A 55,991-nucleotide genomic window follows, 5' to 3' on the forward strand; every position below is an offset into this window, starting at 1 on the left:
GGCATCAACGCGCCCAGCCTCTATGCGGCGTTCACCAGCAAGGAAGCGCTGTTCCAGGAGGCGCTGACGCTCTATTCCGCAACGGAAGGCTGCGACATCTGGGAAGGCGTGCCGGCCGCCCCGACCGCGCGAGCCGCCTGTGCGCACCTGCTGCGCGCCACCGCAGAGGCCTTCGCGGGTGACGAAAAGCGCCGCGGCTGCCTGGTCGTGCTGTCCGCGCCGCAGACGGAAGGGTCCAGTCCCTCCATATGCGACGCGCTGAAACACCATCGCGCGGCGACCACGGCCGTGCTGCGGGAGCGCCTGCGGCGGGCGGTCGCGGAGGGCGATCTCCCCGCGACGGCCGATGTCGAGGCCATCACGGCCTATGTCGTCACCGTGCAGCACGGCCTTTCCATCCAGGCGCGCGACGGCGCGTCCCGCGAGACGCTGCTGGCCATCGCCGGCTGCGCCATGGCGGGCTGGGAAAACCTCGTGTCCGTCGCCCACCCGCCGGCGGCGTAGTTGTCAGCGAAGCAGTTTCAGGGAACCCGTCAGGGACTTGATCCATCGGTCTTCGCCGACGAGCCCGAGCCCGTCGATAGTCTCCTCGCCGAGATCGCGCCCGGGGAACGTCGCCTCGTAGTCGGCATAGCTGTGCAGTGCGCGCGCGAAGGACGGGAAGGCGACGATGACGCGGCCGTCCTGCCGCGGCAGCGCCTTGGCCAGCAGCGCACCGATCGTCCGGCTGTCCGCCTGCAGCACCGGCACGGGCCTGTCGGCGCTGATGTCGATCGTCGCCTGCCGGCGGTCAGTGAGCTGGCGGGCGCCGAGCGCCGGCATGGCCGCCCCCATGCCGATCGAGACGGCCGCGATCGTATTGGCGAGATGGCCCGGCGGCAGGTCGGGATTGACGATGATGGCGAGGCGGACGTCCTGGAGCATGATGGCCTTTCTCCTGTATTGCGATGCCGGCAAGACTACAGGGGGACGACGGGCAGGTTCTTTCTGATCTTGCTGGAAAGGTCGAAAGAAAGGTAGGATCTGCCCTTTATAGCAAATACAGGGGCAGGATATGCCGGATACGCTCGCCGCATCGGATGTGAGGATCCTGAAGGCGCTTCAGGAGGACGGGCGCTTGAGCAACCAGGCGCTTTCGGGCGCGGTGGGCATGTCCGCCTCGCCGTGCTGGCGGCGGGTGCGGCAGCTGGAGGACGAGGGGATCATCCAGCGCTACATGGCGGTGCTGGGCCGGCGGGAGATCGGCCTCGGGGTCCTCGCCTTCATCCGCGTCAAGATCGACAGCCACACCGAGGCGGAGGCGGAGGCCTTTGCCAGCGAGGTGATGAAGCTCGATTGCGTCACCGCCTGCTACAGCATCGCGGGGGATGCGGATTTCCTGCTGCAGGTCGTCTCGCAGGATCTCGACACCTATTCCGACTTCGCCATGAGCGTCGTGCGGCGGCTGCCGGGCATCAAGGAGATGCAGACCACCTTCGTCCTCAAGGAGATCAAGCCCTTCAGCGGCCTGCCCTTGCCTGCCGAGAGCGCCCGCCGCGGCCGGTAAGGTTTTCTCGGGGCGTCAGTCGCGGTCGCCCGTGCCGTATTCCAGCGCCTGCTTCAGGTGCTGGCGCAGCAGGGCCTCGGCCCAGTCGAGGTCGCCGTTTTCCACCGCATCGAGAATGGCGAGGTGCTCGCGGCAGGACTGCTCGATGCGTTCGGCCGGCAGCTCGAAGAAGGCGGCCGATTCCTGCATGCGGCGCAGGTTGTTCTGGTGGCGGATCGCGTCGGTGAGGAACCGGTTGCCGGAAAAGCCGGCAAGGTTCTCGTGGAAGAAGGCGTTGACGCGGAACCACTCGTCGCTGCCCGAGCGGCTGGCGGGATCGCCGAGGATGCGCTCGTGCGCGCGGCGGATCTGCGCGGCGATCTCCCTGTCCACCTTGAAATACGGCGTGCGCAGCGCCGAACATTCGACGATGGCGCGGAACTCGTAGCTCTCCCGATAGGCGTCGTCGCCGACCAGCGTATCGACGAAGCGCCAGCCATGGCCGGGCAGGCGCTGCGCCAGCCCTTCGGCGGCGAACCGCATCAGGAGCTTGCGCACGGTGCCGCGCGACACGCCGTAGCGCGGCATGAGCTCGGCCTCCGACACGTCCTGCGGCAGGGCGCCCTGTGCCCGCTCGCGCAGCATGCGCCGGTAGAGGTCCTCGATCGGCGAGACCGGCAGGATTTCGGCAAGGTCGAGCGTCGAGACGTCGCGCGCGACGCGCAGGCCCCGTTTCTCCATCGGCTGCAGCACGCCCTTTTCCACGAGCAGGTCGAGCGCGCCCGCTATCGGCGAGCGCGACACGCCGAAGAGCCGCGCCAGCTCGGGCGCCGAAATGCGGGTGCCGACCGTCAGGTCCGCATCGCGGATCCGGTCGATGATCCGGCGGGCCAGATCGAGCTGCAGGGTGCTGGGGCCGTCCGCCTGCTCGGCGTCCGAAAGGTCCGTATCGTCCATGGGTCCCTCATATTCATTTGCATTATAGCGCGAACACAACGCAATGCGACCCGATAAATTTCCAAAATTAGTGCTTTTCATATCTACAAAATGCATTAAGCTGCAATCAAAGACGGAACCGAGGCAGCGGCATATGGCAGAGATCACCCCTTTCCCCCTTATCGAGATCAGCGGCCCGCCGCGCGAGCGTGGCCGCCTGTATGGCGAGAAGGCGCGTGAGCGCATCCGCCTCTCGGCCGGCCTCTACACCAGCCAGCTCCACAAGCTCGGCTTCGACGATGCCAATATCGAGCGCCTCGTCGCCGCCTTCCTGCCGCGCATCCGCGACTGGGCGCCGGACCTGGTGACGGAGATGGAGGGCATTGCCGAAGGGGCGGGCACCGGCCTCTCGGCCATCGTTCTCGTCAATGCGCGCACCGAGGTGCTGCAGCTTGCAAGGCTGGAGGCGGGCATTGCCGACGAGGAGCCGGACGGCTGCACCGGCGCCGTGCTGCTGCCGGAGGTGACGCGCGACGGCACGGTCATCCACGGCCAGAACTGGGACTGGCGCGCCGAATGCGCCGATACCTCCGTCGTGCTGCGCATCCTGCGCGACGACGGGCCTGACATCCTGACCTTCACCGAGGCCGGCGGCCTTGCCCGCAGCGGCTTCAACGCCGCCGGCATCACGATCACCGCCAACTATCTCGAAAGCGACCGCGATTACCGCGAGATGGGCATTCCGCTGCCCTTCATCCGCCGCCGGGCGCTGGAGGCGCGGCATTTCGCGATGGCGCTGCGCGTCGTCGCCATCACGCCGAAATCCGGCTCCAACAACATGATGCTGAGCACCGCCGAGGGCTATGCGGTCGATCTCGAATGCGCGCCCGACGAGGCCTTCCCGATCTATCCGCAGGACGGCATGATCGTGCATGCCAACCACTGGCAGAGCGCCGTCGCCCTTTCCAAGCTGAAGGAAACCGGCCTTGCCAATGTGCCCGACAGCCTCTACCGCGACCACCGCGTCCTGACGGTCCTGCGGGAAAGCGGCGGCAAGCTCGGCGTCGAGGATTTGAAGCGCGCCTTCTTCGACGATTTCGCCGCGCCCTTCTGCGTCTGCCGCGCGCCGCTCGCCAAGGAGGGCGGCAATCTCTCGGCGACGGTGGCGATGATCCTCTGCGAGCCGGCGAAGGGCGTCATGGAGATCGCCCCGCTGCCGGCGATCAACCGCACCTTCACGCGCTATGAGCTGGCGATGGACGGCGACGCCTTCGCCCGCGCGGCCGGCGCCGCCGATGAAACGCTCGGCAGGGGGAAACGATGGTCCGCTTCCTCCTGACCCGCATCGCCACGGCGATCCCCACGCTGTTCCTCGTCTCCGTCACCGTCTTCGCGCTGATGCGGGCGATCCCCGGCGATCCGGCGGCGCTGATGCTGGGCGACCTCGCCCAGCCCGGCCAGCTGGAGGCGCTGCGCGCCGAGATGGGCCTCGACCAGCCGATCGTCGTGCAATATCTCTACTGGCTCGGCGACGTGCTGACCGGCGATTTCGGCCGGTCGATCGCGACGCGCCAGCCGGTACTGCCGCTGATGCTGGACCGCTTCTCCGTCTCGGCCACCATCGTCCTCATCGCCGTCTTCTTCGCGACGCTGATCGCGGTGCCGGCCGGCATGTTCGCGGCCTGGCGGCAGAACCGCGCCGGCGACATCGCCGTCATCGCCACCTCGACGCTGCTGCTCTCCATCCCCAGCTTCTGGCTCGGGCTGATGCTGCTCTTGATCTTCGGCCTGCAGCTCGGCTGGCTGCCGGTGGTCGGCTACGTGCCGTTCAGCCGCGATTTCGGCAGCGCGCTGCTCTATATCATCCTGCCCGTCGTGACGCTGGTCCTGGTGGAATCCGGTTCGATCACCCGCATGGCGCGGGCGAGCACCATCGAGGTGGCGCGGCTGGAATACATCACCCATGCGCGGGCCAAGGGGCTTTCGGAGGCGACCGTCATGTGGCGCCATGCCTTCAAGAACGCCTTCGCCCCCACCCTGACGCTGATCGGCCTCGTGCTCGGCAGCCTGCTCGCCAACATCGCCGTCATCGAGACCGTCTTCACCATTCCCGGCCTCGGCCGCCTGCTGGTGGATGGCATCTATGCCCGCGACTATCCCGTCGTGCAGGGCTGCATGCTGTTCACCGCCTTCCTCTACGTGGTGGTCAACCTCCTGGTCGATCTCCTCTATCCGCTTCTCGATCCAAGGGTGACGGCATGATCGCGCGGGCATTCGGCCTTCCGGCACTGCGTTTCAACGGCCTGATCGGCATCCTCGTCGTCGGCCTCCTCCTCCTCGTCGCGGTCTTCGGCCCGTGGCTCGCGCCCTACGATCCCCTGAAGCTCGATCTCATGGCCCGTCTCCAGGGCCCGTCCGCGGCGCACCTGCTCGGTGCCGACGAGTTCGGCCGCGATCTCCTCAGCCGGCTGATCCACGGCGCGCGCACCAGCGCCTGGATCGCCTTCGCCACCGTGGTCTTCGCCATCGTCTTCGGCACGGTCCTCGGCGTGCTCGCCGGCTTCCTGCGCGGCTGGACAGACCGCATCCTGATGATGGTCAACGACGCGCTGCTCGCCTTTCCCGGCCTGCTGCTCGCGCTCGGCTTCATGGCGGTGTTCGGCGCCAGCCGCAACGGCATCATCGTGGCGCTCGGCATCGCCTACATGCCCGTCGCCGTGCGCGTCGTGCGCGGCACGGTGCTGTCGATCCGCGAGCGGGAATTCGTCGAGGCCTCGCGGGTGATCGGCAACAGCGGCATCGTCACCATGCTGCGCCATGTGCTGCCCAACTGTCTCGCGCCGATCATGGTGCTGGCGACGACGATGTTCGGCTGGGTCGTGCTGTCGGAAAGCGCGCTCTCCTTCCTCGGCCTCGGCGTGCCGCCGCCGGCGCCGAGCTGGGGCAACATGCTCTCCACCGGCCGCCCCTACATCAACCAGGCGCCGCACATCATCATCCTGCCCGGCCTGTGCATCTCCATCACGCTGCTCGGCGTGAACCTGCTCGGCGATGCGGTGCGCGACTGGCTCGACCCCAAGATGCAGGATTGATCCCATGGCTGGCATCGAGAATGTGCTTTCCGTCGAAAACCTCTCCGTCCGCATGGGGCAGGCCGGCCTCACCGTGGTCGACGGCCTCGACTTCTCCCTGCCGGCCGGCGAGATGCTGGCGCTGGTCGGCGAATCCGGCTCCGGCAAGACCATGGCCGCCCGCTCCGTGCTCGGCCTCCTGCCGCCGCCCTTCGTGGCGACGCCGGAAAGCCGCATCCGCTTCAGGGGCACCGACCTCGTCAGCGCGCCGCCGGAGACGCTGCGGCAGATCCGCGGCGCCGGCATCGGCATGGTGTTCCAGGAGCCGATGGTCTCGCTCAACCCCGCCATGACCATCGGCCGGCAGATGGCCGAGGGGCTGGCGCTGCACAGGAAGCTCGGCAAGGCCGAGATCCGCGACATGAGCCTTGCCATGCTGGAGCGCATCCGCATCCAGGATCCGGCGCGCTGCCTTGCCGCCTTCCCGCACGAATTCTCCGGCGGCATGCGCCAGCGCATCATGCTCGCCTCCGTCATGCTGCTGAAGCCGGCGCTGCTCATCGCCGACGAGCCGACGACGGCGCTCGACACGCTGATCCAGCGCGACGTGCTCGACCTGATGGTGGAGCTGACGCAGGAGAACAACACCGCGGTCCTCCTGATCAGCCACGACCTCGGCATGGTCGCGCACTATGTCCGCAACGTCGTCGTCATGCACAAGGGCAGGGCGGTGGAGCAGGGCGACAGCCGGGCAGTGCTGCACGCCCCGAAACACGATTACACCCGGCGCCTCGTCGACGCCCTGCCGCGCCGCAGCGCCGGCGGCAGCCGGTCGGGGGGCGCGCCGGCCGAGCCGCTGATCGAACTGAAGGACGTGGTCATCGACTATCCCGGCCGCGCACGGCTCTTCGGCCGGGCGGCGGGCAAGCGCGCCGTGCACGGCGTCGATCTTGCCATCAACCGCGGCGAGACGCTGGCGCTGGTCGGCGCTTCGGGCTCCGGCAAGACGACGCTCGGCCGGGCGATCGTCGGGCTGGTGACGCCTTCCGGCGGCACGATGGCCTTCCGCGGCGCGCCGCTCGCCTACCGGCGCGATGCCGGCGGCCGGGCGCTGCGCCAGGCGATCCAGATCGTCTTCCAGGATCCCTATTCCTCGCTCGACCCGCGCCAGCGCATCGCCGGCATCGTCGGCGAACCCTTGAAGCTCGATCCGGCGCTGGACCGGGCACGGCGGCAGGCGCGGGTGGAGGAGGTCTTCGCCGAGGTCGGGCTTGCGCCGGAACTTGCCGACCGCTTCCCGCACCAGCTTTCGGGCGGCCAGCGCCAGCGCGTGGCGATCGCCCGCGCCATCGTCAGCCGCCCCGCCTTCGTCGTCGCCGACGAACCCGTCTCCGCGCTCGACATGACCGTGCAGAAGCAGATCCTCAAGCTCTTCCGCGATCTTCAGGCCCGCTACGGTTTTGCCTGCCTGTTCGTCTCGCACGATCTCGGCGCGGTGGAGCAGGTGGCCGACCGGGTGGCGGTGATGGAGAACGGCCGCATCGTCGAGACCGGCACGCGCGACGACGTCTTCGACCGGCCGCAGCACGCCTATACCCGCCGCCTGCTCGACGCCGCCATGCTGCTCGACCGCACCTTCGCGGGCGCGGACGGCGCCGGTGGTCCCCGCCTCCTGTCGGGCGCGGCGGGCTCATAGATTTTCGATACGGAGAGGAGACCATCCATGCGCAATGTCAGCGGTCACGGCCGGAAGCTGTCCTACTACGATTTCGGCCACACGACCGTCTATGCCTCGCGGCTCGACCCGCGTTTCCCCTATTGCGCCTATGTGCCCGACGACTACGAGGAGGATGGCGGGAAGACCTATCCGCTCGCCGTCATCGTGCACGGCACGGAGCGCGGCATGCAGGCCTATCGCGATGCCTTCGCCGATTTCGCCGAGGCCAACGGCGTCATCGTGCTGTGCCCGCTGTTTCCCGCGAACATCTGCTTTCCGGGCGATCTCTCCTCCTACAAGATGCTGCGGGACGGCGACCTGCACTATGACGCCGTCATGCTCGATATGATCGCCGAGATGCAGGAAAAGTACCGCATCGCGGGCGACCGGGTGATGATGTACGGCTTTTCCGGCGGCGGGCATTTCACCCACCGGTTCCTCTACCTCCATCCCGAGCGCCTGCTCGCCGCCTCGATCGGCGCGCCCGGCGTCGTGACGCTGCTCGATTTCGACCACGATTTCTGGGTCGGCCTGCGCGATTTCGAGAAGGTCTTCGGCAAGCCGGTCGATCTCGACGCAATCCGCAAGGTCGCCGTGCAGATGGTGATCGGCGGCGACGACCGGGAGACCTGGGAGATCACCATCACGCCCGACGACGCCTGGTACATGCCCGGCGCCGACCTTGCCGGCGCCAACCGCAACGACCGCATGCGCGCGCTGAAGAAAAGCTTCGAGCAGCACGGCATCGCCGTGCGTCACGACATCGTGCCGGGCATCACCCATGACGACCGCCAGCTCATAAGCAAGGTCAAGGACTTCTTTGCAGAAACGCTGGGCGCAATCCGCGAGCGCTCCTGACGATAACGAAGCGGGGAACGATCGGAGATCACCATGAAACGCACATTCCTGATTTCGACGGCGCTGGCCGCGGGCCTGCTGCTCGGCGCCTCGGCCGAGGCGGCAACGCTGAACATCCGCATCAACGCCGATATCCGCGGCACGGAAGGCATCGACCGCGACGCCAATACCGACACCGTGCTGCACCACATCTTCGAGACGCTGGTCGGCTTCCGCGCCGATCTCAGCATCGGCCCGGCGCTCGCCGAGAGCTGGACGGTGTCGGAGGACGGCAGGACCTACACCTTCGTCCTCCGCGAGGGCGCGACCTTCCACAACGGCGATCCCGTCACGTCGGCGGATGTCAAATGGAACTGGGACCACCGCGTCGCGGCCGGCGCAGAATGGTTCTGCAACGGCTTCTTCGACGGTTCGCAGGGCCTGAAGGTCGAGGCGCTGGAAACGCCCGATCCGCGCACCGTCGTCTTCCGCATCAACGAGCCGAACGCGCTCTTCCTCGCCCAGCTCGCCAACATCCAGTGCAACGGCTGGGTCGCCAGCCCCAAGAATGCCGGGCCGGACGGCAAGTGGATCGACGGCAGCGCGATCGGCAGCGGCTCCTTCAAATTGAAGGAATGGGTGAAGAGCCAGTACATCACGCTGGAGAAATACGACGGCTATAAACCGCCGAAGGAGAAGGCGAGCGGCTATGCCGGCGACCGCACGGCGCTGGTCGACGAAGCGAAGTTCCTGATCATCCCCGATACGTCGGCCGCCGAGACCGCGCTCTTCGCCGGCGAGATCGACGTGCTGCCGAACTTCGAATCCCAGCGCATCGAGGATGCAAAGGGGCGCGGCCTGAAGGTGATGACGACGCCGGGCCTTTCCCTGACGCCGCTCTTGATCCAGACGACCGACCCGCTGATGTCGAACGTCAAGCTGCGCCAGGCGATCGCCCATGCCATCGATTTCAAGCAGATCGCCGCCGCCCGCACGGCCGGCCTGTCGGAGTTCAATCCCTCCGGCGTGCCGCAGGCAAGCGCCTTCTTCGATGAGGATTTCCTGAAATGGCCGGAATACGATCCGGAGGCCGCCAAGGCGCTGCTGGCTGAAGCCGGCTACAAGGGCGAAGTGATAAAAATCCAGACCAACACCCGCTACCAGGGCATGTATGAGAACAGCATCCTGGTGCAGGCCATGCTGGCCGGCGCCGGCATCAATGCCGAGCTGGAAGTGCTGGACTGGGCCGCGCAGCTCGACAATTACCTCGCCGGCAAGTTCCAGATGCAGTCCTTCGGCTATTCCGCCCGCCTCGATCCCTCGCAGTTCTACGGCGTCATCATCGGCGACAAGAAGGCCGAGCCGACGGCACAGTGGGACAATCCCGAGGCCTGGCAGCTCTACCTGAAATCGACCAAGACGACGGATTTCGAGGCGCGCAAGGCCGTCTTCAAGGACATCCACGCGCTGATGGCGAAAGACCTGCCGATCTTCGGCCTCTATTATGAGCCCGTCGTCGCGGCGGTCGGCGCCAGGATCGAAGGCTTCGAGGTCTGGGCCGCCGACAAGGAGCGGGCCTGGGGCGTGAAGAAGGACTGATCCCGCCCGTCGGGCGAGGGCGGCAATCCCGGAGGAGGTCCGGCGGAAGGGCGCGGCGGTTTTGCATCCGGACCTGCGGGGACGCGCTCCATGCACCGCCTTCGCCCGTCCTTCCCTTGCGTCGGGGGGGGGGGGGGGGCGCCCCCCCCCCCCCCACGGCCGTGTCCTGTCTGGAGGAAACCATGCGTACCGAAGATCTTCCCGTCATCGATTGCCCGAAGGCGCCGCTTGCCCGCGGGCGGGCGCATGGCGAGGCGCTGCGCGGCACGATCGCGGGCAAGGTCGAGCGCTGGCAGGCGGCGATCGGCAAGGCCTATGGCCGGCCGTCGGCGGCCTTCCTGCCGGTCTTCCTGTCGGTGACGGATTTCCGCACGGCGATCGCCGCCCATGTGCCGGATCTCCTGGAGGAGGTGCGCGGCATTGCCGAAGGCGCCGGCATTTCTAAGGAGACGGCCTATGCCCTCCAGCTGATGGACGAGGAATGGTGGTTCGGCGGCTTCGACGGCGAGGGCCATTGCAGCAGCCTTGCCGTCGCGCCGGTGGCGGGGCGCGGCACGCTCGTCGGCCAGACCATGGACCTGCCGCGCTGGCATGATGGCGCGCAGGCCGTGCTGCGGCTCGATGACGGCGGCAGCGAAACGCTGGTCTACACCTCTGCCGGCCTGATCGGCCTGATGGGCGTCTCCGGCCGCGGCCTCGGCATCTGCGTCAACACGCTCGCCCAGCTCGCCTATAGCCCGCGCGGGCTTCCCGTCTCCTTCGCCCTGCGCGGCGCGCTGGCGCAGGAGAACGCGGCCGCGGCCGCAGACTTCCTTTCCCGCGTGCCGCACGCCTCCGGCCAGACCTACCAGATCGGCGACCGCCACGGCATCCGCACGCTCGAATGCGCGGCGGGCGGCGTGACCGAGATCGCCATTGCCGACGGCCTCTCGCTCCACACCAACCATCCGCTCGCCAACACGCGCGCTGCGCCGAACGCCCGGCTGGAGGGCAGCGGCGATTCGCGGACCCGCCTTCGCAGCCTGCACACCGATTTCTCGCGCGGGCCGGCGGATATCGAGACCGCCAAGCGCGCCCTCGCGGCCCGGCGCAAGGGCGGCGCGGTGTCCATCGTGCCCAAGGGGCCGCCCCGCCCCGACACCAGGCTCGGCCTCCTGCGGCAGATGACGATCGGCGCCGTCGTCTACGAGATCGGCGAGACGGTATCGCTCTGCGTTGCAGCCGGGCCGCCGAGCGCCGAAGGATGGCGGCAGATGGCGGTGCGCTGAGGCGCGTCACGGCATGCTGCGAGGCCGCGCGTCACCCCTCCCGAGGGGCCACGCCCCGGTTCCTTCCGGTCGCGAAGGGCGGCGTTGCCCCGCCACCCGCGCGGACGCTCCACCCTGCCGTCAAATCGGCAGCGCCGATACCCCTGTTGTCGCCGGCATTGTGGATGGGCTCGTGTCGCGCCGGGTCCTCTCCCGGTCCGAGGCATCATTGGCGCGGGCGAAGCAGGGCGCGCGCAATCGGCATGGTCCCCGGTGCATGCCGGACATCGCCGGTTTCAGGCCGGCGAGGGGATGCCGGCGGCTCTCGGGATGCTTCCGCTTTTCTCCGGATCGCGAAGGCGCGCGAGGCTTTCGTTTCGCCGCAATCGCGGACGTACCTCTGCCGGGGTGGCTCTAGGCAAGGCCCTCGGCCGCCGCATAGGCGCTGAGCACGTCCTTGATGTTGCGGTCCTCCTCGCGCGGCAGCAGGGCGCGCGTGGTGATGGAATCGAGATGGTGCGCCATCAGCTTCGAGGCGTCCTCGGCCTTGCCGGCGATCAGGCTGTCGAGCAGTTCCTGGTGCTCGGAGACGGCGCATTCGGAGGAGTGCGGGCGGCCGTAGAGCGCCAGGATCAGCGAGCTGCGCGCGACGAGCTCGTTAACGTAGCGGATCAGGCTGGCATTGTTGGTCATCTGCGCCAGCAGGGTGTGGAACTCGCCGGCAAGGCGGATGGAGGTCGCGTGTTCCTTGCGGGCGGCGTCCTCCGCCGCGATATGGGCGGAAAGCGTGTCGATCTGCTCCTGCGTCAGCTTGCCGGCGAGCGTTTCCACCACCAGGCGTTCCAGCGCCGCGCGCGTAAGGAAGAGGTTGCGGCCCTCCTCGAGCGTCGGCCGCGCCACGGTGGCGCCCTTGTTCGGCCGCAGGTCGACGAGGCCTTCCTCGCTGAGGCGCACCAGCGCCTCGCGCACCAGCGTGCGGCTGACGCCCAGCCGCTCGCCGATCGAGTCCTCCGGCAGCTTGGCGCCGGGCGAAAGGGCCTGGTCGAGGATGGCGCGCTTGAGTGCCCGGTGAACGGCCTGGGAGCGACCGCGGCCGGAATCGCCAACTGTCTTTGCCATGCACTCGCCTCCAGAATCGCAAAAGCAGCGAGCAAATTGCACACAAAGGACGATCCTGTCCACCGGAGCGGGCTTTGGGTAGTGTCTCAGTTTGAATTTCCACTTCCACCCACTCAAGCTAGGGTCTTCGCCAGGAGAGCAGATGATGGAAACCAGCGTAAGGAGACTGTTCGAGCGATACGAGAGCTTTTTCAATCGGTCCCTCGCCGGCAAGGTCGATATGAACGAGCTCGCATCGCTGTATGCTTCCGAGTTTATCGGTGCTGCGCCCGCCGGAGTGAAAGCCGGAAAGAACGACGACCAATTCAAGCAGCTCATGGCGCAAGGCTATGAGCACTATCGAGCGATAGGAACCAAGGAGATGCGGATACGCAATGTCCGCCTCTCCCAGATAGACGAGCTTCATTGCGTGGCTCATGTTGCTTGGATCGCCACCTATGCCCGGAAGGATCAACCGGACGTGACGATAGATTTCGACGTTCATTATCTGGTTCAGATGTTGAACGGGGAGCCGAAGGTTTTCGGCTGGGTGTCGGGCGACGAGCAGGCTCTTCTAAAGAAGCACGGCATAATCTGAAATTGCCGTCGCGCCTGGTGAGAATTCAAACTGAGACACTGCCGGGCTTTGGCGCCCGCGATCCGGCCGGTTTGGACGGCCGGCGGCGGCACCCGCCACGGTCCGGTTTCCGCGAAGGCTTGAGATTTTTCAGGGTGCAGGAAGGCGGATATATTGCATACAATAATTGCATTCTATAAATAGGAACCATTGCATGCGCAAATGGGCGGGCGAAGCGCCGCCCTCGGCGCCGGGGCGCGAAAGCCGGGGAGGAATGCCGATGGACACCTGCAGCACCGAGATCAAGGCCGGCGAGAGGACAGCCTTCGACTTCACGACGCTCAGCGCGCGCGAGCGCTACAAGCTGATGATCGGGACGATCATCCCGCGCCCCATCGCGCTGGTGACGACGGTCGACGAGCACGGCCGCTACAACGCCGCCCCGTTCAGCTTCTTCAACTGCCTTTCGGCCGATCCGCCGATCCTCGCCATCGGCGTGGAGCACAACCCGGACATGTCCTTCAAGGACACCGGCCACAACATCCGCATGACGGAGGTCTTCACCGTCAACATCGTCTCCCGCGCCATTGCCGAGGCGATGCATGTCTGCGGCGCCAGATATCCGCGCGGCATGGACGAATTGAAGAAGGCGGGCCTCACCGCCATGCCGGGCGAGAAGATCGCGGCGCCCTGGATCAGGGAGGCGCCGGCCGCCTTCGAATGCCGCCGCCACGTCACGCTGGAGCTTGGCCGGACGCGCCAGATCATCATGGGCGAGATCCTGTTCGCCCATTACCGGGAAGGCGCGGTGGACACCGCGATGCATGTCGATCCTGACGTCATCGACGCCATCGCGCGCCTTGGCGGCGATACCTGCGCCACCATCCGCGACCGGTTCGAGATGCTGACCCCCGCGCCCGTCTGAGCGGTGGCGCCGCAACCGTCCGGCCGGGCCTTGCGGGGTTTCGGAGCCGCCCGGGCGCGGCTCCGGCATGATCGATGAAAGATGGGACGCACCATGACGACACTTCCGCCCTCCGGCCGCATCGACGGCCCGGTCCTTCTCACCGCCCGCTGGGTCGTCGGCCACCGGGACGGCCGCCATGTGATCCTTGACGACGGCGTCGTCGTCTTCGAGGGGGACAGGGTCGTCTTCGTCGGGCACGACTATCCGGGCGCGGTCGCCGCGCGCATCGACTACGGCAATGCCATCCTCTCGCCCGGCTTCGTCGACCTCGACGCGCTCTCCGACCTCGACACGACGGTGCTCGCCTTCGACAACCAGCCCTCCTGGAGGAAAGGCCGGGTCTGGCCGAGGAGCTACATGGAGCGCGCCTACGAAATGTACACGCAGGAGGAGCTCGCCTTCCAGAAGCGCTACGCCTTCGCCCAGCTCATCCGCAACGGCGTGACGACCGCGCTGCCGATCGCCTCGCTGTTCTACCGCGCATGGGGCGAGACGGACGCGGAATTCTCCGCCGCCGCCGATGTCGCGCATGAGCTTGGCCTGCGCGTCTATCTCGGCCCGGCCTATCGCACCGGCAACAGCTATGTCGACGATGACGGCCGGATCGCCTTCTTCTACGACGAGGAACGGGGCTTTCGCAGCTTTGCCGATTCGCTCGCCTTTGCCGAGCGCATCGAGGGGCTGGCCTCGCCGCTGGTGCGCGCCATGCTGGCGCCCGACCGCATCGAGACCTGCACGCCGGACCTCGTGCGCCGCACGGCGGATGCCGGCCGCGACCTCGACATCCCGGTCCGCCAGCACTGCTGCCAGTCGGACCTCGAATTCACCCGCATCACCGCGACCTACGGCATGACGCCGCTCGAATGGCTCGATTCGCTCGGCGCGCTCGATGAGCGCGTGCTCCTGCCGCATGGCGAGCTCGTTGCCGGCACGCGCCATGTGGACCGGCCCGGCCGCGATCTCGACATCCTGAAGAATGCCGGCGCGACGCTGGTGCATTGCCCGCTCGTCTCGGCCCGCCACGGCGGCTTCATGGACAGTTTCTCGAAATTCCGCGCCATGGGCGTGCGCATCGGCCTCGGCACGGATACCTGGCCACCGGACGTCATCCAGAACATGCAGGTCGGCATCATGATCTCGCGCGTGATGGACGGCTCGATCGACAGCGTGCGCTCGGAGCACTATTTCGACGTGGCGACGCTCGGCGGCGCGGACGCCCTCCGGCGGCCCGATCTCGGCCGCCTGCAGGCCGGCGCGAAGGCCGACATCATCGTCATCGACATGGGCCACGACCGCATCGGCCATGTCATCGATCCGATCCAGACCATGATGATGGCGAGCTCCGGCCGCGACGTCACCGACGTCGTCATCGACGGGCGGTTCGTCATGGTCGACGGCCAGATCCCCGGCTTCGATGCGACGGCGGAGCAGGCGCGGGCGCAGCGCCAGTTCGACGGCCTCGTCGCCCGCTATCCGGAGCGCACATATGGCCATCCTCCCGTCGGGGAGATCTTTTCCTCGGCCTATCCGCGCCTCGGCCGGAACGCCTAGCACCACGTTTTGCTCCGGCAGGAAGGCCTGCCGGAACCCGCACCGCACGCCGGCCGTTTCCTCCCGCAGATCATGCGTGATAATAGTCTATAGATTTAATGGATAAATCTCGCTAGAGTATCGGCACGGTCCTGGCAGGAGGGAGTGCATGACGCTGGAAACGGATGTGGCCATCATCGGCTCGGGCTATTCGGCCGTCGCGCTCGCGCTGAACCTCGTCGACCTGCTGCCCCCCGCAGTGAAGATCAGTCTCATCGGCAAGGCGGCCGCGCAGGGGCGGGGCATCGCCTATGCCACCAAGGCGGAGTGCCATCTCCTCAATGTGCCGGCCGGGCGCATGAGCCTTTTCGCCGACCGGCCGAACCATTTCCTCGCCTGGCTTGCCGCGCAGGGCTATCCCTGGTCGGCCGAGGATTTCGTGCCGCGCCGCATCTACGGCGCCTATGTGCGAGACAGCCTCGACGAGGCAATGAAGCGCACCGGCAACCGCGCCGCGCTCACCCTCGTCGACGCCGAGGCGCTGGGCGCCGCGGCCGGGCAGGATGGCGGGCTGGTCTTCGCGCTTTCCGACGGCGGGCGGCTTTCCGCCCGTGTCTCGGCGCTCTGCACCGGTGCCGGCACGCGCCGCCTGCCGCTGCCGGAGGCGGCGATCCCGGCCGCGGCGCGCCCCTTCGTCGTGGAGGATCCCTGGGCCGACGCCTGGTGGGAGCGCCTGCCGGCGGATGCGGACGTGCTCTTCGTCGGCACGGGCCTCACCACCGTCGACCAGCTGCTGCTGCTGAAGCGCCGCGGCTTCCGCGGCACCATGCATGCCCTGTCGCGGCACGGCCTGCTGCCGCAGCCGCATCTCGCCCGCCGGGCCGATCCGGTGGAGACGGCGCTCGTTCCGGGCGGGGGCGAGGTCAGCGCCATGCTGGCCTCATTGCGCCGGCAGGCCGCGGCCGCGCCGGACTGGCGCGCCGTCATGGACGGCCTGAGGCCGGTCACGCAGGCCCTCTGGCAGGGCTGGAGCGCGGTCCAGCGCCGCCGTTTCCTGCGCCACGCCGCCTCCTTCTGGAATGTCCACCGCCACCGCATGGCGCCGGCCGTCGCCGAGGAGATCGAGGCGCTGCGCCGGTCCGGCCAGCTCGTCATCCACCGCGGCCGGCTGGAGGCGCTGTGTCTCAGGGACGGCCGGCTTGCCGCCGTTCTCAAGGACGGTATGCCGCTGGCGGCCCATCTGGTCGTCAACTGCACCGGCCTCGACCGATGTACGGTCGCCGCCTCGCCGCTTTTGACGAGCCTCGCCGAGCGTGGCCTCGTCCGGCCCGATCCGCACGGCCTCGGCATCCTCGTCAACGACGCGGCGGCGGTGCTTGCCGGCGACGGCGCCCGCACGGCGGGCCTCTACGCCCTCGGCCCGCTCACCGCCGGCCATAGCTGGGAGATCACCGCCGTTCCCGATATCCGTGTCCAGGCGCGCGCGGTCGCGGCGCGCATCAATGCCGAGGTCGCCGCCGGATGAGGAGGCCCTCCGGCGCCCCGAGCGGCGTGCCGGTTCCGCGCCCGCACCGCGTGGCCCGCTGACGCCATGGTCGCGCTGAAATCCAAATATGCCCTGCGTGCCCTCATCGCGCTGGCGCGCGCCGGCCCGGGCGAGACCCTGCAGATCGGCACCATCGCCGCCCGCGAGGCGATCCCGAAGAAGTTCCTCGAACAGATCCTGCTCGACCTCAAGCATGCCGGCCTCGTGGCCAGCCGGCGGGGCCAGCACGGCGGCTATCACCTGCTGCGCGCGCCGGAGGAGATCGCCGTCGGCGAGGTGCTGCGCATCCTGGAAGGCCCCTTCGTGCCGCTCGCCTGCCTTGCCAATGGCGGGCACCGGCGCTGCGCCGATTGCCGCGACGAGCGCCTTTGCGCCGTGCGCCGCGTCTTCGCGAAGGTGGCCGCCGCATCCGGCGAGATCCTCGACGGCACGACGCTGGCGGATGTCCTGTCCGACCCCGCCGAAAGGCCGGACGGCGAGCGGCCGTCAATTATTCTAGTAAAAAGGTAGAAAATTATCGGACGCTACGCTATCATGGCGATCGGGCGTCTCGGATCATCGAGAGGGAAAGGACAGCGCATGTTCTTCGAAAGGGCCGTCAGGGAAGAGGGCGCGCGGCCGGCAGGCCTGCCGGTCATGCGCATCGCTGTCATCGGCGCCGGCCCGTCCGGCCTTGCCACGACCATCGCGCTGATGCGACGGTTCCATCGCCCCTTCGAGGCCTGGCTGATCGATGCCGAGGATGCGCCAGGCGCCTTCGCCGACGGCGCGGCCGGCCGGGCGCTGACGACGGAGCCGGCGCGCGACCTCTCCGTCGTGCCGGATCGCCCGGAGGATTTCTGCGACTGGCTGAAAACGGGCCTGTTCTCGGGCGGTGCCGTCGCGGCGCTGCGCGGGGCGCAGGACCTGCATGTGCCGCGCAGCCTGTTCCGCGATTATGTCATGGCCCGCTTCGCCGAGGCGCTGGCCCTCCGCCGGGACGTGCGCATCCGCACCTTCCGCGGCGCCGTGCGCCATATCGGCCTGCGCGCGGAGGGCCTGCGCATCGGCTTTCGCGATGGGGAATATGCCGACTTCGACCATGTCGTCGTCGCCACCGGATTCGGCATCGCCCAGCGCGAGGCCGCCTCCTGGCGTGCCGCGCGGGCCGCCGCCGAGCGCTTGTCGCAGGCGGAAGCGCCGCCGCCGCTGACGCTGGTCGGCAACGGGCCTCGCCTTGCCGCCATCCTGCTCGACCTTCGGGCGGGCGGTTATGCCGGGGAGATCCGTGTCGCCGCGGCGGCAGGCCGCCTGCCGCAGCCGCATGGCCGCGGCGAGGGCGGCATGACGCTCGGCGTGCCGCCCGCCACCCGGTCCCTGAAGGACGCCTTCCACTATATCCGCAGGGAGTGTAGCGCCGCGGAGGCCCAGGGCGGCGGATGGCAGTCCGTCGTCGATGCCGCCTCCGCCCGCCTTTCCGTCGTCTGGCGCCATCTGCCCCAGGCCGAGCGCAACCACTACCGGCGGCATCTCCTCGGCCTGCACCGGCACTTCTCCATCCGCATCGCGCGCGACATCCACCGCCGCCTCGCCGGCGAGTTCGAGACCGGCCGCACCCGCTTCGTGCCGCCCTGCGATCCGAAATCCTCCGGCGAAAACACCATCGATTGCCGCGAGACGCCGTCTGCCCGCGCGCTGGCCGGCCTGCTCGGCCGCGACGCCGCCGCGCTCACCGTCGACGAGTGCGGCCGTCTCGCCAGCCACGAGGCGGTATTGGGCGGCCTGTCCGTGGTGGGCGCCGTCGCCTCCAGCCTGCGGCCCGGCCCGTTCACCTTCGCCGAAACGGTGCGGCAGGCCTACAGGGCCGTGCTCGATATCCAGACGCAGGGCCTTGCCCGCGTCTCGCAGCGCTGAAGACGTATCTGCCGCGAAAAAAGGTCGGGTGCAGCGGCGGAAACGGCGGTTTTTCGTGGATGCATTTTGCGTGCGAAGTTGGATTAGCGGAATGAAATGTTCGGCTCTTGCGGGTATCCACAGGTTGTCCGTTGCGCGCTTCCGGCCTGTTTGAAACCCGTTTTGCGAGTTGCAGAGGCATTGTTGACTAACTCTACTAATTCACTAGGGTTTGTGTGGGATAGAAATCCAAGGAGGTTGGAGATGTCGATATTGGCCAAAAGGTTCGGGGCTTTGATCGTGGGTGTCGGGCTTGCGCTCGGCGGGGTGACGGGGGCGTTTGCACAAACGACGCTGCTCAACGTTTCCTATGACCCGACGCGCGAGCTCTACAAGGATTACAACGCGGCCTTCGCCAAGCACTGGAAGGCGCAGACCGGCGAGGACGTCACGATCCAGCAGTCGCATGGCGGCTCGGGCAAGCAGGCCCGCGGCGTGATCGACGGCCTGGAAGCCGACGTGGTGACGCTGGCGCTCGAAAGCGACATCAACGCGATCGCCGAGAACACCGACAAGATCCCCAAGGACTGGCGCACCCGCCTGCCGAACAATTCCTCGCCCTACACCTCGACCATCGTCTTCCTGGTGCGCAAGGGCAACCCCAAGGGCATCCAGAACTGGGGCGACTTGGTGAAGGACGACGTGCAGATCGTCACCCCGAACCCGAAGACCTCGGGCGGCGCCCGCTGGAACTACCTTGCGGCCTGGGCCTGGGCGAACGAGGAATTTGCCGGCGACCAGGACAAGATCAAGGCGTATATCGCCGAGCTCTTCAAGCGCGCGCCGGTGCTCGACACGGGTGCACGCGGCTCGCTCACCACCTTCGCGCAGCGCCAGATCGGCGACGTGCTGCTTGCCTGGGAGAACGAGGCCTATCTCGCGGGCGCCGAGTTCGGCGCGGATTCCTTCGACATCGTCTGGCCGCCGATCTCGATCCTCGCCGAGCCGCCGGTCACCGTCGTCGACGGCAATGTCGACGCCAAGGGCACCCGCAAGCAGGCGGAAGCCTATCTGGAATACCTCTATTCGGACGAGGGCCAGAACATCGCGGCCAAGCACTACTATCGCCCGTCCAAGCGCGATGTGGTGGCACCCGAGTTGCTCAAGCAGCTTCCCGACATTAAGCTGGTCACCATCGACGACCCGATCTTCGGCGGCTGGGTGAAGGCACAGCCCGAGCATTTCGGTGACGGCGGCGTCTTCGACCAGATCTACAAGCCGGGGAACTAACAGTTTTGACGACTTCTGCTGCTGCTTCCGGGCGGTGGCGACTGAGACAACCGAGCGTCATTCCAGGATTCGGACTGACGCTCGGTTTTTCGCTCGCCTATCTGACCCTCATCATCCTCATCCCGCTCGCCGGCCTCGTCTGGCGTTCGGCCGGGCTATCGGGCGCGGAATTCCTCGCCATCCTCTCGGACCAGCGCACCCTCAATGCGCTGAAGGTCTCCTTCGGCACGGCCTTCATCGCCGCGCTCGTCAATGTCGTCTTCGGCGTCATCGTCGCCTGGGTCATCGTGCGCTACGAGTTCCCCGGCCGGCGCATCGTCGATGCCATCGTCGACCTGCCCTTCGCGCTGCCGACGGCCGTCGCGGGCATCTCGCTCGCCGCGCTCTATGCGCCGAACGGCTGGATCGGCCAGATTCTCAACCTCTTCGGCATCAAGGCGGCCTTCAACCCGACCGGCATCGTCATCGCGCTCGTCTTCATCGGCCTGCCCTTCGTGGTGCGCACGGTGCAGCCGATCATGGAGGAGATCGACCGCGAGGTGGAGGAGGCGGCCGCGACGCTCGGCGCAGGCCGCTTCCAGACCATTTCCCGGATCCTGCTGCCGGGCCTCTCCCCGGCGATCCTGACGGGATTCGCGCTCGCCTTCGCCCGCGGCGTCGGCGAATACGGCTCGGTCATCTTCATCGCGGGCAACATTCCCTACGTCTCGGAAATCGCGCCGCTGCTCATCGTCATCCGCCTGGAAGAGTTCAACTATGGCGCGGCGGCGGCGATCGCCACCATCATGCTGGGGCTGTCCTTCGCCATGCTGCTGTTCATCAACCTCGTCCAGGCCTGGAACCGCCGGAGGTACGGCCATGGCGCATAAGTCCTTTCGCCTGCGCTCCCCGACGACGGAGGCGCCGCTCGCACGCTATACGCTGATGGCGGTCGCCTTCCTCTTCCTGGCGCTCTTCCTCATCCTGCCGCTCGTCGCCGTCTTCATCGAGGCCTTCCGCAGGGGCGCGGGCGAGTTCTTCGCCTCGCTCGACGATCCCGATACGCTGGCCGCGATCCGCCTGACGCTCACGGTCGCCGGCATCGCCGTGCCGCTCAACCTCGTCTTCGGCGTGGCGGCGGCCTGGGCCATCGCCAAGTTCGAGTTCAAGGGCAAGGCGTTCCTGACGACGCTGATCGACCTGCCGTTCTCCGTCTCGCCGGTGATTTCAGGCCTTGTCTACGTGCTGCTCTTCGGCGCCGGCAGCGCGCTCGGGCCCTGGCTCAAGAGCCACGGCATCGAGATCCTGTTCGCCGTGCCGGGCATCGTGCTCGCCACCGTCTTCGTCACCTTCCCCTTCGTCGCGCGCGAGCTGATCCCGCTGATGCAGGAGCAGGGCACGGGCGACGAGGAGGCGGCCCTGTCGCTCGGCGCCTCCGGCTGGCAGACCTTCTGGTACGTGACGCTGCCCAACATCAAGTGGGGCCTGCTCTACGGCGTGCTGCTCTGCAACGCGCGCGCCATGGGCGAGTTCGGCGCGGTCTCGGTGGTCTCGGGCCATATCCGCGGCCTCACCAACACGATGCCGCTGCATGTGGAGATCCTCTACAACGAGTACAACTTCGTCGCTGCCTTCGCGGTGGCCTCGCTTCTCGCCGCGCTCGCCCTCGTCACGCTCATCGTCAAGACGGTGCTCGAACTTCACTACGGCGCGGAAATCGCCGCCGGCCGCAAGCATTGACCTGAAAGGCACGCCCGTATGGACGTCAGTGTAAAAAACATCCGCAAGGAATTCGACCGATACCCGGCGCTCAACGATGTCTCGCTCGACATCCGCTCCGGCGAGCTGATCGCGCTCCTCGGCCCCTCCGGCTCCGGCAAGACGACGCTCCTGCGCCTCATCGCCGGCCTGGAGCAGCCGACCCTCGGGAAGATCTATTTCGGCGCCGAGGACGCCTCGCACCGGACGGTGCAGGAACGCCATGTCGGCTTCGTCTTCCAGCATTACGCGCTCTTCCGCCACATGACCGTCGCCGACAACATCGCCTTCGGCCTCACGGTGCGCCCGCGCGGCGAGCGGCCGGACAGGGCGGAGATCCGCCGCCGCGTCGGCGAACTCCTGGAGATGGTGCAGCTCTCCGGCCTCGAGAAGCGCTATCCGAACCAGCTCTCCGGCGGCCAGCGCCAGCGCGTCGCGCTCGCCCGCGCCATGGCGATCGAGCCGAAGGTGCTGCTGCTCGACGAGCCCTTCGGCGCGCTCGATGCCAAGGTGCGCAAGGAACTGCGCCGCTGGCTGCGCGAGTTCCATGACCGCACGGGCCACACCACCGTCTTCGTCACCCATGACCAGGAGGAGGCGCTGGAACTTGCCGACCGCGTGGTGGTGATGAGCCAGGGCGCGATCGAGCAGGTCGGCTCCTCGGACGATGTCTACGACCGCCCGAACTCGCCCTTCGTCTTCTCCTTCATCGGCGATAGCGCCAGCCTGCCGATCCGCGTGGCCGATGGCGCGGTCCACTTCCAGGATACGCCGCTCGGCATCACCCCGCGCGCCAGCGACATCGCGTCCGGCGCCGGCACGCTGTTCTTCCGCCCGCAGGATGTGGTCCTCATCGAGGATCCCGCCGCGCCGGCGCTCGAAGGCCGCGTCGCCACCTCGCGCCGCCTCGCCGGCACCCGCATCGCCGACCTCGACATCGGCAGGCCCGGCGCGCCGCACCATGTCGAGATCGAGGTGCCGCTGGAGGCGACCGCCGCGACCGGCACAGCGATCCGCTTCCGCCCGACGCGCTGGAAGACCTTCGCGGAATAGAGGCCGCTCGGCGGCCATGGCGATGCCCGTAAGGGCCGCTCACCGTTCCGGCAGGTGGAAGGCCTGCTGGAAATAGGAGCGGAAGGCGAGCATGGGCGGGGAAAGCTCTATGTTACGCCGCCAGGCGAGGCCGACATCCATGGCGGGCACGGCATCGCTGATATTGACCGTCTCGATGCGCCGGCCCTCCAGCGACCAGGGCCGGTGCACCATGTCAGAGAGGATCGCCACGCCCTGGCCGTTGGCGACGAGCGAGCGCACCGCCTCCACCGAGGAGGTGCGCAGGATGACGCGGGGCTGGTAGGGCGTCGTACTCCAGTATTTGAGGGCGGAATGCGCCGCCTCATCCACCGTCAGCATGATGTAGGGTTCCTCCGCGATCTCCTTCAGCCCCACCGTCTCGGCCTGCAGCAGCGGATGCTGCGCCGGCAGCCAGAGGCGGCGCGTCGAGCTCAGCACCTTCTCCGTCACCAGCGCGGGGTTGAGGATGTTGGAGGTGAGCAGCACCGACATGTCGTAGCGGTTGCTCAAAAGCCCCTCCTCGATCGACTCGCGATTGAGCTCGAAGAGCTGGATGTCGAGCTTCGGGAAGAGGCGCCGCAGCCGCTCGATATGCAGCGGCAGGAAATAGCCGATGACCGTATAGGTCGCCGCGACCGTCAGCGTGCCCTCGATCTCGCTGCTGACGGCATTGAGGTGCACCGCCTCGTCGACCTTCTTCAGGATCTCGTAGGCATGCGACAGGAACTGCCGGCCGGCCGGCGTCAGGTCCATGCCGTGCGGCGTGCGCAGGAACAGGCCGACGCCCACCGTGCGCTCCAGCTCCTTGATCGCCGTCGTCACCGCGGACTGCGAGATCGACAGGTCGACGGCGGCCTGCGAGATCTGCCCGAGCTCGGCCGTCGCGACAAAGTAGCGGATCTGTCTGAGGCTGATCGTCAAGGCTGTGCCATCCCTTCTGATTTATTGCGGCAAGGTATCGGAAAATCAGAAGGAGCGATATCGAAATGGGCATGACGTCGCGCCATTGCGGGCATTCCGCGCATATCCATTTGATTTCCCATATTTTTGCGCCGCAACAAAAAGAGGCATCATGTTCTGATTTTCAGAATTCATATATGGAAAAATAGAATTTTTCAAAAGGCGGAAAACGACCTAGCGTTTCCCCGTCGGGAAAAGCAGGCGAGGGAAGAGACAGTGCGCGAGGTCGTCGACATCAATTGCGACATGGGCGAGGCCTTCGGCCGCTGGCGCGTCGGCGACACCGACGATGCCTCCCTGATGCCGCTGATCAGCTCGGCCAATATCGCGGCCGGTTTCCACGCCGGCGACCCGAACCTGATGGACCAGACCGTGCGGCTTGCCGCCGAACACGGCGTCGGCATCGGTGCCCATCCGGGCTACAACGACCTGCAGGGTTTTGGCCGCCGCAAGATCGCCGGCACCGCCCGGGAACTCGTCAACGACATCATCTACCAGGTCGGCGCCATCCGGGAATTCGCCCATCGCCACGGCGTGCGCCTGCAGCACGTCAAGCCGCATGGCGCGCTCTACATGGAGATGGCCGCCAATCCGGAACTGTCGCGGATCTTCGTGCAGTACATGCGCACCGTCGAGCCGAATGCCTACATCTTCTGCATGGGCGGCTCGGCCACCTGGCGCGCGGCCGGGGAGGCCGGCCAGCCGGTCGTGCGCGAATTCTATGCCGACCGGGACTATGACGACAGCGGCTCCATCGTCTTTACCCGCGATGCCGGCCGGCCCGATCCGGCGGCGATCGCCCGCAAGGTCCTGCGCGCCTGCAAGGAGGGCAAGGTCAGGACGGTGACGGGAAACGACATCGCCATCGACTTCGAGTCCATCTGCTTCCATTCCGACACGCTCGGCGCCTTCGACATCGTGCGCCAGATGCGCGAGGCGCTGGTGGGGGCGGGCATTCGCATTGCGCCGGTCTCGGACGTGGCCGGGCGCTGACGTCATAAAGTGGAGAGAGAACCATGAGCAAGATCGAGATCAGATCGCCCCTGCCGGGCACCTTCTACCGGGCATCCTCGCCGGACGTCCCGCCGTTCAAGGCGGATGGCGACGCCGTGGCGAGCGGCGATGCGATCGGGCTCATCGAGGTGATGAAGACCTTCCAGGAAGTGCCGGCCGGCGTCGAGGGCAGGAACATCACCTTCCTCGTCGACAACGAGGAGCCCGTCATGGCGGGCCAGGTCATCGCCGAGGTGGAGGCATGACCATCCGCTCGATCCTCGTTGCCAACCGCGGCGAGATCGCGGTGCGCATCATCCGGGCGGCCAGGGCGCTCGGCATCCGCACCGTGCAGGTTCACAGCGCGGCGGATGCCGACATGCTGGCGGTCAAGCTCGCGGACGCCGCCGTCGACATCGGCTCGCCGGCGCCGAAGAAGTCCTATCTCAACATAGCGGCGGTGGTGGACGCGGCGAAGGCCGCCGGCGTCGATGCGGTGCATCCCGGCTACGGCTTCCTCTCGGAAAATGCCGATTTCGCCGATGCCGTCGAGGCGGCGGGCATGGTCTTCATCGGCCCGAAGGGCGACGCGATCCGCCTGCTCGGCGACAAGGTCGCGGCGCGGGAAGTCGCGGCGAAGGCCGGCGTGCCGACGGTGCCGGGCAGCGCAGGGCGCCTTTCGACGATCGAGGAAGCGCGGGCCGTGGCGGAAAGAACCGGCTTTCCGATCATGATCAAGGCGGCGGCAGGCGGCGGCGGCCGCGGCATCCGCATCGCGGCCGACCTTGCCGACCTGGAGCGCCATTTCCCGCAGGCCTCCGCCGAGGCGCTCGCCGCCTTCGGCGATGGCGGCCTCTATCTGGAGAAGGTCATCACCCGGGCGCGCCATGTCGAGGTGCAGATCCTCGGCGACGGGCAGGACTTCATCCATTGCTTCGAGCGGGAATGCTCGCTGCAGCGCCGCCGCCAGAAGGTTTGGGAGGAGGCGCCGTCCTTCCTGCTGCCGGCGGATGTGCGGGCGCGGCTTTGCGACAGTGCCGTGGCGCTTGCCCGCGCGGTCGGCTATCGCGGCGCCGGCACGGTGGAATATCTCTATGACGAGGCGACGCGGGAATTCTACTTCATCGAGGTGAACACCCGCATCCAGGTCGAACATCCGGTGACGGAGATGATCACGGGCATCGACCTCGTCGAGGAGATGATCCGCATCGCCGGCGGCGCGCCGCTGTCGATCCGCCAAGCGCATGTCGCGGCCGAGGGCCACGCCATCGAATGCCGCATCAATGCGGAAGACCCTGCCAGGGGGTTCATGCCCGCGCCGGGAACGATCACGAAGCTCGTCGTGCCTGAGGGCGAGGGCATCCGCTTCGATACGATGCTCTACGAGGGCTACACGATCCCGCCCTTCTACGATTCGCTCGTCGGCAAGCTCGTCGTCTGGGCCGAGACGCGCGAGGCTTGCCTCGCACGGCTGAAGGGTGCGCTGGAGGGGCTGGCGATCGAGGGCATCCCGACGACGATCCCGCTGCATCTGGCGCTCGCCGCGGACGACAGCGTCCGGCGCGGGGCCTTCGACACCCGCTTCCTCGAACACTGGCTTGAAACCGAATTCGCCGCAAGGGCCGGCGCGACTGCGGAGGTTGCCTGATGAGCATCCGATACACATTTGGCGGCGACGAGCACCTCTTCGTCGAATGCAGCGAGGAGATGTCGCTCGAAGCCTTCTTCAAGAGCCTTTCCATGGCGAAGGGCGTGCGCGAGAGCGGCATCAGGGGCGTGACGGAGATCTGCCCGGCCAACGCCTCCTTTCAGGTGAAGTTCGATCCCGACCTCATCCATCCCGACGACATCCTGCGGGAAGTGAAGGCGATCGAGGGCGCGGCGGAAAAGGCCGAGCCCGTGCTGAAGACCCGCATCGTCGAGATCCCCGTCTTCTACAACGATCCCTGGACGCACGAGACGCTGATGCGCTTTCGCGAGCGCCACCAGGAGCCGTCGGGCACCGACCTCGACTATGCCGCGCGCATCAACGGCTACGGCTCGGTCGAGGATTTCGTCGGCGCGCATTCCGGCTCGCCCTGGTTCGTCTCCATGGTCGGCTTCGTCGCGGGCCTGCCGTTCATGTACCAGATGGTCGAGCGAAAGCGGCAGATCCAGGTGCCGAAATACCTGCGGCCGCGCACGGACACGCCGAGGCTGACGGTCGGCCATGGCGGCTGCTTCGGCTGCATCTATTCGGTGCGCGGGGCGGGCGGCTACCAGATGTTCGGCATCACGCCCATGCCGATCTTCGACCCAGCGCAGACGACCAGTTATCTCCGCGATTTCATGGTCTTCTTCCGCCCCGGCGACATCGTCAAGTTCAAGCCGATCGATCGCGACGCCTATGACCAGGCGGTGGAGGATGTCGACCGGGGCCGTTTCGCCCCGCCCATCCGCGAGGTGCGCTTCGACCTCCGGGACTTCCAGAAGGATATCGACGGCACCAACGCCAAGCTGGAGGGCATGCTCCATGGCCATTAAGGTTCTCCACCACGGTCTTGCGACCACCGTCCAGGATCTCGGCCGGCCCGGCTATTTCCACCTCGGCATCCCCGTCGGCGGGGCGATGGACCGTTTCGCCATGCGCGCGGCGAATTTGCTGGTCGGCAATGACGAGGGCGCGGCGGGGCTCGAGGCCGTCTTCATCGGCCCCAAGCTGGAATTCACCGAGGATGCGCTGGTCGCCGTCACCGGTGCCGACATGCCGGCCAAGGTGGACGGTGTTGTCCAGCCCGGCTGGACGGCCTTCAAGGTGAAGGCGGGCCAGACGCTGACCTTCGACTTCCTGAAGTCCGGCGCGCGCATCTTGATCGCGGTCTCCGGCGGCATCGATGTGCCGGAAGCGCTCGGCAGCCGCTCGACCTATCCGATCGGCGCGCTCGGCGGCTACAAGGGCCGCCCGCTTGCCGCGGGCGACGAATTGCCGGTCGGGAAGGCAAGCCTTTCCAGCGAGGGAAGAACGGTGCCCGAGGCGCTGCGCCGCACGCCGGGCCTGCCGGCGGCGCTGCGCGTCGTGCCGGGCCTCTACTGGCATCGCCTGACCGAGGCGTCGCAGGAGAACTTCTTCGCCGACGAATGGAAGGTGGCGAACGAGGCCGACCGCATGGGCTATCGCTTCAAGGGCGGGCGCAAGCTGGATTTCGTCGCGCGCGACCAGCCCTTCGGGGCAGGCTCCGATCCGTCGAACATCGTCGACAGCTGCTATCCCTATGGCTCGATCCAGGTGCCCGGCGGCACGGAGCCGATCATCCTGCACCGCGACGCCGTCTCCGGCGGTGGCTATTTCATGGTCGGCACGGTCATCTCCGCCGACATGGACCTGATCGGCCAGCTCCAGCCCCACACGCCGACCCGTTTCGTCAAGGTGACGATGGAGGAGGCGCTGGCGGCGCGGAAGGCCCGGCAGGCGAGCCTCGCGCAGCTGCGCGAAGCGCTGGCTTAGGGGGAGGGGGCATTGTCCGCGGAGCGACGGCGGCTTTGGGTGCACCCCCCTCTGGCCTGCCGGCCATCTCCCCCACAAGGAGGGAGATCGGCCGGGGGCAAGACCCTTGCTCCATCGGCGACGTTGGAGATGGGCGAAACGGTGCTCCATCCGATCTCCCCCCTTGTGGGGGAGATGGCCGGCAGGCCAGAGGGGGGTATGCACTACGGCCCGGCCTGCCCGAAGTCGGGCGATGCGCGGCACTCTTCCCGCTCAATCCAGCACGGGCGTCAGATACGCTGCCGTGACGCCCGGCCCGGGGATGATCGCGACGATCTTCATCTGGGCGATGGTGCGGTTCAGCGAGGCCTCCAGATGGGTCTCCATCATCGAGACGGCCGCCTCCGTCGCCCCGCGCAGCAGAAGCTCGCCGACCAGCCGCAGCTCCGTGATGATCGCGGGATCGCCCGGCAGGCCGAGGCGGCGCAGCAGCCGATCGGTGGCCGTGACGGGCAGGAGGTTGTTGCGCACGAGATCCTTCAGCCGCTCGTTCGGCGCGGCGAGCACGCAGCATTCGATGAATTCGGTCTGGATCGCCTCGCTTTCGCGCAGGGAGCCGGCGGCGCTCGCCTCCTCGGCGGCGCGCAGGCGCTTCAGCAGCGTCTCCAGCCGCGCCTGGTTGACGGCCCGCGCGCCAAGGCGGATCGCCGGCGGCTCCAGCATGGTGCGCAGCACGAAATGGTCCTTCACCGTCTGGGCGGTGAGCGGCCCGGCGATCCAGTGCGAGCTCTGGTTCTTGCGCACGAGCCCCCGCTCGCGCAGGCGCGTCAGCACGTCGCGCACCACGGTGCGGCTGACGTTGAAATGGGTGGCGAGCTCCATCTCGATGATGCGGTAGCGGCCGAACACCACGCAGCCGGCGACGTCCGCCTCGACCTGGTTGTAGATGCGCTCCCAGGAGGAGCGGCTTTGCAGCGCCTCGTCCGCATGGCGCGGCACGATGAGCCCGAGCGCCTTGATGTCCGTGCGGTTCGGCTCGATGCCGGCGCCCGGCGGGCCGACCAGGAAGCCGCGGCCGGAAAAGCGGTGCACCAGCCCCTCCGCCTCCAGCGCCTGCAGCGCCCTTTGCACCGGCGCGCGCGAGGTCTGCAGGATGTCGGCGATCGGGCCTTCCAGGAGCACCAGGCCGGGCGGCAGCGTGCCCGCCTCGATATTGCTGCGCAGCACGTCCTCGGCGATCGCATAGCGCCGCTGGGTGCCGGTGGCTGCCTGCTCGTCCTTCATGGGTCCCTGATCCGTCGGCCTCGTGGAGGGCAGCACTCTGCCGCATTCTCCGCCGCAAGGAAAGGATGGCATAAATGATTATTGAATACAAAATTTGAAGATAGCTTCGACGATTCTTCGAGCGTGAAAGAGGAAGGCGCGCTATCGCTGGTCGCGCCGCCATGGCGGTCCGGCCGCCGAATTTATTGGCGAAAGCGGTGAATTTTGCGCGTAATGCGCGGAAATTCGCCAGAAGACGTGGGAAGTCCTGGTGCGAAGACGACGTCTCCGCGGCCGGAAATTCATGAGCAAAAGGCCGGCGTGGCCCCGCGATAGAAATTTCTAAAAAGTCTATTGAATACAAAAATCATTTATGCCATGGTTTTGACAACAAGACGCCCGGAAGAGGCGTCGGCAGTGGAACAAAACGAAATGCTCAGGATCGACGCTGCGCCGCGCATCTGACCGATGCGCGAACGGGAGCCTCTTGCCCTCTCCGAAGGCCTCTTCGCGCCCGGGGGTGCGGAGCCCCGTGCGCCGAGGGTCCTGGCCGGAACTGGTGGGAACGAAGGTGTCAGCCGTCCTCCAATTGAAGAATGTGCACAAGGCCTTTGCCGGCGTGCCGGCGCTTGCGGGCGTCGATGCGGCGCTCATGGACAATTCCTATGTCTCGCTGCTCGGGCCGTCGGGCTCGGGCAAGACGACGCTGCTGCGCGTCATCGCCGGCTTCGAGCAGCCGGACGGCGGGGAGATCCTCTTTGCCGGCAGGCGCATCGACGGCGTGCCGCCGCATGAGCGCGGCATCGGCTTCGTCTTCCAGAATTTCGCGCTCTTTCCGCATCTGAGCGTCGCGCAGAACATCGCCTTCGGCCTCGAGAACCGCGCCGTCGCCCCGGTGACGGACGCGAAGGCCGTCGCCGCCCGGGTGCGCGACATGATCGGCCTCGTCGGGCTCACGGGCCTCGAAGACCGCGCGGTCACGCAGATCTCCGGCGGCCAGAAGCAGCGCGTGGCACTCGCCCGCACGCTGGTGACGGAGCCGAGCATGGTGCTGCTCGACGAGCCGCTCGGCGCGCTCGACGCCAACCTGCGCACGCGCATGCGCGGGGAGCTCCGCACCATCCGCGAGCGCTGCGGCGTCACCTTCCTCCACGTCACCGGCTCGGAGAGCGAGGCGCTCGCCATGGGCGACACCGTGCTGGTGCTCGACCGCGGCCGCATCGCGCAAGCGACGGATGCCGGCACGCTCTACAGTCGCCCGGCCTCCGCCGACGTCGCGCGTTTCCTCAATTGCTACAACATCTTTTCCGGCGCGGTCTCGGGCGATGTCTTCGAGAGCCCCGTCGGCCGCCTGGCGCTCGGCGGGGTGCGCCAGGCATCCGGCAGGCCGGCCTACGCCATCCGCTACGACCGTGTTGCGATCCGCCCGAGGGATGCGGCGGCCGCTGGCGACGAGGTGCGCATCGAGGCGAGCTTCGTCGCCAGCGAGTATTCCGGCGCGGCGATCAACTCCTTCTTCACGCTCGACGACGGCCGCGTCTTCGAGGTGGAGACGCATCTCAGCCATGCCGCGCCCGAGGCCTTCGAGGAGAAGGCCCGCTACGCCCTCGTCTGGAAACGGGAGGACGCCCTTGTCTTCGTTTGAGAACCCCGTCGCCGGTCCTGCCCCTGTCCACCCGGAGAATGAGAGATGACGATGGCCGCCACCAGCCATGACACGCCCGTCGAAACGGCGGCGCCTTCCACCCGCAGGCAGCCGGACCGCACCTATTGGCTGCTCGCCCCCGGCGTCCTGTGGATGCTGCTCTTCCTCGTCGCGCCCATCCTGATGATGGTCTACGTCTCCTTCTGGACGCAGACCACCTTCAAGATCGAGCCGACGCTGACGCTGAAGAGCTGGATCACCTTCTTCTCCTCCGACACCTATCTCGGCGCGCTCTGGACGACGGTCCGCATCTGGCTGATCGTGCTCGTCTCCACCCTCCTCGTCGGTTATCCGGCGGCGCTCTTCGTCGGGCTCTTCGTCAAGAACAAGACGCTCTCGACGGCACTCCTGGTGCTCTGCGTCATCCCGTTCTGGACCTCCTTCCTCATCCGCGTGCTCGCCTGGCGGCCGATGCTCGGCAAGGAGGGCGCGATCAACATGATCCTGATGAAGCTCGGCATCGTCACCCAGCCGATCGAGGTGCTGCTGTTCTCCGAGCTCTCCGTCATCATCGGCATGACGCAGATCTACTGCGTCTTCATGGTCGGGCCGATCGCCTTCATGCTCGGCCGCATCGACCCTTCCGTCATCGAGGCGGCGCAGGATCTCGGGGCGAGCTTCTGGCGGATTTTCAGAACCATCATCCTGCCGCTCTCCATGCCGGGCGTGGTGGTGGGCGCGATCTTCGTCTCCGTGATGGTGCTCGGCGAGTTCGCCACCTCGGCCGCGCTTTCCGGCCGCAAGGTCAACCTCCTCGGCAACATCATCGTCACCCAGGTGGGGTCGCTGAAATGGGCCTTCGCCGCGGTTGCCGGGGTGGTGCTGACCATCCTGATGGGCGCGGTCGTCGCCGCGCTGCTCCGGGTCGTCGATCTCAGGAAGGAGCTCTGAGCCATGAACGCTTCCGGCATCAAGCTCGGCCTCGGCCTCTATACGACGCTGTTCATCGTCTTCCTCTACGGCCCGCTCGCCGTGCTCGCCATCCTCTCCTTCCAGACAGGGCCGGAGGGCGGGCCGCAATTCCCGATCATCGAATGGTCGACCTACTGGTACAAGCACCTCTTCGGCCTCACCCCGCCCTCGCGCATCGCGCCGCTGCCGATCGAACAGGCGCTGGTGCGCTCGCTGGCGCTCGCCGTCATGACGATGATCGTCTCGACCGTGCTCGGCGTCACCGCCGCCCAGGCGTTCCGCAAGAGGTTCCGCGGCTCGGGCGTCGTCTTCTATCTCATCGTGCTCGGCATGATGGTGCCCGGCGTGCTCGTCGGCCTCGGCATGGCGCTGGTCGCCAACACGCTCGGCGTCGACCGCCACTGGTGGGGCACGGCCTTCGTGCTGCATGTCGTCTACACCTTCCCCTTCGCCTTCCTCGTCATGCTGGCGATCTTCAACCGCTTCGATCCGAGCGTGGAGGAGGCCGCCTGGTCGCTCGGCGTCACCCCGGCGCGCACCTTCCGCAAGATCACCTTCCCGCTGATCTTCCCCGGCGTGCTCTCGGCCATGCTCTTCGCCTTCACGCTCTCCTACGACGAGTTCTCGCGCACGCTCTTCGCCTCGGGCCGGGACCTGACGCTGCCGCTCGCCATCTACGGCACCTTCTCGGTGGAAGTGCATCCGAACGTCTTCGCCTTCGGCGTGCTGACCACGCTGTTCTCCTTCGCGCTGCTCGGCACCTATGCCGTGCTGATGGGCCTGTCGGTGCGCCGCGCCAAGCGCATGGCGATCCAGGAGGAGGCGTGATGGCGGGCGCTGCTCTTATCACCGGCGCAGGCTCCGGCATCGGCCGCGCCATTGCGCAAAAGCTCGCGGCGGACGGTTACGCCGTGACGGTCAACGACCTCTCGCCCGAGCGCGCCGAGGCGGTGGCGGACGAGATCCGTGCGGCGGGCGGCAAGGCCGTCGCCGTGGCGGGCGATGTCTCCGGCGAGGCGGATGTCGCGGCCATCCATCTTGCCGCCGTCGCGGCGCATGGCGATGTCACGCTGCTCGTCAACAATGCCGGCATCGCCCATCAGGCGCTGTTCGAGAACCTCGATGTCCGCGATTTCGACCGCATGTTCGCCGTGCATGTGCGCGGCACGTTCCTGATGACCAGGGCCGTGCTGCCGGCGATGCTCTCCGCCGGGGCGGGCGTCATCGTCAACGTCGCCTCGCAGCTCGGCCAGATCGGCGGCGTCGAGCTCGTGCACTATTCCGGCGCCAAGGCCGCGATCATCGGCATGACCAAGGCGCTCGCCCGCGAGGTTTCCGCCCGCGGGGTGCGGGTCAACGCCGTCGCGCCCGGCCCGATCAACACGCCGCTCGTCATGCAGCTTTCGGAGGACTGGCGGGCCGCCAAGCGGGCGGGCCTGCCGCTCGGCCGCTTCGGCGAGCCGGAGGAGGTGGCCGAGACCGTCGCCTTCCTCGCATCCCCCGCCGCCAGCCTCTTCGTCGGGCAGACGCTCGGGCCGAACAGCGGGGACGTGATGCTGTGACCCCGACGACGCTTGCCCATCGGATGAACCGGTCGCCGCACCTCCCCTTCTCCCCCGTGGGGAGAAGGTGCCGGCAGGCGGATGAGGGGGATGCCGGAAGCAAGCATCCCCGCTGCAAAACCCCCTCATCCGACCCTTCGGGCCACCTTCTCGCCACGGGGGAGAAGGGCAGATGCGGCGATGTCCCGCCCCATGCGATCGCCCCCTTTTGACTTCGGAGACAGCCATGAGCGCAGACAAGAAACGCATCGTCATCGTCACAGGGGCCGGCATCGGCATCGGCGCGGCCACCGCGAAGGCGTTTGCAGCCCTGGGCGACCATGTGGTCGTCACCGACATTCTTGAAAGGGAAGGCCGGGAGACGGTGGCGGCGATCTTGGCCGCCGGCGGCGCGGCGGAGTTCCACCTCTATGACGTGCGCTCGACGGAGGCGACCGACGCGCTGGTCGCCGATGTCGAGGCGCGGCACGGCCGCATCGACGTCGTCGTCGCCAATGCCGGCATCGCGCACCGCACGAAGCTGGCCGACCTCACCGACGAGAAGTGGGACCTCACCTTCGACATCGACCTCAAGGGCATCTTCCGCCTCGTGCGGGCCGCAGCGCCCGGCATGCGCGCCCGCCGGTCGGGATCGGTCGTCGCGCTCTCCTCCATCATGGGCGTCGCCTATGGCTGGGACGAGCACGTGCACTATTCGGCGGCCAAATCCGGCGTCGTCGGCCTGGTGCGGGGCCTTGCCGTCGAGATGGCGCGCGACGGCGTGCGGGTGAACGGCATCGCGCCCGGCTACATCCGCACCGCGCAGCTTCTCTCGGAGGAGAACTCGCTCGGGCCCGCGGGGGCGGAGAAGGCGGCGGAGTTCATTCCGATGGGGCGGCTCGGGACCGGGGAGGACATCGCCGATGTCGCCGTGTTCCTCGCCTCCGACAGCGCGAGATACATGACCGGCCAGGTGCTGGTCGTGGATGGCGGCCTCCTGGTGGGCCGGTACTGAGCAATCCCGGCAAGCATGTGCAGCGGTTTATGCCCGGAATTGCAGACAAAAGGAGCCGCGGGGCGGCTCCGGGGAACGATAACAACTGGAGAAGAGACATGTTCAAGTCGGAAATCAATCGCCGCTCGCTCCTCAAGCGCTCGGCCGGGGTGATGGCGCTGGCGATGGGCGGCGGCACGCCGTTCCTCTCCTCGCGCATGGCCTTCGCGCAGGCCGCTGACCTCGCCGGCCAGCAGCTGCGCACCATCGGCCTTTCCGTGACGGTGCAGGAGCGCATCCTCGAGGAGTTCAAGAAGGCCTCCGGTGTCGGCGGCACCTCGGGCACTGCCGCCACCTTCCCGGACGCGCAGACGAAGATCCTCTCGGGCTCGAAGGACTACGACTGCTGGGAGATCATCGCCGAGCGCCTGCCCTCCATCGTCATGACCGACAATGTCGAGACGATCCCGGCCGCCTCGCTGAAGAACTGGGCCAATATCCGCGACACCTTCACCACGGCGAGCGACAAGTGGGACCGCGCCGCGCAGATTGTCGGCCAGATTTGGGCGGACGAGGGCCAGACCGTGCTCAACATGGTGCCCGCCGTCTACAACTACGATTCCATCGGCTACAATCCGGATGTGCTCTCCGACGAGGAGGCCAACACCTGGACGGCGATCTTCGATGCGAAGTGGAAGGGCAAGTCGGGCCTCAACACCGACCCGCTCATCGCCTTCGGCCAAGCCATCATGGCGATGAACACGCTCGGCCTGTCGGATGTGAAGAACCCCGGCAACCCGACCGCCGCCGAGATCGACGAGGCTGCCGCCTTCCTCGTCTCCAAAAAGAAGGAAGGCCAGTTCCGCGCGCTCTGGGGCGATTTCGGCGAGCTGGTCAACCTGATGGCCTCGGGCGAGATGGTCGTCTGCGACGCCTGGCAGCCGGCCGTCATGGCCGTCAAGGCGCAGGGCAAGGCCTGCAAATACGCCGTGCCGAAGGAAGGCTATCGCGGCTGGGCGATCGGCCCCTCGATGATCGCCGGCACGGCCAACCGCGACGCCGTCATCGCCTATGCCGACTACTGGCTTTCGGGCGAGCCCGGCATCACGGTCTCCGAACAGGGCTATTATTCGCCCTCCACCAACATCAAGGACGTCATGTCCCCGGAGAAATACGCCTTCTGGTACGAGGGCAAGCCCTGGGTCGGCGCGGAGGAGCGCGGCATCAAGGAGGGGGACCTGCGCGACGGCGGCTCGCTGGAGGAGCGCGCGAAGAACGTCGCCTACTGGCACCAGTGGCCGGACGAATACGACCACCTCATCCAGAAGTGGGACGAGTTCCTCAACGCCTGATCCCAAGACGAAGGACCGGGGCGCGCGTGGCCCCGGTCCGCGACCGGAGATTTCCTGATGCTGTTCGACCTCGAACTCAACAATGTCGGCAAGGTCTATGACAATGGCACGCCCGCCGTCATCGACTTCAACCTGTCCGTCCGCAAGGGCGAGTTCATCGCCTTCCTCGGCCCGTCCGGCTGCGGCAAGACGACGACGCTGCGCATGATCGCCGGCTTCGAGGGCATTTCCTCCGGCGACATGCTGATCCGCGGCGAGCGGATGAACGACGTGCCGCCGCAGCGCCGCCCGACCTCGATGATCTTCCAGAACTACGCGCTCTTCCCGCATATGAGCGTGCGCCGCAATGTCGGCTACGGGCTGGAGGTCAAGGGTGTTCCCAAGGGCGAGCGCGAGGCGAAGGTCGACCGCATCCTTGCGACGCTCGGCCTTGAGGACATCGCCGAGCGCAAGCCGGAGAAACTCTCCGGCGGCCAGCGCCAGCGCATCGCGCTCGCCCGCGGCCTCGTCGTCGAGCCGGATATCCTGCTGCTCGACGAGCCGCTCGGCGCGCTCGACGCCAATCTGCGCAAGGCCATCCAGAACGAGCTGAAGCTCCTGCAGAAGAGCCTCGGCGTCACCTTCATCTTCGTCACGCACGCCCAGTCGGAGGCGCTGGCGCTCTCCGACCGCATCGTGGTGATGAACCAGGGCCGCGTCGAGCAGGTGAGCCCGCCGCACCAGCTCTACACCCGCCCGAACACGCCCTTCGTCGCGCAGTTCATCGGCCGCAACACCGTGCTTGCGGGCGAGGTCGCCGGCAGCGAGGGCGAGGACGTGGTGGTGACGACGGGCATAGGCACGCTGTCCGGCCGCGCCAACGGCGCGCTCGCCGAGAAGGGCCGCGTCAATCTCGTCGTGCCGGCCGAGGCGATCGAGCTGCATGCGGCGGGCGAGGCGGCGCTGTCCGGCGCGAAGAACCGGGTGGACGCCCGCATCGAGCGCTCGGAGGTCGTCGGCCATATCGCGCATCTGACGGCGCGGCTTCAGGACGGGCGGGCGGTCGCGCTCGAAGCCCATGTCGACAAGTACCGCCCGGGCGCGTTCCCGGCCGGAACCCCCGTTCTTTTGAGCTGGAACCCCGCCGAGGCGACGGTCATCCCGGCCCATTGATCCTTTTTTGAGGGAACCAAGGAGATACAAAATGGCAAAAGAGATTTTGTGCAGTTTCGGCGTCGACGTCGACGCGGTGGCCGGATGGATCGGCTCCTATGGCGGCGAGGATTCGCCGGATGACATCTCGCGCGGCATCTTCGCCGGCGAGGTCGGCAGCCTGCGCCTCCTCAAGCTCTTCGAGCGGTTCGGCGTCAAGACCACCTGGTTCATCCCCGGCCACTCGATCGAGACCTTTCCCGAGCAGATGCAGGCCGTCGCCGAGGCCGGCCACGAGATCGGCATCCACGGCTATACCCATGAGAACCCCATCGCCATGACGCGCGAGCAGGAGACGGAGGTGCTCGACAAGAGCATCGAGCTCGTCTCGAAACTCTCGGGCAAGCGCCCGACCGGCTATGTCGCGCCGTGGTGGGAGTTCTCCAACGTGACCAACGAGCTGCTTTTGGAGCGGGGCATCAAGTACGACCACTCGCTGATGCACAACGACTTCACACCCTATTACGTGCGCGTCGGCGACAGCTGGACCAAGATCGACTATTCGAAGAAGCCGTCGGACTGGATGGTGCCGCTGAAGCGCGGGCACGAGACCGACCTCATCGAGATCCCGGCCTCCTGGTATCTCGACGACCTGCCGCCGATGATGTTCATCAAGAAATCGCCGAACAGCCACGGCTTCGTCAATCCGCGGCATCTGGAGGAGATGTGGCGCGACCAGTTCGACTGGGTCTACCGCGAGATGGACTATGCCGTCTTCCCGATCACCATCCACCCCGACGTCGCCGGCCGGCCGCAGGTGCTGATGATGCTGGAGCGGCTTTATGCGCATATTATCAAACATCCGGGCGTGAAGTTCGTGACGATGGACGAGATCGCGGATGATTTTGCGCGGCGGTCGCCGCGGAAGAAGTAGGGGCGAGCACCCCCCTCTGGCCTGCCGGCCATCTCCCCCTCAAGGGGGGAGATCGGATGGAGCACCGTTTCGCCCATCTCCAACGTCGCTCTTGGATCAGGAGTCCCGCCCCCTACCAATCTCCCCCCTTGAGGGGGAGATGGCCGGCAGGCCAGAGGGGGGTGCACCAAGGAAGAAAGGACGAAACCCCATGTGCTCCCTATGCGGTGTCATCGGCGGAGACCAGCACTGGACGGACGCGGCCGCGCGGCCGGGCGTCTACACGCGCAATGTCGAGCGGCTCGACCGGCGGCGCGAGCGCGCCCGGCGGGTGACAGCTGTCAACCGCGTGCTCGCCGCCTTCGGCATGGGCCTTTCCGACTGGCAGGGCTCGTCCTTCGTGCTGGCGACGCGCACCGGCAAGAGCGAGATGATCGAGGACCTCGGCCACCTCTGGCCGGCCGCCGAGCGCCTTGCCGGCCGGCCCTGCGATCCGCTCGATCCCGTGCTGATCGCGCGCATGGAGAGCGTAAGCAATGGCTGACATTCCCGCCTTCACGCCCGTCCATCTGCTGACCGGCTTCCTCGGCTCGGGCAAGACCACGCTGCTAAAGCGCCTGCTTGCCGATCCGGCGCTCGCCGATACCGCCGTCATGATCAACGAATTCGGTGCGGTCGGCCTCGACCATCATCTCGTCGAGCGCATCGACGACACGATGGTGCTGCTGCAGTCGGGCTGCGTGTGCTGCACCGTGCGCGGCGAGCTGGCCGAGGCGCTGCGCGATCTCCATTCGAAGCGCGAACGCGGCCTCGCGCCGCCCTTCACCCGCGTCGTCATCGAGAGCACGGGCCTTGCCGATCCCTTCCCGGTGCTCTCGACGCTGAAATCCGATCCCGTGCTGCGCCATCATTTTCGCGCCGGCAGCGTGGTGACGACCGTCGATGCCGTCAACGGCCTCGGCCAGCTCGACACCTATGTCGAATCGAACCGGCAGGCGGCCATCGCCGACCGCATCGTCGTCACCAAGGCGGATCTTTGCCCGGGCAATGCCGCTCTGGTGCGCCTGCTTTCGCGGCTTGCCGAGCTCAACCCGGACGCGGTTCGCCACATCGCGGCGGCCGACGGGCCGGGCGCCGATGCGCTCTTCGGCGATGACACGGCGCAGCGCGCGGCAAGACTGCAATCGGCGAGCGGCTTCTACTGCGATGCCCCCGCCGGGCTGGTGACGGCGGACGGTACGCCGCACCGGGCGGCCATCTCCTCCTTCGTGATCACCGTCGATACCCCGGTCGACTGGACCGGCTTCGGCGTCTGGCTCACCATGCTGCTCAACCGCCACGGCGAGCGCGTGCTGCGGGTGAAGGGCATGCTCGACATCGCGGGCGAGGACCGGCCGGTGGCGGTGCATGGCGTGCAGCATCTCGTCCATCCGCCCGTGCATATGGACGCCTGGCCGGCGGGGGAGCGCTCCTCGCGCATCGTCTTTATTGTTGACGGTCTCGATCCGAACCTGTTGAAACGGTCCTTCAACGCCTTCGCGCTTGCCGGGAAGGCCGCAGACAGTCCGCAGCCAGAGGCAGCCGCACCGGTTCGCAACGCCCAGAGCCCTTGATGAACAAGCATTCCCCGAAACCGGAACCGGCAGCACCGGCCGTCCATACGGCCGGCAAGCCGAAGCTGCGCGTGCTCGGCACGGCCATCTCGCTTCTGGAGGAGCTGCGCGTGAAGGCCGAGGCCGATCTCGGCATCGAGGTCAGCTTCGACAACAACGATTTCATCGTCACCCAGCACAAGGCCGCGCAGGAGCCCGACCGCTACGACATCTACGATCAGTGTTTCCACAATCTCGACATCGTCTGGTACTGGCGCGCCATCCAGCCGATCGAGATTGCCCGCATTGCGCTCTGGGACGAGATCAACGACCTGACGAAGACCGGCCAGATCGGCCCGAGCGCCCGCATGGGCCAGGGCGACGTGCCGGCGCGCAAGCTCTATGTCCAGCCGAGCCTCGCGCTCGGCGACACGCCGACCGGCCGCATCTCCATGCTGCCGACGACGCACAATTTCGACAGCTTCGCCTATCGCAGCGATGCCGCCGATCCCCTTGCGCCGATGAACAGCTGGGCCGCGCTGCTCGACGAACGCTGGAGCGGCCGCGCCGCGCTCGTCGACGAGCCGGCGATCGGCATTTTCGATGCCGCGCTCGCCGCGCAGGCGGCCGGCCTGATGAGCTTCGGCAATATCGGCAACATGACGGTGGCGGAGATCGACGAGCTGATGGATATCCTGGAGGCGCGGCGCAAGGCGGGCTTCTTCCGGGGGTTCTGGCGCACGGCGGAAGAGGCCGCGGGGCTGATGGTGGCCGGCGAAACCGACATCCAGAGCATGTGGTCGACGGGCATCGGCATCCTCAACGGCCGGGGTTTCCCCGTCGAGCAGGCGACCCCGGTGGAGGGCTATCGCGCTTGGCACGGCGGCCTGTGCCTTTCCCGGCGGCTTTCCGGCCGCATGCTCGATGTCGCCTACGACTATCTCAACTGGTGGATTTCCGGCTGGCCGGGCGCGGTCGTCGCCCGGCAGGGCTACTATATCTCCACCCCGGAGCGCTCGCGCCGCTACATGAGCGCCGCCGAGTGGGACTACTGGTATGAAGGCCTCGCCGCGCGGGAGGACCTGCCGGGTCCCGACGGCGCCGTCCGCGTCAAGCGCGGTGCGGTGCGCAGCGGCGGCTCCTACTGGCAGCGCGCCAACGGCATCGCCGTCTGGAACACGACCATGGATGAACACAACTATCTCGTCCGCCGCTGGATGCAGCTCGTCGGGCGCGCAGAGAAGGACATTTGACGATGACGACAGAGCCGCGGTCGATCGCCCAGCTTTCCGTGCTCCTGCAATCGGGCGCGCTCGATCCCGTCGCGCTCGCCGAAGAGACGCTTGCCGCCATCCGGTCCCATCCGGACGCCGCGATCTTCACCGTTCTTCTGGAGGATCGGGCGAAGGCGGAAGCGGAGGCCGCGCGGCGGCGCCTGCGCGAAGGGCGCTCGCGCGGCGTGCTGGATGGCGTGCCGATCGCCTGGAAGGACCTTTTCGACATTGCGGGCCTGCCGACCACCGCCGGCTCGCGCGTGCTGAAGGATGCGGCGCCCGCAGGCCGCGACGCGGCCGTGGTGCAGGCGCTCGCCGGCGCCGGCATGGTCAGCATCGGGCGGGTGAACATGAGCGAGTTCGCCTTTTCCGGCCTCGGCATCAATCCGCATTACGGCACGCCGCGCAACCCGGCTTCGCCGGCCGGCGAGCACCGCATTCCGGGCGGCTCCTCGTCCGGCTCCGGCGTCGCGGTCGCCGCGGGGCTCGTGCCCGTCTCCATCGGCACCGATACCGGCGGCTCGGTGCGCATCCCCGCCGCCTTCAACGGCATCGTCGGCTACAAGGCGACGCGCGGGCGCTATGCCATGGACGGCGTGTTCCCGCTGGCCAAGAGCCTCGATTCCCTCGGCCCGCTCTGCCGCACCGTGCAGGATGCGGTGTGGATCGACGCCGCCATGCGCGGGCAGGCGGCCGCCGGCCCGCTGCCGCGCCTCAGCCCCGCCGATCTCTCCTTCGTCATTCCCGAGACCGTGTTCTTCGACGGGGCCGAGCCGGAGGTCGTCGCCGCCTTCGATGCGTCCGTCGAGCGCCTGGCGCGGGCGGGCGCCCGCATCCGCCGGCAGGCCTTCCCGGAATTCTCCGCGGTCTTCGACGTGATGGCGCGGCACGGCGCGCTGGTGACCGCCGAGGCCTTCGCGCTCCACCGCGCGCGCATCACCGGCCCGGCGGCGGCCGAAATGGATCCCCGCGTCGTCAAGCGCACGCTCCTCGGCGAGAAGATCGCGCTGTCCGACTATCTCGAAACGCTGGCCGCCCGCGAAAGGCTGACGGCCGCCTTCGAGGCGCGGCTCGGCACGCAGGATATCCTCATCAGCCTGACGCTTCCCCATGTCGCCCCGCCGGTCCAGCCGCTGCTCGACGACGAGGACCTGTTCTTCCAGACCAACGGCAAGACGCTGCGCAACACGCTCGTCGGCAATTTCCTCGACTGGTGCGGCGTCTCGCTGCCCTGCGGCACGGGGGCCGACGGCATGCCCGTCGGGCTCCTTCTCTCGGGGCCGAAGGACAGCGACGAACGGGTCCTTGCCGCCGCCGCCGCGGTGGACGGCTGGCTTCGCTAGGGCGCAGCCGAAGCGGCATCGCTCCGGCCTGCCCGTCACTGCTCCCGCGTCAGGCGGCGGGCGATCATCCTGGCGATCGGGATGGCGGAGGTGGCGGCGGGGGAGGGCGCGTTGCAGACATGCAGCATGCGTTCCGTCTCGACGAACAGGAAGTCGTGGATGAGGGTGCCGTCCCTCCCCACGGCCTGGGCGCGGATGCCGGCCTCGTGCGGCAGGAGGTCGGCAAGCTCAAGGCCCGGGCAATATTTCCGGCATTGCGCGAGATAACCCGGTTTCCAGAGTGAGTTGCGCAGCTCCGTCACGGCCGATTTCCGGTTGGCGAACACGGTCTTCCAGAAGCCGGGGAACAGCGCGTAGTCGGCCATGTCGGACAGGTTGACGGAAAGGCGCGGATAGCCCTCGCGGGCAAAGCCGATCACGGCATTGGGCCCGACCGTCACGCTGCCGTCGATCATCCGCGTCAGGTGGACGCCGAGGAAGGGCAAGGCGGGATCGGGAATAGGGTAGATCAGGTGGCGGACGATGTCGTTCCTGTCGGCGGGCAGGCGGTAATATTCGCCCCGGAAGGGCACGATGCGATGCGTGATCGACAGGCCGGCGAGAAGGGCGAGCCGGTCCGACTGGAGGCCGCCGCAGACCACCAGCATGCGCGCCTGCCAGCTTTCGCCATCCGACCCGATGGTCACCGCGTCCGGTGCCTCGCGAAGGCCGGTCACGCGGGTGGACAGGCGGATCTCGCCGCCGAGGGCCGCAATGCGGCGCCCCATGGCCTCGCACATCTCGGCATAGCTGACGATGCCGGTCGAGGGCACGAAGAGCGCCCCGCGGCCGCGTATATTCGGCTCGCGTTCCTTCAATTCGTCCGCGCCGAGGCGGTGCACCTCGATGATGTTCTGCCTCGAGCGTTCGTAAAGCGCGTCCATGCGCTGCATTTCGAGATCGGAGGTGGCGACGAGAAGCTTGCCGCAGGTCTCGAAGCGGATGCCGTTCTCGGCGCAGAAGGCCTTGGTGGCGGCGGCGCCCTCGCGGCACAGCTCGGCCTTCAGGCTGCCGGGCGGGTAGTAGATGCCGGCATGGATGACGCCGCTGTTGTGGCCGGTCTGGTGCCGGCCGAGCGCCGCCTCCTTCTCCAGGAGGACCAGGCTGCTGCCGGGACGATCCTCCAGAAGCCGCATGGCCGTTGCCAGCCCGACGATGCCGCCGCCGATGACGCAGTAATCGTATTTCATGTGTCTTGCCTCTCGGCGGCGGACTATGCGCCAACCGCCCGGCATCCGCCATAGCCCGCGCCATTCCGTGATCCTGCCCCGTTGAAGGCGGGCCATCGCCAATGACGTTCGGCGGTGCCGCTCTCCCCTTCTCCCCCGCGGGGAGAAGGTGGCCCGAAGGGTCGGATGAGGGGGTGGCTCGGATGGATCGTTTGCGCCGCCGACCCGCCCCCTCATCCGCCTGCCGGCACCTTCTCCCCGCGGGGGAGAAGGGGGTGGGGCAACGGTTTCCCTCCATAGGCGATGACCCTGCGTTGCACGGGAACCGCGGGAGGGGATAAGAAACTGCGATCGCCTTCCTATATGGAGCAAGGTGCATCCGGCAGGCCGGATGCGTTCGCGCAAAGACAAGGATTGATTCATGACCGAGAAATCCCCTGCCGACAATTTCCCCGCCGGCTACGAGCCCCCGAAGGTATGGACCTGGGAAAAGGGCAATGGCGGCGCCTTCGCCAATATCAACCGCCCCATTGCCGGCCCGACGCACGACAAGGACCTGCCGGTCGGCAAGCATCCCCTGCAGCTCTATTCGCTCGCCACGCCCAACGGCGTGAAGGTCACGATCATGCTGGAGGAGCTTCTGGCCGCGGGCCACGCGGGCGCCGAATACGATGCCTGGCCCATCCGCATCGGCGATGGCGACCAGTTCGGCTCCGGCTTCGTCGCGGTCAATCCGAATTCCAAGATCCCGGCGCTGATGGACCACGCGCCGGCGGGCGGCGGCGCGCCGGTGCGCGTCTTCGAATCCGCCTCCATCCTGCTCTATCTCGCCGAGAAGTTCGGCGCCTTCCTGCCGAGCGCGCTGCGCGCCCGCGCGGAAACCTTCAACTGGCTGTTCTGGCAGATGGGCTCGGCGCCCTTCCTCGGCGGCGGCTTCGGCCATTTCTATGCCTATGCGCCGATGCGCATCCAATATGCCATCGACCGCTATGCCATGGAGGTGAAGCGCCAGCTCGACGTGCTCGACCGGCATCTGGCGGACAACCGGTTCATGGCCGGCGACGACTACACGATCGCCGACATGGCCATCTGGCCGTGGTACGGCAACCTCGCGCTCAACCAGGCCTATGGCGATGCCGGCACCTTCCTCGATGTCCAGAGCTACGGCAATGTCCAGCGCTGGACGGCCGAGATCGCGGCCCGCCCGGCGGTCAAGCGCGGCCGCATGGTGAACCGGTTGAGCGGCGATCCGTCCGAGCAGCTGCACGAGCGCCACGACGCCGCCGACTTCGACACGAAGACGCAGGACAAGCTGGAGGCGAACGGGACCGCATAGAGCGATCAGGCCCGCCGTCGCCGCGCCATCAAGAGGAGCGCCAGCACGGCGCACAGGAGGCCGAGCGCGGCAGGCAGGCCCTGGTGGCCGATCAGCTGCATGGCGAGGCCCGTCGCGGGCGAGCCGGTCATGCCGCCGATGCCCCAGACGAGGGCGAAGGCGGCATTGCCGGCGATCAGCGCCTGGCCGGTGAAGCGCTCGCCAAGCTGGATCAGCGCCATGGTGTAGATGCCGAACGAGACCCCGCCCCAGACGAAGAGCAGCGGCCAGACGGGCCAGGCGGCAAAGGCCTGCGGCAGAAGCAGGCAGAAGAAAAGCGCGGCAAGCGCACAGGCCAGCATGGTGCGCGCCGCCCCGCAGCGCTCGGCGATGCGCCCCAGCACGACCTGCAGCACGGCGTTGCCGGCGATGAACACGGTGATGAGCGCGGCGATGCGGGCCTCGCCGCTGCCGAGCGCCGCGCCATAGACCGCAAAGAGCGACACGAAGGTCTGCTCGAAGGCCGCCGCGGTGAAGACCGCGAAGAGGAGGAGCGGCGCGCGCGCGAAGATGCCGCCGACCGATGCCGTCTCGCCTTCCCGCGGCAGGTCCGGCAGGCGCCGGGCGACGGCGAAAACGATCAGGCTGCAGAGGACAAAGGCGGTGATGCCGACGAGGAACGGCGCCCAGCCCGCCGTGCCCGCAAGGCCGAGCGACAGCGGACCGATGGCGAAGCCGCCCGAGACGACCGAGGAATAGAGGCCGAGGATGCGGCCGCGGCGCGCTGCGGGCGTGAGCGCGATCAGCCAGGTCTCGCTGATCACATAGAGCGGATTGGCGAAGACGCCGAGGAGAAGACGCAGCGGCATCCAGGCCCGCACGTCCTGCACGAGCCCGATGGCCGCAAGCGTGAGCGCGGCGAGGAGCGCGCACAGGACCGCCAGCCGCGCCGCGCCGACGCGCCGCGCGAGCGCCGGAATGAGCGGCGCCGAGACGATGAAGCCGAGCGGCGTCATGGCGGCGGACAGGCCGATGAGGCCGGGCGTCGTGCCCTGCCGTTCCAGGATGAAGCTGAGCAGCGGATAGGTCAGCCCCTGCGCCAGGGCGAAGACCGAGACGGTCGCGATGATGCCGGCCATCGCGGCCCACGGAATGCCGCGCTCCTCACCTGCTGTCGTGCTTTCGGCCGTCATGCAAACCTCGACATGGTCCCGTCTTATACCCGCCAGAACGGCTTGGCGATCTCCGCCGCGACCTCGTCGGGCGTGAGGCCGATATCGTCGATCAGGTGCGGGGTCTCCGCCGCCTTGCGCGCGAGGTCCCAGCGAAAGCGCAGGCGGGCGTCCCGGGCAGCCAGAAGCGCGCCGAGGTTTGCAAGGCCGGGCGGGGCGGGCAGTCTTGCCGTGCGAATGTGGGTCATGGCAACCTCCATCGGATTTTCGGGGAAAACCCGGTCCTGAAGGCTGGATTGTGCGGGAGGCGGACGGGAACCGTCCTTAAACCTTCCCAAAAAGTTCTCAAAAACTTCCAAAACCGGTTATAGATGCGCCCTATGCAGGGATCGCGCTTTGCCTTTGGTCCGTTCGTGCTTGATTCCGGTGCGGGAACGCTTCTTCGGAACGACGACCCCGTTGCCGTCGGCCATCGCGGGCTGAAGCTGCTTGCCGCGCTCGTCGGGCGGCCCGGCGAAATCCTCGGCAAGGCCGAGCTGATGGATGCGGCCTGGCCCGGCACGGCCGTCGAGGAGGGCAACCTCACCGTCCAGATCGCCCAGCTGCGCAAGCTGCTCGGCCCGGCCGAAGGCGGCGGCGAATGGATCTCGACGGTGCCGCGCGTCGGTTATCGCTTCACCGGGGCCATCGCGCCGCATCGGGTGGATCGCATGCCCCGTCCGCTGCCCGACAGGCCGTCGATCGCCGTGCTGCCCTTCGTCAATGTCAGCAGCGATCCGCAGCAGGAGAGCTTTTCCGACGGGCTGACGGAAGATCTCATCACGGACCTTTCCCGCATGCCCGGCCTCTTCGTCATCGCCCGCAACTCGGTCTTCGCCTACAAGGGCCGGGCGGCGGATGTGCGCGCCATCGCCGAGGACCTCGGCGTGCGCTACCTGCTGCAGGGCAGCGCGCGGCATGCCGGCGGGCGCGTGCGCATCAACGCGCAGCTGGTCGATGCACGGAACGGCGACCACCTGTGGGCCGAGCGTTTCGACCGCAGCCTGGACGACATCTTCGCCGTGCAGGACGAGGTCGCCGGCAAGATCGTCGAGGCGCTGCTCGGGCGCCTGCGCGCCCCGCCGCCGCGCAACCGGCCGAACAACCTCGAAGCCTACGACCTGTGCGTGCGGGCGCGCAAGCTGATCGACGATTCGCCGCAGACGGCGCGCGAGGCGCATCTGATGCTGACGCGCGCCGTCGCGCTCGACCCTCATTATGCCGAGGCCTATCGCTGGCTCGCCATGAACCACTGGATGGGCTGGGTGCACTGGGGCGAGCCGGAGGAGCCGGCCCGCCGCCTCGCCCTTGCCCTTGCGGAAAAGGCCGTCGCGATCGATCCCAACGACGCGGGCTGCCGCTGGGTGCTGGCGAACCTGCTCGCCTACGAGCGCCGCTTCGACGAGGCGGATGCGGAATTCGCAAGAGCCATCGCGCTCGATCCGAACGAGGCCGACACCTTCGCCACCCTCTCCGACATCCTCGTCCTTGCCGGGCGCATCGAGGAGGGGCTGGAGCAGATCCGCAAGGCGTTCCGGCTCAATCCCTATCCGGCGAGCTGGTACTATCTGACGCTCGGCCAGGCGCAATATGCCGCCGGCGCCTATGAGGCCGCCGTCGAGACGCTGACCCGGGACGAGACCTACCGCACGGGCTCGCGCCGTTTCCTGGCGGCAAGCCTTGCCCAGCTCGGCCGGTTCGACGAGGCGCGGGCGGAGGTCGAACTGTTCCTGGTCGCGAACCCGCATTTTTCGACCAGCCAATGGGCCGAGACGGAGCCGTTCCGCGATGCCGCGACGCGGGCGCATTTCGTCGAGGGCTACCGCAAGGCCGGCCTTCCGGCATGAGGCCGGGCGGCGGGGAAGACGAGATCAGGGCAGGGCGCGCCGCGTCCCGGCCCGCAACAGGGAGGAAACCATGGCCGATGCAAGGATGATGGCGCAGATGACCGGCAAGGAGGGCTTTATCGCCGCCCTCGACCAGAGCGGAGGATCGACGCCCGGCGCCCTCCGGCTCTACGGCATCGCCGAGACCGACTATGACGGCGAGGAGGCGATGTTCCGCCTGATGCACGAGATGCGCGTGCGCATCATGACGGCGCCCGCCTTCACCGGCGAAAAGGTGATCGGCGCCATCCTGTTCGAGAAGACCATGGACGGCGAGGCCGGCGGCAGGCCGGTGCCGTCCTATCTGTGGGAGGAGCGCGGCGTCGTGCCCTTCCTCAAGGTCGACAAGGGCCTTGCCGCCGAGGAGGACGGCGCGCAGGTGATGAAGCCGATGCCCGATCTCGACGCCCTGCTTGCCCGCGCGGTGAAGAAGGGCATCTTCGGCACCAAGATGCGCTCGGTCATCGCCCATGCCGACAGGGCCGGCATCGCCGCCGTGGTGAAGCAGCAGTTCGCGGTCGGCCGGCAGATCCTCGGCCACGGCCTCGTGCCGATCATCGAGCCGGAAGTCTCGATCAAGAGCCCGAGCAAGGAGGAGGCCGAGACGATCCTGCGCGACGAGATCGCCCGGGAGCTCGATGCGCTGCCGGCGGACGAGAAGGTGATGCTCAAGCTCACCATCCCGACAATCGCGGATTTCTACAAGCCGCTCGTCGACCACAAGGCGGTCACCCGCGTCGTCGCTCTTTCGGGCGGCTACAGCCGGGCGGATGCCTGCGAGAAGCTCAGCCGCAACCACGGCATGATCGCCAGTTTCTCGCGCGCCCTCACCGAGGATCTGCGCGTGACGATGAATGATGCCGAGTTCAATGCCAGCCTCGGCAGGACGATCGACGAGATCTACACCGCCAGCGTGGTGAAGGTCTGACGGCAGGGCCGTGGCCGCGCCGGTGCGGGCGCGGCGCTTGCCCTGAAACAGCATGAAACGCACGCCGCGAACGGGGCGCCGCCTCGTTCGCGGCGTCTGCGTGTGGAAGAGGACAAGCGGGATGACGAACATGCAGGATGTGCCTTCCTCCAACACCCACCACCTCGTCGTCGTCGGTGCGGGCTTTGCCGGCCTCGCGCTGGTCAAGGCGCTGCGGTTCCCGGGGTTGCGCATCACGATCGTCGACCAGCGCAACCACCACCTCTTCCAGCCGCTGCTCTACCAGGTGGCGACGACGATCCTGCCCACCTCGGACGTCGCCTGGCCGATCCGCAACCTGTTCAAGACGCGCGCGGACGTGACGACGATCCTCGGCGAGGTGGTCGGCATCGACGAGGCGGCACGCCTCGTCCGCCTCAAGGAGGGCGCGCCGCTTGCCTACGACACGCTGGTGCTCGCCACCGGCGCCCGGCATTCCTATTTCGGCCATGACGAATGGGAGGGCGCGGCACCGGGCCTGAAGTCGCTCGAGGACGCGACGACGATCCGCCGCCGCGTGCTCCTCGCCTTCGAGAAGGCCGAGGTCTCCGGGAGCGCCGAGGAGCGCGCGGCGCTGTTGACCTTCGTGGTGATCGGCGCCGGGCCGACCGGCGTCGAGCTTGCCGGCATCATCGCCGAACTGGCGCAGCACATCCTGCCGAAGGAATTCCGCACCATCGATACGCGCACCGCCCGCGTGATCCTGGTCGAGGCGGGGCCGCGCGTCCTGCCGGCCTTTCCCGAGAGCTTGTCGGCCTATGCGCAGGCGGCGCTCACCCGGCTCGGCGTCAGCGTGCAGACGGGCGAGGCGGTGACGAACATCACGGACGAGGGCGTGCGCATCGGCGAAAACGAGATCGCCGCCCGCACGGTCATCTGGGCGGCGGGCGTGAAGGCGTCTCCCGCCGCGGCCTGGCTCGGCGCGGAGGCCGACCGGGCGGGGCGCGTGCGGGTCGGGCCGGATCTCAGCGTGCCCGGCCATCCCGAAATCTTCGTCATCGGCGACACGGCGAGCGTGCTCAACGAGGACGGCACGCCGGTGCCGGGCATCGCGCCGGCGGCCAAGCAGCAGGGGCGCTTCGTGGCCGGGCTGCTGCGCGCGCGCCTCTCCGGAAAGCCGCCGCCGGCGCGCTTCCGCTATCGCCATTCCGGCAATCTCGCGACGATCGGCAGGAGCGCGGCGGTGGTGGATTTCGGCCGCATCCAGCTGAAGGGCGCGCTGGCCTGGTGGTTCTGGGGCATCGCCCATATCTTCTTCCTGATCGGCACCCGCAGCCGCATCGCCGTGGCGCTGAGCTGGCTGTGGTCCTATGCCACCGGCCGCAACAGCGCCCGCCTGATCACCCAGCGCGACATTCACCGGAACGAGCGGTAGCGAGGCCGCCGGCGCCCCGCATGCCCGGCCGCCCGGTCGCTGCTCCGCGTTTCGGAGCCGCTGGTTCCCGTGCCTTGTTTTTCCTGCCGAATTGCCTGTCGCGGCCCTGCCCGGGAGCGCGGCCTTGCAGAGCCTTGCAAGGAATCTTGCGGTGGCCGTCTTGACTGCAAGGCGCTTTGCCAACACCATCGGCGCTGCAAACAACCTTGTCGAGCGCCATGACCCTTCTCGATCGCATAAAGGCCAAGTCCAGGAAGCTGACGGAGGCGGACCAGAAGCTGATCGCCGCCATGCTGGAGAACCGCGCGGAGGCGGCGTTCCTGTCCGGCCCGCAGCTTTCCCAGCGCGCCAGCGTGCATGAGGCGACGGCGACGCGGCTGGCGCAGAAGCTCGGCTACAAGGGTTTTCCGGACCTGCGGGCCGAACTGCAGCGCGAGGTGCTGCTCGACCAGGACGCGGCCAACCGCATGCGCCGCTCGGTCGCCAAGGTCGAGCACGGCGATTACCTTTCCGACCTCATCACGGCCGAGATCGCCGCGCTGGAGACGCTGGCCCGCGCCGTGCCGCAGGCCGATGTCGACCGTGCCGCCGACATGATCTTCGAGGCGCGCCGCGTCTTCGTCTTCGGCCAGGGCCATGCCCAGTCCGTCGCCGGCTTCCTGCAGCGCCGGCTCGACCGGTTCGGCATGACGACCATCGCGCTGACGGGCCGCGGCCGCGACATTGCCGAACGGCTGGTCGGCATGGAGGCGGGCGACCTCGTCGTCGCGCTCGCCTTCCGCAAGCAGCCGCAAAGCTACGGGCCGCTGGTGCGCCATGCCGCGCGGGTCGGCGCGCGCACCATCCTCGTCTCGGATCTTGCCGGGCCGTTGATGGAGCCTGCCGCCGATCTGATGCTCGCCGCCCCGCGCGGGCGCTCGGGAAGCGAATTCCAGACCCCGACGATCCCCTTCGCCATCGTCAACGGCATCGTGCTGACGATCGCCGGACGGCATGAGCGGGAGGTCATCGGGCGATTGGAGAAACTGTCGGAGCTGTTCAACGACTTCGACTGACGTGAGAAAATGGAGGAGGAAACCATGTTGAAATGCGTATACGCATCCGCCCTCGTGGCGTGTCTCGCCCTGCCGGGCATCGCGTTTTCCGAGGATCTCGACAGCCTGACGCCGGAGCAATTGCTGCCGCTTGCCCAGAAGGAGGGCAGCGTCACGGTGTTCTCGCTGTCGAGCCGCATCGCCAGGATCGAGGCGGCCTTCGAGGCGGCCTATCCGGGCATAGACCTGATCGGCGTCGACATGAGCTCGACCAAGCAGATCGCCCGCGTGGAGGCCGAGCAGCAGGCCGGCGTCCATGCCGTCGATGTGCTCTACATCGCCGATACGCCCGTCGTCTTCACGAAGCTTGTGGAGGCAAAGCGCGTCGTGAACTACGTGCCGCCGCGCGTGGCGGACGAGCTGGAGGACCGCTACAAGGCGCCGCTGCTCACCCAGCGCCTCTCCACCAAGGTGCTGATGTACAACGAGAAGGCCTTCCCGGACGGCTCGCCCGTCACCAATCTCTGGCAGCTCACCGAGCCGGAATGGCAGGGCCGGGTGCTGATGGTCGATCCGAGCCAGCGCGGCGAACTGCTCGACCTCCTCACCGAGATCGCGCTGCATCCCGACGAGATGGCGGCGGCCTACAAGGCGCAGTACGGCAAGGACATCGAGGTCGAGGACGGCCTCGAAGGCGCCGGCGAGCAGTTCATCAAGGCACTGTTCGAAAACGACCTCATCCTTCTGCCCAACAGCGACGTGCTCAACAAGTCGATCGGCGACGTCAACGCCAAGAACCCGCCCGTCGGCTTCGGCACCTATTCGGACCGCCGCGACAACGAGAAGGAAGGCTGGGCGCTGCAGGTCGCCAACAATGTCGAGCCGGCGAACGGCATCCTCTTCCCGGCGGTGCTGACGATCGCCGACAAGGCGCCACATCCGGCCGCCGCGCGCCTCCTGATCGACTTCATGTTCGGCGACGACACGCCGACCGGCGGGCCGGGCTTCGAGCCCTTCAACGTGCCGGGCGACTATGCGGTGCGCAAGGCGATCGCCGACCATCCCGATTCCGTCAAGCTCGGCGAGCTGAAGGCCTGGACGATCGATCCGGCGAAGACGGCGGCCGCGCGCGGCCGCATCGCCGACCTCATCATCACGCTTCAGTAACGGACCCGTCCACCGGCGCGCTTTCGGGGCGCCGGTGGACGCGGAGGATCACCATGACATCCACGTCTCTTTCCGTGCCATCGGGCAGGCGCCTGCTCCGATCGGGCTTTCTCCTGCCGGCGCTGCTCATCGCCATCGTCGCCGTCCTCGTCGTCGCGCCGCTCCTGCGCATTCTCCTGTCCACGCTGACGCCTGAGGGTCTGGAAGCCTGGCAGGCGGTGCTCGCCAGCCGGCTCTCCGCCAATCTGTGGTGGCGCCCGCTCCTCAACACGATGATCCTCGGCTTTTGCGTGGCCGGCGGCTGCCTGCTTATGGGCGGCTTCCTTGCCTGGCTGGTCGTGCTCACCGACGTGCCGGGCCGGCGCTTCCTCGCCCTGATGGCGACGCTGCCCTACATGATCCCGAGCTTCGCCGCCGCGCTCGCCTGGGGCACGCTGTTCCGCAATTCCCGCCTCGGCGGCTCGGCCGGCTTCTTCGAGACGAACGGCCTTGCCATTCCCGACTGGCTCGCCTGGGGCCTCATCCCCACGGCGATCGTGCTCATCGCGCACTATTATTCGCTCGCCTACACGATCATCGCCGCCGCGCTCAGCTCCGTCGGGGCCGATCTCGTCGAGGCCGGGCAGATGGCCGGCGCCAGGCGCCCCCGCATCTTCTTCGGCATCATCCTGCCGGTCGTCACGCCCGCGCTGGTCGCCGCCGCCTCGCTCACCTTCGCCGGCGCCGTCTCCAACTTCGCCGCGCCCGCGCTGCTCGGCCTGCCTGTGCGCATGCAGACGCTTTCCACCCGCCTCTTCGGCATGATCGAGACGGGGCAGAACGAGCGCGGCTTCGTCATCGCGCTGCTTCTGATCGCCGTCTCGGCGCTGTTCCTCTTCCTCTCCGACCGCATCGTCTCCGGCCGCAAGGCCTTCATCACGGTCACCGGCAAGGGCGGGCGCACCAAGCGCTTTCCGCTCGGCGGCTGGCGCTGGCCGCTCTTCGCGCTCGCCGTGCTCATCGGCTTCGCCACCACCGTCCTGCCCGTTCTGGTGCTCGCGGCCTCCAGCCTTGCCCCGCAGAGCGGCGCGCTGTTCTCCAACTGGACGCTGCATTTCTGGATCGGCGAGGGCGGCGGCCAGATGGCGCAGGGCCAGGCCGGCATCTTCCGCAATCCCGTGCTGCTCGATGCGCTCTGGACCACGATCCGCCTCGGCCTCGTCGTCGCCTTCACCACCATGCTGCTCGGCCTTGCGCTCGCCTATACGATCGTGCAGCGCCGCGGCAGCCTCATCGCCACCGTGCTCAGCCAGCTCGCCTTCCTGCCGCTGCTGATCCCGAGCATCGCCTTCGCCGCGGCCTATATCGCGCTCTACGGCGCGCCCATCGGCCCGCTGCCCTCGCTCTACGGCACTTTCGCGCTGCTGGTCATCGCGGCCTCGGCGCACAACCTGCCCTTCGCCGTGCAGTCCGGCCGCTCCGTGCTCGGGCAGATCTCGGCCGATATCGAGGAAAGCGCCCGGCTGACCGGCGCGAGCCTCGTGCGGCGCCTCTTCGCCATCATCTTCCCGCTGGCGATCCGGGGCCTGTTCGCCGGGGCGATCCTCGTCTTCGTGAAGATGGTGCGCGACCTCTCGCTGGTCGTGCTGCTCTTCACCGCCACCTCGCCGGTGCTCAGCATGGTCGCCTACCGCTATGCGGCCGAAGGCTTCATGCAGTTCGCCAATGCCATCACCCTCGTCATCCTCGTGGTCTGCCTTGCGGCCTCCTTCATCGCCCATGGCCTGCAGAACCGCGTCCAGAAATGGAAAGAGACATGAACGCCCTTGCCACAGGCGCCGCGGACGCCATCCAGATCCGCAATCTCGTCAAGCGGTTCGGTGCCTTCACCGCCGTGAAGGACGTCGACATCTCCGTTCCGCCCGGTGCCTTCCTGGTCCTCGTCGGCCCGTCGGGCTGCGGCAAGTCGACCCTGCTGCGCATGCTGGCCGGCTTGGAAAGCCCGAGCGAGGGCGAGATCGCCTTCGTCGGGCAGACCGTCTCCAGCGGCACGGGCGGCGTCATCGCCGATGCCGGCCGGCGCAATGCCGGGCTCGTCTTCCAGAGCTACGCGCTCTGGCCGCACATGACCGTTGCCGGCAACATCGCCTGGCCGCTGAAGGTCGCGAGATGGCCGCGCGAAAAGCGCGAGCGGCGGGTGAGGGAGGTGCTCGCCCTGCTCGGTATCGACGCGCTTGCCGAGCGCTATCCGGCCGAGATTTCCGGCGGCCAGCAGCAGCGCGTGGCGATCGCCCGCACCATCGCGCCCGAGCCGAGCATCCTGCTTTTCGACGAGCCGCTGTCGAACCTCGACGCCAAGCTGCGCATCGAGATGCGCAGCGAGCTGATGCGCATCCACCGGGCGACGGGCGCGACCTCGGTCTATGTCACGCATGACCAGGTGGAGGCGATGACGATGGCGACCCATGTCGCCGTGCTCAACAATGGCCGCGTCGAGCAGTTCGGCAAGCCGATCGACCTCCTGCGCAACCCTCAGACCACCTTCGTCGCCACCTTCCTCGGCACGCCGCCGGCCAATCTCCTGCCGGTGCGCCGGGAGGGCGACGCCCTCCTCTTCAACGACCTCGCCCTTGCGCCGGCCGCGCTCGCCGGCGGGCGGGCGGAAGCGCAGCTCCTCTACCGCGCCGAGGATGTCGGTGTCGGCGTCGTTGCCGGCATGCCCTCGCTGACGGCGCGCTTTGCCGAGGCCGCGCCGATCGCCGGACGCACCATGGTGACGGCGATGATCGGCGAGCTGCGCATCACCGGCATGGCGGACGGCTATTTCACGGCAACGCCCGGCGAGCCGATCCCCCTCTCGTTCATTCGCACACCCGATGCGGTCTTCGCCGCCACTGGAGAAAGGATACATCAATGAGGCTGATCCTCATGCGTCACGGCGAAACGGAATGGAACGCCGAGCAGCGGCTGCAGGGCCAGGACAATTCGCTGTTGTCCGAGCGCGGCGTCGCCCAGGTCAAGCGCTTCCGTCCCTATGCCAGGGCGCTGAAGCCGGCCCGCATCATCGCCTCGGATCTCGGCCGCACCCGCCAGACCGTCGCGCTCATCGGCCATCCCGACGCCCCCTCCGACGAGCGGTTCCGCGAACTCGACATGGGCGCATGGACGGGCCTTCGCAAGCCGGACCTGATCGCCGACCATCCCGAGGACTACGTCGCCTGGCGCGCCGGCACCTTCACCCCGACGCGGGGCGAGACGTGGAGCGCCTTCCGCGGCCGCGTCGCCGACGGCGTGCACGACTGGATGTCCCGCACGGAGGGCGATCTGCTGATCGTCGCCCATGGCGGCGTCATCCGCGCCGTCTGCCACGAATTCCTCGACCTGCCGCCCTCGCGCGTCGTTCCCGTCACGCCGGGCACCGCGACCATCCTCAACTTCCCGCAAAAGAACGGCGCGGCCGCCCAGCTCGAAGGCTACAATATCGGCTCCGTCGCGCCGGACGTCTCCGTCGCCGATTGAGACGGGGCAGCGGGCATCCAGCCCGTCGGTGCCGCGCGTTTTCCCGGTCACCGGCCGCTGGCGGGGAGGGCACCGCTCAGTCGAGCACGGCCATGCGCAGCTCGGCCTCGCGGCCGAGCTTGGTCATCCATTCGGTATATTGCGGGCGGCTCCTGATCTGGCGGCCGTAGTGCCGGCCGAGCGCGGCCGTCAGCTCGCCCCTGCGGCCGAGCTGCGCGTCGGCAAAGCCGACCATCTGCGAATTCGGCCAGGCCTGCGGACGGATGGCGAC

The 55,991-nt window shown here is 67.8% G+C and carries 54 protein-coding genes (2 of these 54 cut by a window edge); 45 read left to right on the forward strand and 9 right to left on the reverse strand.

Annotation, left to right across the window (positions count from 1 at the left end; translation table 11 throughout):
- On the forward strand, window positions 1-504 hold the 3' portion of the coding sequence (locus WMC41_RS28355; protein WP_244769092.1) for a TetR/AcrR family transcriptional regulator. 120 nt of this gene lie to the left of the window's left edge; only the last 504 of its 624 coding nucleotides appear in the window; its start codon lies beyond the left edge, outside the window; the stop codon is at window positions 502-504.
- 3 nt (window positions 505-507) lie between these two features.
- Here the strand turns inward: WMC41_RS28355 and WMC41_RS28360 are convergent, their stop codons facing one another.
- Window positions 508-924 (reverse strand): DUF2000 domain-containing protein, encoded by a 417-nt coding sequence (locus tag WMC41_RS28360; protein WP_432349795.1) that lies wholly within the window; start codon window positions 922-924, stop codon window positions 508-510.
- 130 nt (window positions 925-1,054) lie between these two features.
- Between WMC41_RS28360 and WMC41_RS28365 the strand changes: the two genes are divergently transcribed.
- Window positions 1,055-1,546, forward strand: coding sequence for an Lrp/AsnC family transcriptional regulator (locus tag WMC41_RS28365; RefSeq protein WP_432349796.1), 492 nt, complete (start codon window positions 1,055-1,057; stop codon window positions 1,544-1,546).
- Window positions 1,547-1,561: 15 nt separating this feature from the next.
- Here the strand turns inward: WMC41_RS28365 and WMC41_RS28370 are convergent, their stop codons facing one another.
- Complete coding sequence (locus WMC41_RS28370) at window positions 1,562-2,482, reverse strand: GntR family transcriptional regulator (protein WP_272808856.1); 921 nt, start codon at window positions 2,480-2,482, stop codon at window positions 1,562-1,564.
- Window positions 2,483-2,615: 133 nt separating this feature from the next.
- Between WMC41_RS28370 and WMC41_RS28375 the strand changes: the two genes are divergently transcribed.
- From WMC41_RS28375 to WMC41_RS28405, 7 genes are all read left to right on the forward strand, one after another.
- Complete coding sequence (locus WMC41_RS28375; RefSeq protein ID WP_288082364.1) at window positions 2,616-3,800, forward strand: C45 family autoproteolytic acyltransferase/hydolase; 1,185 nt, start codon at window positions 2,616-2,618, stop codon at window positions 3,798-3,800.
- Window positions 3,782-4,723 carry an ABC transporter permease gene (locus tag WMC41_RS28380; RefSeq protein WP_432349797.1) on the forward strand — a complete coding sequence of 314 codons (942 nt, stop codon included), beginning with the start codon at window positions 3,782-3,784 and terminating at the stop codon, window positions 4,721-4,723. Before WMC41_RS28375 ends, WMC41_RS28380 begins: the two co-directional genes overlap by 19 nt.
- Entirely contained in the window at window positions 4,720-5,553 is an 834-nt protein-coding gene (locus WMC41_RS28385; protein WP_272808858.1) for an ABC transporter permease, read from the forward strand. The genes WMC41_RS28380 and WMC41_RS28385 overlap by 4 nt, the downstream gene beginning before the upstream one ends.
- A 4-nt stretch (window positions 5,554-5,557) precedes the next feature.
- Entirely contained in the window at window positions 5,558-7,228 is a 1,671-nt protein-coding gene (locus WMC41_RS28390; RefSeq protein WP_432349798.1) for an ABC transporter ATP-binding protein, read from the forward strand.
- A gap of 27 nt (window positions 7,229-7,255) precedes the next feature.
- Window positions 7,256-8,107, forward strand: coding sequence for an alpha/beta hydrolase (locus tag WMC41_RS28395; protein ID WP_244769100.1), 852 nt, complete (start codon window positions 7,256-7,258; stop codon window positions 8,105-8,107).
- Between the two features lie 33 nt (window positions 8,108-8,140).
- On the forward strand, window positions 8,141-9,685 hold the full coding sequence (locus WMC41_RS28400) for an ABC transporter substrate-binding protein (protein ID WP_432349799.1): 1,545 nt from the start codon (window positions 8,141-8,143) through the stop codon (window positions 9,683-9,685).
- Between the two features lie 182 nt (window positions 9,686-9,867).
- Window positions 9,868-10,953, forward strand: a complete 1,086-nt coding sequence (locus tag WMC41_RS28405; RefSeq protein ID WP_432349800.1) for a C45 family autoproteolytic acyltransferase/hydolase — start codon at window positions 9,868-9,870, stop codon at window positions 10,951-10,953.
- A gap of 393 nt (window positions 10,954-11,346) precedes the next feature.
- Here WMC41_RS28405 and WMC41_RS28410 read toward each other — a convergent pair whose 3' ends face one another.
- On the reverse strand, window positions 11,347-12,051 hold the full coding sequence (locus tag WMC41_RS28410) for a GntR family transcriptional regulator (RefSeq protein ID WP_244769104.1): 705 nt from the start codon (window positions 12,049-12,051) through the stop codon (window positions 11,347-11,349).
- Between the two features lie 145 nt (window positions 12,052-12,196).
- Between WMC41_RS28410 and WMC41_RS28415 the strand changes: the two genes are divergently transcribed.
- The 10 genes from WMC41_RS28415 (at window position 12,197) to WMC41_RS28460 (ending at window position 22,602) form a co-directional block, all read left to right on the forward strand.
- Window positions 12,197-12,628 carry a nuclear transport factor 2 family protein gene (locus WMC41_RS28415; protein WP_244769149.1) on the forward strand — a complete coding sequence of 144 codons (432 nt, stop codon included), beginning with the start codon at window positions 12,197-12,199 and terminating at the stop codon, window positions 12,626-12,628.
- A 259-nt stretch (window positions 12,629-12,887) separates the two neighbouring features.
- Window positions 12,888-13,532, forward strand: a complete 645-nt coding sequence (locus WMC41_RS28420; protein WP_432349801.1) for a flavin reductase family protein — start codon at window positions 12,888-12,890, stop codon at window positions 13,530-13,532.
- 93 nt (window positions 13,533-13,625) lie between these two features.
- A complete protein-coding gene (locus WMC41_RS28425; RefSeq protein ID WP_432349802.1) occupies window positions 13,626-15,125 on the forward strand; it encodes an amidohydrolase family protein in 1,500 nt (499 codons plus the stop codon).
- A 148-nt stretch (window positions 15,126-15,273) separates the two neighbouring features.
- Window positions 15,274-16,629 carry an FAD/NAD(P)-binding protein gene (locus WMC41_RS28430; RefSeq protein ID WP_432349803.1) on the forward strand — a complete coding sequence of 452 codons (1,356 nt, stop codon included), beginning with the start codon at window positions 15,274-15,276 and terminating at the stop codon, window positions 16,627-16,629.
- Window positions 16,630-16,695: 66 nt separating this feature from the next.
- Window positions 16,696-17,160 carry an RrF2 family transcriptional regulator gene (locus tag WMC41_RS28435; RefSeq protein WP_432349804.1) on the forward strand — a complete coding sequence of 155 codons (465 nt, stop codon included), beginning with the start codon at window positions 16,696-16,698 and terminating at the stop codon, window positions 17,158-17,160.
- A gap of 69 nt (window positions 17,161-17,229) precedes the next feature.
- Window positions 17,230-18,543, forward strand: coding sequence for an FAD/NAD(P)-binding protein (locus WMC41_RS28440; protein ID WP_432349805.1), 1,314 nt, complete (start codon window positions 17,230-17,232; stop codon window positions 18,541-18,543).
- 243 nt (window positions 18,544-18,786) lie between these two features.
- Window positions 18,787-19,812, forward strand: a complete 1,026-nt coding sequence (locus tag WMC41_RS28445; RefSeq protein WP_244769109.1) for a sulfate ABC transporter substrate-binding protein — start codon at window positions 18,787-18,789, stop codon at window positions 19,810-19,812.
- 5 nt (window positions 19,813-19,817) lie between these two features.
- Window positions 19,818-20,681 carry a sulfate ABC transporter permease subunit CysT gene (gene cysT, locus WMC41_RS28450; protein ID WP_244769110.1) on the forward strand — a complete coding sequence of 288 codons (864 nt, stop codon included), beginning with the start codon at window positions 19,818-19,820 and terminating at the stop codon, window positions 20,679-20,681.
- A complete protein-coding gene (gene cysW / locus WMC41_RS28455) occupies window positions 20,671-21,531 on the forward strand; it encodes a sulfate ABC transporter permease subunit CysW (protein ID WP_432349806.1) in 861 nt (286 codons plus the stop codon). The genes cysT and cysW overlap by 11 nt, the downstream gene beginning before the upstream one ends.
- A gap of 18 nt (window positions 21,532-21,549) precedes the next feature.
- Window positions 21,550-22,602 (forward strand): sulfate/molybdate ABC transporter ATP-binding protein, encoded by a 1,053-nt coding sequence (locus tag WMC41_RS28460; RefSeq protein WP_432349807.1) that lies wholly within the window; start codon window positions 21,550-21,552, stop codon window positions 22,600-22,602.
- Window positions 22,603-22,641: 39 nt separating this feature from the next.
- Here the strand turns inward: WMC41_RS28460 and WMC41_RS28465 are convergent, their stop codons facing one another.
- A complete protein-coding gene (locus WMC41_RS28465; protein ID WP_432349808.1) occupies window positions 22,642-23,544 on the reverse strand; it encodes a LysR family transcriptional regulator in 903 nt (300 codons plus the stop codon).
- Between the two features lie 255 nt (window positions 23,545-23,799).
- On the opposite strand from WMC41_RS28465, the gene WMC41_RS28470 reads away from it, so the two are divergent.
- Genes WMC41_RS28470 through WMC41_RS28490 form a run of 5 tightly spaced genes read left to right on the forward strand, consistent with a single transcriptional unit; the run spans window position 23,800 to window position 28,060 of the window.
- On the forward strand, window positions 23,800-24,576 hold the full coding sequence (locus WMC41_RS28470; protein ID WP_244769113.1) for a 5-oxoprolinase subunit PxpA: 777 nt from the start codon (window positions 23,800-23,802) through the stop codon (window positions 24,574-24,576).
- A gap of 23 nt (window positions 24,577-24,599) precedes the next feature.
- Window positions 24,600-24,842: an acetyl-CoA carboxylase gene (locus WMC41_RS28475; RefSeq protein WP_244769114.1), complete on the forward strand. Its 243-nt coding sequence runs from the start codon at window positions 24,600-24,602 to the stop codon at window positions 24,840-24,842.
- A complete protein-coding gene (locus WMC41_RS28480) occupies window positions 24,839-26,224 on the forward strand; it encodes an acetyl-CoA carboxylase biotin carboxylase subunit (protein WP_432349809.1) in 1,386 nt (461 codons plus the stop codon). The genes WMC41_RS28475 and WMC41_RS28480 overlap by 4 nt, the downstream gene beginning before the upstream one ends.
- A complete protein-coding gene (locus WMC41_RS28485; protein ID WP_432349810.1) occupies window positions 26,224-27,099 on the forward strand; it encodes a 5-oxoprolinase subunit B family protein in 876 nt (291 codons plus the stop codon). The genes WMC41_RS28480 and WMC41_RS28485 overlap by 1 nt, the downstream gene beginning before the upstream one ends.
- Window positions 27,089-28,060 carry a biotin-dependent carboxyltransferase family protein gene (locus WMC41_RS28490; RefSeq protein WP_432349811.1) on the forward strand — a complete coding sequence of 324 codons (972 nt, stop codon included), beginning with the start codon at window positions 27,089-27,091 and terminating at the stop codon, window positions 28,058-28,060. The genes WMC41_RS28485 and WMC41_RS28490 overlap by 11 nt, the downstream gene beginning before the upstream one ends.
- Window positions 28,061-28,312: 252 nt before the next feature.
- On the opposite strand, the gene WMC41_RS28495 is transcribed toward WMC41_RS28490, so the two are convergent.
- The gene (locus tag WMC41_RS28495; protein ID WP_272808873.1) at window positions 28,313-29,323 is read right to left on the reverse strand and encodes a GntR family transcriptional regulator; all 1,011 of its coding nucleotides are present in this window, start codon (window positions 29,321-29,323) and stop codon (window positions 28,313-28,315) included.
- A 550-nt stretch (window positions 29,324-29,873) separates the two neighbouring features.
- On the opposite strand from WMC41_RS28495, the gene WMC41_RS28500 reads away from it, so the two are divergent.
- The 12 genes from WMC41_RS28500 (at window position 29,874) to WMC41_RS28555 (ending at window position 42,059) form a co-directional block, all read left to right on the forward strand.
- Complete coding sequence (locus WMC41_RS28500; protein WP_244769118.1) at window positions 29,874-30,947, forward strand: ABC transporter ATP-binding protein; 1,074 nt, start codon at window positions 29,874-29,876, stop codon at window positions 30,945-30,947.
- 45 nt (window positions 30,948-30,992) lie between these two features.
- Window positions 30,993-31,898 carry an ABC transporter permease gene (locus WMC41_RS28505; RefSeq protein WP_064333784.1) on the forward strand — a complete coding sequence of 302 codons (906 nt, stop codon included), beginning with the start codon at window positions 30,993-30,995 and terminating at the stop codon, window positions 31,896-31,898.
- A 3-nt stretch (window positions 31,899-31,901) separates the two neighbouring features.
- A complete protein-coding gene (locus WMC41_RS28510; RefSeq protein ID WP_244769119.1) occupies window positions 31,902-32,747 on the forward strand; it encodes an ABC transporter permease in 846 nt (281 codons plus the stop codon).
- On the forward strand, window positions 32,747-33,481 hold the full coding sequence (locus tag WMC41_RS28515) for an SDR family NAD(P)-dependent oxidoreductase (RefSeq protein ID WP_272808875.1): 735 nt from the start codon (window positions 32,747-32,749) through the stop codon (window positions 33,479-33,481). The genes WMC41_RS28510 and WMC41_RS28515 overlap by 1 nt, the downstream gene beginning before the upstream one ends.
- Before the next feature lie 226 nt (window positions 33,482-33,707).
- Entirely contained in the window at window positions 33,708-34,475 is a 768-nt protein-coding gene (locus WMC41_RS28520) for an SDR family NAD(P)-dependent oxidoreductase (protein ID WP_432349812.1), read from the forward strand.
- Between the two features lie 98 nt (window positions 34,476-34,573).
- Window positions 34,574-35,806, forward strand: a complete 1,233-nt coding sequence (locus tag WMC41_RS28525; protein WP_064333788.1) for an ABC transporter substrate-binding protein — start codon at window positions 34,574-34,576, stop codon at window positions 35,804-35,806.
- 57 nt (window positions 35,807-35,863) lie between these two features.
- The gene (locus WMC41_RS28530; protein ID WP_432349813.1) at window positions 35,864-36,958 is read left to right on the forward strand and encodes an ABC transporter ATP-binding protein; all 1,095 of its coding nucleotides are present in this window, start codon (window positions 35,864-35,866) and stop codon (window positions 36,956-36,958) included.
- A gap of 31 nt (window positions 36,959-36,989) precedes the next feature.
- A complete protein-coding gene (locus WMC41_RS28535; RefSeq protein ID WP_432349814.1) occupies window positions 36,990-37,871 on the forward strand; it encodes a polysaccharide deacetylase family protein in 882 nt (293 codons plus the stop codon).
- Window positions 37,872-38,061: 190 nt separating this feature from the next.
- Window positions 38,062-38,394, forward strand: a complete 333-nt coding sequence (locus WMC41_RS28540) for a hypothetical protein (RefSeq protein WP_432349815.1) — start codon at window positions 38,062-38,064, stop codon at window positions 38,392-38,394.
- Window positions 38,387-39,463, forward strand: a complete 1,077-nt coding sequence (locus tag WMC41_RS28545; RefSeq protein ID WP_432349816.1) for a CobW family GTP-binding protein — start codon at window positions 38,387-38,389, stop codon at window positions 39,461-39,463. Before WMC41_RS28540 ends, WMC41_RS28545 begins: the two co-directional genes overlap by 8 nt.
- Entirely contained in the window at window positions 39,463-40,695 is a 1,233-nt protein-coding gene (locus WMC41_RS28550) for an ABC transporter substrate-binding protein (protein ID WP_244769126.1), read from the forward strand. The genes WMC41_RS28545 and WMC41_RS28550 overlap by 1 nt, the downstream gene beginning before the upstream one ends.
- 2 nt (window positions 40,696-40,697) lie before the next feature.
- Window positions 40,698-42,059 (forward strand): amidase, encoded by a 1,362-nt coding sequence (locus WMC41_RS28555; RefSeq protein ID WP_432349817.1) that lies wholly within the window; start codon window positions 40,698-40,700, stop codon window positions 42,057-42,059.
- A gap of 35 nt (window positions 42,060-42,094) precedes the next feature.
- On the opposite strand, the gene lhgO is transcribed toward WMC41_RS28555, so the two are convergent.
- Complete coding sequence (gene lhgO / locus WMC41_RS28560) at window positions 42,095-43,288, reverse strand: L-2-hydroxyglutarate oxidase (RefSeq protein ID WP_432349818.1); 1,194 nt, start codon at window positions 43,286-43,288, stop codon at window positions 42,095-42,097.
- Window positions 43,289-43,688: 400 nt separating this feature from the next.
- Between lhgO and yghU the strand changes: the two genes are divergently transcribed.
- Window positions 43,689-44,603, forward strand: a complete 915-nt coding sequence (yghU, locus tag WMC41_RS28565) for a glutathione-dependent disulfide-bond oxidoreductase (protein ID WP_432349819.1) — start codon at window positions 43,689-43,691, stop codon at window positions 44,601-44,603.
- A 5-nt stretch (window positions 44,604-44,608) separates the two neighbouring features.
- Here the strand turns inward: yghU and WMC41_RS28570 are convergent, their stop codons facing one another.
- Window positions 44,609-45,775 (reverse strand): MFS transporter, encoded by a 1,167-nt coding sequence (locus WMC41_RS28570; RefSeq protein WP_432349820.1) that lies wholly within the window; start codon window positions 45,773-45,775, stop codon window positions 44,609-44,611.
- A 23-nt stretch (window positions 45,776-45,798) separates the two neighbouring features.
- Window positions 45,799-46,002, reverse strand: a complete 204-nt coding sequence (locus WMC41_RS28575; protein ID WP_432349821.1) for a DUF1127 domain-containing protein — start codon at window positions 46,000-46,002, stop codon at window positions 45,799-45,801.
- A gap of 132 nt (window positions 46,003-46,134) precedes the next feature.
- Between WMC41_RS28575 and WMC41_RS28580 the strand changes: the two genes are divergently transcribed.
- The 8 genes from WMC41_RS28580 to WMC41_RS28615 all read left to right on the forward strand — a co-directional run bounded on the left by WMC41_RS28580 (window position 46,135) and on the right by WMC41_RS28615 (window position 55,720).
- A complete protein-coding gene (locus WMC41_RS28580) occupies window positions 46,135-47,640 on the forward strand; it encodes a winged helix-turn-helix domain-containing tetratricopeptide repeat protein (protein ID WP_432349822.1) in 1,506 nt (501 codons plus the stop codon).
- A gap of 70 nt (window positions 47,641-47,710) precedes the next feature.
- Entirely contained in the window at window positions 47,711-48,607 is an 897-nt protein-coding gene (locus tag WMC41_RS28585; protein ID WP_432349823.1) for a fructose bisphosphate aldolase, read from the forward strand.
- Between the two features lie 130 nt (window positions 48,608-48,737).
- Window positions 48,738-50,021: an NAD(P)/FAD-dependent oxidoreductase gene (locus tag WMC41_RS28590; protein WP_244769151.1), complete on the forward strand. Its 1,284-nt coding sequence runs from the start codon at window positions 48,738-48,740 to the stop codon at window positions 50,019-50,021.
- Window positions 50,022-50,239: 218 nt separating this feature from the next.
- Window positions 50,240-51,076: a MurR/RpiR family transcriptional regulator gene (locus WMC41_RS28595; protein WP_272808887.1), complete on the forward strand. Its 837-nt coding sequence runs from the start codon at window positions 50,240-50,242 to the stop codon at window positions 51,074-51,076.
- A 24-nt stretch (window positions 51,077-51,100) separates the two neighbouring features.
- Window positions 51,101-52,222 (forward strand): ABC transporter substrate-binding protein, encoded by a 1,122-nt coding sequence (locus WMC41_RS28600; protein WP_244769135.1) that lies wholly within the window; start codon window positions 51,101-51,103, stop codon window positions 52,220-52,222.
- A gap of 53 nt (window positions 52,223-52,275) precedes the next feature.
- Complete coding sequence (locus WMC41_RS28605) at window positions 52,276-54,021, forward strand: ABC transporter permease (protein ID WP_432349824.1); 1,746 nt, start codon at window positions 52,276-52,278, stop codon at window positions 54,019-54,021.
- Complete coding sequence (locus WMC41_RS28610) at window positions 54,018-55,118, forward strand: ABC transporter ATP-binding protein (RefSeq protein WP_432349825.1); 1,101 nt, start codon at window positions 54,018-54,020, stop codon at window positions 55,116-55,118. Before WMC41_RS28605 ends, WMC41_RS28610 begins: the two co-directional genes overlap by 4 nt.
- Complete coding sequence (locus WMC41_RS28615; protein ID WP_244769138.1) at window positions 55,115-55,720, forward strand: histidine phosphatase family protein; 606 nt, start codon at window positions 55,115-55,117, stop codon at window positions 55,718-55,720. Before WMC41_RS28610 ends, WMC41_RS28615 begins: the two co-directional genes overlap by 4 nt.
- Window positions 55,721-55,796: 76 nt before the next feature.
- Here the strand turns inward: WMC41_RS28615 and WMC41_RS28620 are convergent, their stop codons facing one another.
- Window positions 55,797-55,991: the end of a tyrosine phosphatase family protein gene (locus tag WMC41_RS28620; RefSeq protein WP_272808892.1), read on the reverse strand. The gene runs 390 nt beyond the window's last position; 195 of the gene's 585 nt are visible here — the last part of the coding sequence; its start codon lies beyond the right edge, outside the window; it ends in the stop codon at window positions 55,797-55,799.

The organism is Shinella yambaruensis, assembly GCF_050859155.1.
Classification (GTDB): domain Bacteria; phylum Pseudomonadota; class Alphaproteobacteria; order Rhizobiales; family Rhizobiaceae; genus Shinella; species Shinella yambaruensis.

Coding starts and splice junctions, on each gene's coding strand:
- WMC41_RS28360 (WP_432349795.1), bottom strand. CDS start 924: ATGCTCCAGGACGTCCGCCTCGCCATCATCGTCAATCCCGACCTGCCG.
- WMC41_RS28365 (WP_432349796.1), top strand. CDS start 1,055: ATGCCGGATACGCTCGCCGCATCGGATGTGAGGATCCTGAAGGCGCTT.
- WMC41_RS28370 (WP_272808856.1), bottom strand. CDS start 2,482: ATGGACGATACGGACCTTTCGGACGCCGAGCAGGCGGACGGCCCCAGC.
- WMC41_RS28375 (WP_288082364.1), top strand. CDS start 2,616: ATGGCAGAGATCACCCCTTTCCCCCTTATCGAGATCAGCGGCCCGCCG.
- WMC41_RS28380 (WP_432349797.1), top strand. CDS start 3,782: ATGGTCCGCTTCCTCCTGACCCGCATCGCCACGGCGATCCCCACGCTG.
- WMC41_RS28385 (WP_272808858.1), top strand. CDS start 4,720: ATGATCGCGCGGGCATTCGGCCTTCCGGCACTGCGTTTCAACGGCCTG.
- WMC41_RS28390 (WP_432349798.1), top strand. CDS start 5,558: ATGGCTGGCATCGAGAATGTGCTTTCCGTCGAAAACCTCTCCGTCCGC.
- WMC41_RS28395 (WP_244769100.1), top strand. CDS start 7,256: ATGCGCAATGTCAGCGGTCACGGCCGGAAGCTGTCCTACTACGATTTC.
- WMC41_RS28400 (WP_432349799.1), top strand. CDS start 8,141: ATGAAACGCACATTCCTGATTTCGACGGCGCTGGCCGCGGGCCTGCTG.
- WMC41_RS28405 (WP_432349800.1), top strand. CDS start 9,868: ATGCGTACCGAAGATCTTCCCGTCATCGATTGCCCGAAGGCGCCGCTT.
- WMC41_RS28410 (WP_244769104.1), bottom strand. CDS start 12,051: ATGGCAAAGACAGTTGGCGATTCCGGCCGCGGTCGCTCCCAGGCCGTT.
- WMC41_RS28415 (WP_244769149.1), top strand. CDS start 12,197: ATGGAAACCAGCGTAAGGAGACTGTTCGAGCGATACGAGAGCTTTTTC.
- WMC41_RS28420 (WP_432349801.1), top strand. CDS start 12,888: ATGGACACCTGCAGCACCGAGATCAAGGCCGGCGAGAGGACAGCCTTC.
- WMC41_RS28425 (WP_432349802.1), top strand. CDS start 13,626: ATGACGACACTTCCGCCCTCCGGCCGCATCGACGGCCCGGTCCTTCTC.
- WMC41_RS28430 (WP_432349803.1), top strand. CDS start 15,274: ATGACGCTGGAAACGGATGTGGCCATCATCGGCTCGGGCTATTCGGCC.
- WMC41_RS28435 (WP_432349804.1), top strand. CDS start 16,696: ATGGTCGCGCTGAAATCCAAATATGCCCTGCGTGCCCTCATCGCGCTG.
- WMC41_RS28440 (WP_432349805.1), top strand. CDS start 17,230: ATGTTCTTCGAAAGGGCCGTCAGGGAAGAGGGCGCGCGGCCGGCAGGC.
- WMC41_RS28445 (WP_244769109.1), top strand. CDS start 18,787: ATGTCGATATTGGCCAAAAGGTTCGGGGCTTTGATCGTGGGTGTCGGG.
- cysW (WP_432349806.1), top strand. CDS start 20,671: ATGGCGCATAAGTCCTTTCGCCTGCGCTCCCCGACGACGGAGGCGCCG.
- WMC41_RS28460 (WP_432349807.1), top strand. CDS start 21,550: ATGGACGTCAGTGTAAAAAACATCCGCAAGGAATTCGACCGATACCCG.
- WMC41_RS28475 (WP_244769114.1), top strand. CDS start 24,600: ATGAGCAAGATCGAGATCAGATCGCCCCTGCCGGGCACCTTCTACCGG.
- WMC41_RS28480 (WP_432349809.1), top strand. CDS start 24,839: ATGACCATCCGCTCGATCCTCGTTGCCAACCGCGGCGAGATCGCGGTG.
- WMC41_RS28485 (WP_432349810.1), top strand. CDS start 26,224: ATGAGCATCCGATACACATTTGGCGGCGACGAGCACCTCTTCGTCGAA.
- WMC41_RS28490 (WP_432349811.1), top strand. CDS start 27,089: ATGGCCATTAAGGTTCTCCACCACGGTCTTGCGACCACCGTCCAGGAT.
- WMC41_RS28495 (WP_272808873.1), bottom strand. CDS start 29,323: ATGAAGGACGAGCAGGCAGCCACCGGCACCCAGCGGCGCTATGCGATC.
- WMC41_RS28505 (WP_064333784.1), top strand. CDS start 30,993: ATGACGATGGCCGCCACCAGCCATGACACGCCCGTCGAAACGGCGGCG.
- WMC41_RS28510 (WP_244769119.1), top strand. CDS start 31,902: ATGAACGCTTCCGGCATCAAGCTCGGCCTCGGCCTCTATACGACGCTG.
- WMC41_RS28515 (WP_272808875.1), top strand. CDS start 32,747: ATGGCGGGCGCTGCTCTTATCACCGGCGCAGGCTCCGGCATCGGCCGC.
- WMC41_RS28520 (WP_432349812.1), top strand. CDS start 33,708: ATGAGCGCAGACAAGAAACGCATCGTCATCGTCACAGGGGCCGGCATC.
- WMC41_RS28525 (WP_064333788.1), top strand. CDS start 34,574: ATGTTCAAGTCGGAAATCAATCGCCGCTCGCTCCTCAAGCGCTCGGCC.
- WMC41_RS28530 (WP_432349813.1), top strand. CDS start 35,864: ATGCTGTTCGACCTCGAACTCAACAATGTCGGCAAGGTCTATGACAAT.
- WMC41_RS28535 (WP_432349814.1), top strand. CDS start 36,990: ATGGCAAAAGAGATTTTGTGCAGTTTCGGCGTCGACGTCGACGCGGTG.
- WMC41_RS28540 (WP_432349815.1), top strand. CDS start 38,062: ATGTGCTCCCTATGCGGTGTCATCGGCGGAGACCAGCACTGGACGGAC.
- WMC41_RS28545 (WP_432349816.1), top strand. CDS start 38,387: ATGGCTGACATTCCCGCCTTCACGCCCGTCCATCTGCTGACCGGCTTC.
- WMC41_RS28550 (WP_244769126.1), top strand. CDS start 39,463: ATGAACAAGCATTCCCCGAAACCGGAACCGGCAGCACCGGCCGTCCAT.
- WMC41_RS28555 (WP_432349817.1), top strand. CDS start 40,698: ATGACGACAGAGCCGCGGTCGATCGCCCAGCTTTCCGTGCTCCTGCAA.
- lhgO (WP_432349818.1), bottom strand. CDS start 43,288: ATGAAATACGATTACTGCGTCATCGGCGGCGGCATCGTCGGGCTGGCA.
- yghU (WP_432349819.1), top strand. CDS start 43,689: ATGACCGAGAAATCCCCTGCCGACAATTTCCCCGCCGGCTACGAGCCC.
- WMC41_RS28570 (WP_432349820.1), bottom strand. CDS start 45,775: ATGACGGCCGAAAGCACGACAGCAGGTGAGGAGCGCGGCATTCCGTGG.
- WMC41_RS28575 (WP_432349821.1), bottom strand. CDS start 46,002: ATGACCCACATTCGCACGGCAAGACTGCCCGCCCCGCCCGGCCTTGCA.
- WMC41_RS28580 (WP_432349822.1), top strand. CDS start 46,135: ATGCAGGGATCGCGCTTTGCCTTTGGTCCGTTCGTGCTTGATTCCGGT.
- WMC41_RS28585 (WP_432349823.1), top strand. CDS start 47,711: ATGGCCGATGCAAGGATGATGGCGCAGATGACCGGCAAGGAGGGCTTT.
- WMC41_RS28590 (WP_244769151.1), top strand. CDS start 48,738: ATGCAGGATGTGCCTTCCTCCAACACCCACCACCTCGTCGTCGTCGGT.
- WMC41_RS28595 (WP_272808887.1), top strand. CDS start 50,240: ATGACCCTTCTCGATCGCATAAAGGCCAAGTCCAGGAAGCTGACGGAG.
- WMC41_RS28600 (WP_244769135.1), top strand. CDS start 51,101: ATGTTGAAATGCGTATACGCATCCGCCCTCGTGGCGTGTCTCGCCCTG.
- WMC41_RS28605 (WP_432349824.1), top strand. CDS start 52,276: ATGACATCCACGTCTCTTTCCGTGCCATCGGGCAGGCGCCTGCTCCGA.
- WMC41_RS28610 (WP_432349825.1), top strand. CDS start 54,018: ATGAACGCCCTTGCCACAGGCGCCGCGGACGCCATCCAGATCCGCAAT.
- WMC41_RS28615 (WP_244769138.1), top strand. CDS start 55,115: ATGAGGCTGATCCTCATGCGTCACGGCGAAACGGAATGGAACGCCGAG.